This window comes from Paraburkholderia sp. Ac-20336, assembly GCF_017105025.1.
GTDB lineage: Bacteria > Pseudomonadota > Gammaproteobacteria > Burkholderiales > Burkholderiaceae > Paraburkholderia.
Genome location: NZ_JAAGPS010000048.1, coordinates 1 through 48,223, shown reverse-complemented (window position 1 = coordinate 48,223; position 48,223 = coordinate 1). Strand labels below are relative to the sequence as shown.

43 protein-coding genes are annotated in these 48,223 nt (G+C 63.3%); 14 read left to right on the top strand and 29 right to left on the bottom strand.

Features of this window, described 5'->3' with window-relative positions; all coding sequences use genetic code 11:
• Nucleotides 1-699: MFS transporter (locus GXB81_RS16060; RefSeq protein ID WP_205989751.1), on the top strand; the 699-nt coding region annotated here is incomplete at its 5' end.
• 193 nt (nt 700-892) lie between these two features.
• On the opposite strand, the gene rhaS is transcribed toward GXB81_RS16060, so the two are convergent.
• The 6 genes from rhaS to GXB81_RS16030 all read right to left on the bottom strand — a co-directional run bounded on the left by rhaS (nt 893) and on the right by GXB81_RS16030 (nt 7,052).
• Nucleotides 893-1,903, bottom strand: coding sequence for a rhamnose ABC transporter substrate-binding protein (rhaS, locus tag GXB81_RS16055; RefSeq protein WP_205989750.1), 1,011 nt, complete (start codon nt 1,901-1,903; stop codon nt 893-895).
• 77 nt (nt 1,904-1,980) lie between these two features.
• Nucleotides 1,981-3,021, bottom strand: coding sequence for an ABC transporter permease (locus GXB81_RS16050; RefSeq protein WP_205989749.1), 1,041 nt, complete (start codon nt 3,019-3,021; stop codon nt 1,981-1,983).
• Nucleotides 3,014-4,069, bottom strand: coding sequence for an ABC transporter permease (locus GXB81_RS16045; RefSeq protein WP_205989748.1), 1,056 nt, complete (start codon nt 4,067-4,069; stop codon nt 3,014-3,016). Before GXB81_RS16045 ends, GXB81_RS16050 begins: the two co-directional genes overlap by 8 nt.
• Entirely contained in the window at nt 4,066-5,595 is a 1,530-nt protein-coding gene (locus tag GXB81_RS16040) for a sugar ABC transporter ATP-binding protein (protein ID WP_167041510.1), read from the bottom strand. Before GXB81_RS16040 ends, GXB81_RS16045 begins: the two co-directional genes overlap by 4 nt.
• A gap of 135 nt (nt 5,596-5,730) precedes the next feature.
• Nucleotides 5,731-6,624: an amidohydrolase family protein gene (locus GXB81_RS16035; protein WP_205989747.1), complete on the bottom strand. Its 894-nt coding sequence runs from the start codon at nt 6,622-6,624 to the stop codon at nt 5,731-5,733.
• A 110-nt stretch (nt 6,625-6,734) separates the two neighbouring features.
• Complete coding sequence (locus GXB81_RS16030) at nt 6,735-7,052, bottom strand: L-rhamnose mutarotase (RefSeq protein WP_167041504.1); 318 nt, start codon at nt 7,050-7,052, stop codon at nt 6,735-6,737.
• A 143-nt stretch (nt 7,053-7,195) separates the two neighbouring features.
• Here GXB81_RS16030 and GXB81_RS16025 point away from each other — a divergent pair, with 143 nt between their 5' ends.
• Nucleotides 7,196-8,209 (top strand): LysR family transcriptional regulator, encoded by a 1,014-nt coding sequence (locus tag GXB81_RS16025; RefSeq protein ID WP_167041501.1) that lies wholly within the window; start codon nt 7,196-7,198, stop codon nt 8,207-8,209.
• A 33-nt stretch (nt 8,210-8,242) separates the two neighbouring features.
• On the opposite strand, the gene GXB81_RS16020 is transcribed toward GXB81_RS16025, so the two are convergent.
• The 5 genes from GXB81_RS16020 to GXB81_RS16000 all read right to left on the bottom strand — a co-directional run bounded on the left by GXB81_RS16020 (nt 8,243) and on the right by GXB81_RS16000 (nt 12,381).
• Entirely contained in the window at nt 8,243-9,025 is a 783-nt protein-coding gene (locus tag GXB81_RS16020) for an SDR family NAD(P)-dependent oxidoreductase (protein ID WP_167041498.1), read from the bottom strand.
• A 66-nt stretch (nt 9,026-9,091) separates the two neighbouring features.
• Nucleotides 9,092-10,270: an L-rhamnonate dehydratase gene (gene rhmD, locus GXB81_RS16015; RefSeq protein WP_167283835.1), complete on the bottom strand. Its 1,179-nt coding sequence runs from the start codon at nt 10,268-10,270 to the stop codon at nt 9,092-9,094.
• A 78-nt stretch (nt 10,271-10,348) separates the two neighbouring features.
• Nucleotides 10,349-11,101 carry an SDR family NAD(P)-dependent oxidoreductase gene (locus GXB81_RS16010; protein ID WP_205989746.1) on the bottom strand — a complete coding sequence of 251 codons (753 nt, stop codon included), beginning with the start codon at nt 11,099-11,101 and terminating at the stop codon, nt 10,349-10,351.
• A gap of 312 nt (nt 11,102-11,413) precedes the next feature.
• Complete coding sequence (locus GXB81_RS16005) at nt 11,414-11,644, bottom strand: hypothetical protein (RefSeq protein WP_167041489.1); 231 nt, start codon at nt 11,642-11,644, stop codon at nt 11,414-11,416.
• Nucleotides 11,645-11,769: 125 nt separating this feature from the next.
• Nucleotides 11,770-12,381: a hypothetical protein gene (locus GXB81_RS16000; RefSeq protein WP_205989745.1), complete on the bottom strand. Its 612-nt coding sequence runs from the start codon at nt 12,379-12,381 to the stop codon at nt 11,770-11,772.
• Nucleotides 12,382-13,268: 887 nt separating this feature from the next.
• Between GXB81_RS16000 and GXB81_RS15995 the strand changes: the two genes are divergently transcribed.
• The gene (locus tag GXB81_RS15995; RefSeq protein ID WP_167041482.1) at nt 13,269-13,544 is read left to right on the top strand and encodes a hypothetical protein; all 276 of its coding nucleotides are present in this window, start codon (nt 13,269-13,271) and stop codon (nt 13,542-13,544) included.
• A 162-nt stretch (nt 13,545-13,706) separates the two neighbouring features.
• On the opposite strand, the gene GXB81_RS15990 is transcribed toward GXB81_RS15995, so the two are convergent.
• Both GXB81_RS15990 and GXB81_RS15985 read right to left on the bottom strand, forming a co-directional pair.
• A complete protein-coding gene (locus GXB81_RS15990; RefSeq protein ID WP_167041479.1) occupies nt 13,707-14,015 on the bottom strand; it encodes a hypothetical protein in 309 nt (102 codons plus the stop codon).
• 299 nt (nt 14,016-14,314) lie between these two features.
• Nucleotides 14,315-14,485 carry a hypothetical protein gene (locus GXB81_RS15985; RefSeq protein ID WP_167041477.1) on the bottom strand — a complete coding sequence of 57 codons (171 nt, stop codon included), beginning with the start codon at nt 14,483-14,485 and terminating at the stop codon, nt 14,315-14,317.
• Between the two features lie 318 nt (nt 14,486-14,803).
• On the opposite strand from GXB81_RS15985, the gene GXB81_RS15980 reads away from it, so the two are divergent.
• Nucleotides 14,804-15,130 (top strand): H-NS family nucleoid-associated regulatory protein, encoded by a 327-nt coding sequence (locus tag GXB81_RS15980; RefSeq protein ID WP_205989744.1) that lies wholly within the window; start codon nt 14,804-14,806, stop codon nt 15,128-15,130.
• Between the two features lie 21 nt (nt 15,131-15,151).
• Here GXB81_RS15980 and GXB81_RS15975 read toward each other — a convergent pair whose 3' ends face one another.
• Together GXB81_RS15975 and GXB81_RS15970 are read right to left on the bottom strand one after the other, a co-directional pair.
• Entirely contained in the window at nt 15,152-15,706 is a 555-nt protein-coding gene (locus tag GXB81_RS15975; protein WP_205989743.1) for an arsenate reductase ArsC, read from the bottom strand.
• 259 nt (nt 15,707-15,965) lie between these two features.
• Nucleotides 15,966-16,727 (bottom strand): J domain-containing protein, encoded by a 762-nt coding sequence (locus tag GXB81_RS15970; RefSeq protein WP_167283830.1) that lies wholly within the window; start codon nt 16,725-16,727, stop codon nt 15,966-15,968.
• Between the two features lie 447 nt (nt 16,728-17,174).
• Between GXB81_RS15970 and GXB81_RS15965 the strand changes: the two genes are divergently transcribed.
• Nucleotides 17,175-17,882, top strand: a complete 708-nt coding sequence (locus GXB81_RS15965; protein ID WP_167283829.1) for an NAD(P)H-dependent oxidoreductase — start codon at nt 17,175-17,177, stop codon at nt 17,880-17,882.
• 322 nt (nt 17,883-18,204) lie between these two features.
• Entirely contained in the window at nt 18,205-18,420 is a 216-nt protein-coding gene (locus GXB81_RS15960) for a transcriptional regulator (protein ID WP_167041464.1), read from the top strand.
• A 214-nt stretch (nt 18,421-18,634) separates the two neighbouring features.
• On the opposite strand, the gene GXB81_RS15955 is transcribed toward GXB81_RS15960, so the two are convergent.
• The gene (locus GXB81_RS15955; RefSeq protein ID WP_205989742.1) at nt 18,635-20,587 is read right to left on the bottom strand and encodes a hypothetical protein; all 1,953 of its coding nucleotides are present in this window, start codon (nt 20,585-20,587) and stop codon (nt 18,635-18,637) included.
• Between the two features lie 684 nt (nt 20,588-21,271).
• Here GXB81_RS15955 and iaaH point away from each other — a divergent pair.
• From iaaH to GXB81_RS15930, 5 genes are all read left to right on the top strand, one after another.
• The gene (iaaH, locus tag GXB81_RS15950) at nt 21,272-22,726 is read left to right on the top strand and encodes an indoleacetamide hydrolase (protein WP_167283827.1); all 1,455 of its coding nucleotides are present in this window, start codon (nt 21,272-21,274) and stop codon (nt 22,724-22,726) included.
• Nucleotides 22,727-22,847: 121 nt separating this feature from the next.
• Nucleotides 22,848-23,636 carry a CDP-diacylglycerol diphosphatase gene (locus tag GXB81_RS15945; RefSeq protein ID WP_167283826.1) on the top strand — a complete coding sequence of 263 codons (789 nt, stop codon included), beginning with the start codon at nt 22,848-22,850 and terminating at the stop codon, nt 23,634-23,636.
• 617 nt (nt 23,637-24,253) lie between these two features.
• The gene (locus tag GXB81_RS15940) at nt 24,254-24,412 is read left to right on the top strand and encodes a hypothetical protein (RefSeq protein WP_205989741.1); all 159 of its coding nucleotides are present in this window, start codon (nt 24,254-24,256) and stop codon (nt 24,410-24,412) included.
• A gap of 393 nt (nt 24,413-24,805) precedes the next feature.
• Nucleotides 24,806-26,014 (top strand): hypothetical protein, encoded by a 1,209-nt coding sequence (locus GXB81_RS15935; protein WP_205989740.1) that lies wholly within the window; start codon nt 24,806-24,808, stop codon nt 26,012-26,014.
• Nucleotides 26,015-26,025: 11 nt separating this feature from the next.
• Entirely contained in the window at nt 26,026-27,099 is a 1,074-nt protein-coding gene (locus tag GXB81_RS15930; RefSeq protein WP_205989739.1) for an acyltransferase, read from the top strand.
• Between the two features lie 414 nt (nt 27,100-27,513).
• Here the strand turns inward: GXB81_RS15930 and glmS are convergent, their stop codons facing one another.
• The 13 genes from glmS to GXB81_RS15865 all read right to left on the bottom strand — a co-directional run bounded on the left by glmS (nt 27,514) and on the right by GXB81_RS15865 (nt 44,183).
• Nucleotides 27,514-29,331: a glutamine--fructose-6-phosphate transaminase (isomerizing) gene (gene glmS, locus GXB81_RS15925; protein WP_205989738.1), complete on the bottom strand. Its 1,818-nt coding sequence runs from the start codon at nt 29,329-29,331 to the stop codon at nt 27,514-27,516.
• Nucleotides 29,332-29,387: 56 nt separating this feature from the next.
• On the bottom strand, nt 29,388-30,107 hold the full coding sequence (locus GXB81_RS15920) for a carboxypeptidase regulatory-like domain-containing protein (protein ID WP_205989737.1): 720 nt from the start codon (nt 30,105-30,107) through the stop codon (nt 29,388-29,390).
• Nucleotides 30,108-30,127: 20 nt separating this feature from the next.
• On the bottom strand, nt 30,128-32,416 hold the full coding sequence (locus GXB81_RS15915; RefSeq protein ID WP_205989736.1) for a YjbH domain-containing protein: 2,289 nt from the start codon (nt 32,414-32,416) through the stop codon (nt 30,128-30,130).
• 135 nt (nt 32,417-32,551) lie between these two features.
• A complete protein-coding gene (locus GXB81_RS15910; protein ID WP_205989735.1) occupies nt 32,552-32,842 on the bottom strand; it encodes a hypothetical protein in 291 nt (96 codons plus the stop codon).
• 118 nt (nt 32,843-32,960) lie between these two features.
• Nucleotides 32,961-34,715, bottom strand: a complete 1,755-nt coding sequence (locus GXB81_RS15905) for a hypothetical protein (protein ID WP_205989734.1) — start codon at nt 34,713-34,715, stop codon at nt 32,961-32,963.
• A 38-nt stretch (nt 34,716-34,753) separates the two neighbouring features.
• On the bottom strand, nt 34,754-35,866 hold the full coding sequence (locus GXB81_RS15900; protein WP_205989733.1) for a polysaccharide biosynthesis/export family protein: 1,113 nt from the start codon (nt 35,864-35,866) through the stop codon (nt 34,754-34,756).
• Between the two features lie 180 nt (nt 35,867-36,046).
• A complete protein-coding gene (locus tag GXB81_RS15895) occupies nt 36,047-37,393 on the bottom strand; it encodes an oligosaccharide flippase family protein (protein WP_205989732.1) in 1,347 nt (448 codons plus the stop codon).
• A gap of 1 nt (nt 37,394) precedes the next feature.
• Nucleotides 37,395-38,714: a UDP-N-acetyl-D-mannosamine dehydrogenase gene (wecC, locus tag GXB81_RS15890; protein ID WP_205989731.1), complete on the bottom strand. Its 1,320-nt coding sequence runs from the start codon at nt 38,712-38,714 to the stop codon at nt 37,395-37,397.
• Nucleotides 38,711-40,927 carry a GNVR domain-containing protein gene (locus GXB81_RS15885; RefSeq protein WP_205989730.1) on the bottom strand — a complete coding sequence of 739 codons (2,217 nt, stop codon included), beginning with the start codon at nt 40,925-40,927 and terminating at the stop codon, nt 38,711-38,713. The genes wecC and GXB81_RS15885 overlap by 4 nt, the downstream gene beginning before the upstream one ends.
• The gene (locus tag GXB81_RS15880; RefSeq protein WP_205989729.1) at nt 40,920-41,375 is read right to left on the bottom strand and encodes a hypothetical protein; all 456 of its coding nucleotides are present in this window, start codon (nt 41,373-41,375) and stop codon (nt 40,920-40,922) included. The genes GXB81_RS15885 and GXB81_RS15880 overlap by 8 nt, the downstream gene beginning before the upstream one ends.
• Nucleotides 41,376-41,455: 80 nt before the next feature.
• Entirely contained in the window at nt 41,456-41,968 is a 513-nt protein-coding gene (locus GXB81_RS15875) for an acyltransferase (RefSeq protein ID WP_346777799.1), read from the bottom strand.
• 11 nt (nt 41,969-41,979) lie between these two features.
• A complete protein-coding gene (locus GXB81_RS15870; protein WP_205989728.1) occupies nt 41,980-43,155 on the bottom strand; it encodes a glycosyltransferase family 4 protein in 1,176 nt (391 codons plus the stop codon).
• Nucleotides 43,155-44,183 (bottom strand): glycosyltransferase, encoded by a 1,029-nt coding sequence (locus GXB81_RS15865; RefSeq protein WP_205989727.1) that lies wholly within the window; start codon nt 44,181-44,183, stop codon nt 43,155-43,157. Before GXB81_RS15865 ends, GXB81_RS15870 begins: the two co-directional genes overlap by 1 nt.
• A gap of 694 nt (nt 44,184-44,877) precedes the next feature.
• On the opposite strand from GXB81_RS15865, the gene GXB81_RS15860 reads away from it, so the two are divergent.
• The 3 genes from GXB81_RS15860 (at nt 44,878) to GXB81_RS15850 (ending at nt 48,133) form a co-directional block, all read left to right on the top strand.
• Nucleotides 44,878-45,591, top strand: coding sequence for a winged helix-turn-helix domain-containing protein (locus tag GXB81_RS15860; RefSeq protein WP_205989726.1), 714 nt, complete (start codon nt 44,878-44,880; stop codon nt 45,589-45,591).
• Between the two features lie 89 nt (nt 45,592-45,680).
• On the top strand, nt 45,681-46,853 hold the full coding sequence (gene wecB, locus GXB81_RS15855; protein WP_205989725.1) for a UDP-N-acetylglucosamine 2-epimerase (non-hydrolyzing): 1,173 nt from the start codon (nt 45,681-45,683) through the stop codon (nt 46,851-46,853).
• Between the two features lie 38 nt (nt 46,854-46,891).
• The gene (locus GXB81_RS15850; protein WP_205989724.1) at nt 46,892-48,133 is read left to right on the top strand and encodes a glycosyltransferase; all 1,242 of its coding nucleotides are present in this window, start codon (nt 46,892-46,894) and stop codon (nt 48,131-48,133) included.
• Nucleotides 48,134-48,223 lie beyond the last annotated feature (90 nt).

Here is a 48,223-nt window from a genome sequence, read left to right as displayed (position 1 = left end):
GTCTGGGCGATGCCGGCCTGCATCGCGCTTGCGTGCTGGTGGCGGCTGACGCGCGGACACGCCGGCCCCCACGCCGCGCATGAGCCCGCCGCAACGTCCACCGCACGCTTCTCGCCCTGGGTCACGCCACGCGCATGGACGCTCGGCCTCTACTTCGGCATCGTCAACGGCGGCTATACGAGTCTCGTCGCGTGGCTGCCCGCGTTCTATCAGCAGCACGGCGCGAGTGTCGAGGCAAGCGGCTCGCTGCTCGCGGCAATGACGCTGTTTCAGACCATCTCGGCCTTGCTGCTGCCGCTCGCCGCGGCGCCGTTCCGCGACCGCCGGCCGTGGCTCGCGCTCGGTCTCGCCGCGCAACTGGCCGGCGTGCTGGGCCTGATCTTCTGGCCCGACGGCGCGCCGCTGTTGTGGGTCGGCATGGCCGGCGCGGGACTCGGCGGCGTGTTTTCGCTGACGCTCGTCACGGCGATGGACCACTCGGCCGATCATCGCGTGGCCGGTCAGCTGGTCGCGTTCACGCAAGGCGTCGGCTTTATCGTCGCGGCGCTCGCGCCGCTCGTGGCCGGCATCGTGCGCGGCTGGAGCGGCGGCTTCGTTGCCGCGTGGATCATGCTCGCCGGCTGCATCGCCGCGATGATCGCGTTGACGCTGGTGTTTTCGCCACGCAGTTATACGCGCTGGCTTCGAGGGCTTCAGTAAAGCCAGCGCTTCAGGCCACCCAGTCTCCCGGTTCGAACGCGGCCGTCCACGTGCAGTTCAGACCGCAATGCAGCGTGACGTGCCGCTTTAACAGACCGTACCCGGACAGGCCGTGCGCCTCGAATCCGGTCGATGCCCGCCGCTGGCGCGTAGCCACCCTACGCGCCGAATAGCGAGCCTGCCAACACCGAACCTAGAAATTGAAGTTGTCGATATTGCTCGCGTCGAACGTGGTCGGCGGTCCGAGGATGATTTCGCCGTGCGCACCGACCGTGCGCTTGCCGAGCTTGCCGGCATCGAACGATTCGCCTTCCTTGCCGGTGATCTTGCCCGACGCGAGCGCGGCCGCCGCATACGCGGCGAGGTAGCCGAGCTGGTTCGGGTCCCACAACTGGAACGCCTGCACGGTGCCGTTCTTCACGAACGCGCGCATCTGGTTAGGTGTCCCGAGTCCCGTCACGGCCACCTTGCCCTTGCTCGACGACGACGAGATATAGCGCGCCGCCGCCGCGATTCCGACCGTGGTCGGCGCGACGATCGCCTTCAGGTTCGGATACGCCTGCAACAGACCCTGGGTTTCGACGAACGACTTCTGATCGTCGTCGTTGCCGTAGGCGATCTTCACGAGCTTGATCTTCGCGTACTCGGGTTTTTTCAGTTCTTCCTGCATCCACTTGATCCAGGTGTTCTGATTGGTCGCGTTCGGCGTGGCCGACAGAATCGCGAACTCGCCCTCGCCGCCCATCAGCTTCGATACGAGTTGCACCTGGCCCCGGCCGATGCCTTCCGCGTTCGCCTGATTCACGAACAGTTGCCGGCCCTCGGGCGCGGTGTCGGAATCGAACGTGACGACCTTGATGCCCTGGCCCATCGCCTTCTTCAGATACGGCACGACCGCGTTCGCATCGTTGGCGGCAATCACGATCGCATCCTGACGCTGCGTAATCAGCGTGTTGATGTACGAAACCTGCGACGACGCGCCCGCATCCGACGGTCCCACCACCTTGCCCACGCCGCCGAACTCCTTGATCGCGGCCATGCCGCCATCGTCGGCGATCACTTCATAGGGGTTGTTGATCTGCTTCGGCAGAAACGCGATTTTCAGGCCGCTTTTGAGGTCCGCGGCCCATGCGCCGCTGCAACTGACCGCGAGCAACGCGGCGCACAGCGCAGCCATACCGGTGTGACGTAGAGGTTTGAACATGAAGTGTCTCCTGCGTTGTTGTCGGGCATCGGAAGGCCCGGGTTATCGGTCGTTGGGACTACGGAGATACGGAACTATCAGGAAACCGAAGAAGCCGAAGCGGTCGATGCCGCCGCGGACTTTGCGATGAAGCGCCGGTCGCGCGCCGCACGCCAGCGCGCGACGAGGTTCGGTATCAGCACCGACGCGAGCAGCAGCACGCCGGTCACGATGGTCAGCGTTTCGCTCGAAACGTCGTCGAGCGTCAGCGCGTTTTTCAGCACGCCGATAATCAGCAGCGACAGCAGCACGCCGACCATCGAGCCGCGTCCGCCGAAAATGCTGACGCCGCCGAACAGCACCGCCGCGATCACCGACAGCTCGAAGCCCTCGCCGTTATCGCCGCGCGCGCTCGTAAAACGCAGCGTATAGACGATGCCGGCCAGCGCGCTGACGAGCCCCGACAGCACGAACAGACGCAGCCGGATCTTCGCGACCTCGATGCCGGAGAACGCGGCGGCAGTCGGATTCGCACCGATCGCATAGAGGCTGCGGCCGAACGCGGTGGCTTGCAGCAGCACCGTGAACAGCACGGCCGCGACGATCACGATGACGAACGGCAACGGAATAAAGCTCGCGCCGAGCGTGTCCATGCCGAACGCCGTATAACCCGCGGGAAAATCGGCGACCGCCTGGTCGCCGAGCAGCACATACGCGAGGCCGCGAAACAAGGCGAGCGTGCCGATCGTGACCGCGAGCGAAGGCAGGTTCAGCCTGACGATCACGAGACCGTTGAGCAGCCCGGCCAATGCCCCGGCGATCAATACGAGCACGATCACGACCGGCATCGGCAAACCCATATGCCACAGCACACCCATCAAGGCACTGGAGGCGCCCAGCACCGATGCAACGGAAAGATCGATTTCGGCCGCGACGATGATGAGCGTCATCGGCAGCGCCATCAACGCGATCTCGGTCAGATCGGCGAGCACGTTGCTCAGGTTCGCGCCCGTCAGAAACACCGGCGAGAGCCAGCGCCCGAGCCCGAGCGACGCCATCAGCACGAGCACGAGCAAGGCTTCCCATTGCAGCGGCGTTTCGCGTTTGCGCGTGAGCAGCGCGGAATCGGGTTTAGCCATGATCGCGTTTCCTCATCATGCGTTTGGCGACGGAGCGGGCCAGCAAGGTATCGGCGGCGATCGCGGCGACGATCAGCGCGCCCTGGATCGCCTGCTCCCAGAACGGCGACACGTGCAGTACCACGAGCGCAATGCTGATGACGCCGAGCACGAGCGCGCCGAGCGTCGCGCCGAGTATCGTGCCGACGCCGCCCGTGATCGCGACGCTGCCGACCACCGCCGCCGCCACGACCTGCAATTCGATGCCCTTCGCGGTGCTCGCATCGACGGTGCCGAAGCGCGCGAGCCACAACGCGCCCGCAAAGCCCGCGATTGCGCCGGACAGCAGAAAGCCCGCCATCACGCGCCGCTCGACGTTGACACCCGCGAGCCGCGCGGCTTCCGGGTTCGAGCCGATCGCATAGTGCTCGCGGCCGCCGCGAAACTGCTTCAGATAGACCGACAGCCCCGCGAGCACGACGGCCGTGATCAGCGCGAGCGTCGGGATGCCGAGCAGCGTGCCGGTGGCGAGCCGCGAATACGCGTCGGGCAGACTGGTCGCGTTGATCTGGCCGCCATGCACCCACGCGTAGTCGGCGCCGCGAAAGATGTAGAGCGTGGAGAGCGTCGCGACGAGCGACGGCACGCGTCCCACCGCGACCAGTAGCGCGTTGATGCCACCCGCGACGAGACCGATCGCGAGCCCCGCCGCGAGCGCAACGAGCACCGGCATATGCGGAAACGCGACGTAGAGACTGCCGACCGCATACGCGCTGACGCCGACCGTCGAGCCGACCGACAGATCGATATGCCGCATCAGGATCACGACGGTCATGCCGGCCGTCAGCAGACTGATGATCGACACGTTGAGCAGCACGTCGCGCAGATTCTGCAGATTGAGGAACTGCGGCCTGGCGAGCCCGGTGCCGACGATCAGCAGGATCAGGACGACGAACAAGGTGGTTTCGCGGCTTCTCGCGATGCTTGCGACGAGGCCGCCCGATGCGCCCGACGAGCGTTTCGGCAGCGACGGCCGGACCGGTGCGGGATGAGTCGAATGGCGCATCATGCCGCACGTCCCAATGGTGAAAGACCCTGACCGAGCGCGGCGCCCATGATGCGCTCCTCGTTCGCGTCGGCGCGCGCGATCTCGGCGCTGATGCGCCCTTCGTGCATCACGAGCACGCGATCGGCCATGCCGAGCACTTCGGGCAACTCGCTCGAAATCATCAACACGGCCATGCCGTCGCGCACGAGTTCGGCGAGCGCGCCATACACCTCGGCTTTGGCGCCGACGTCGATGCCGCGCGTCGGCTCGTCGATGATCAGCACTTTCGGACCGGTCGCGAGCCACTTGCCGAGCACGACCTTCTGCTGATTGCCGCCCGACAGCGTGCCGACCGGCGCATGCGGATCGCCCGCTTTCAGGCGCAGGCGCGTACCCCACCGGTTCGCGAGCTCCGTCTCGCTGCGCGTCGAAATCAGGCCGTGGCGCACGAGCCGGCCGAGCACCGTCAGCGAGGCATTGCGCGCGATGCTGAGTTCCAGGGCGAGCCCTTGCTGGCGGCGGTCTTCCGGCACGAGCGCGAGTCCCGCGCGCACCGCGGCGGCCGGCTTGCCGGTTTCGAGGCGCCGGCCCGCGAGCCACACTTCGCCGGCGTCGAGCGGATCGATACCGAAGATCGCGCGCGCGACCTCGCTGCGCCCCGCGCCGACGAGACCCGCGAGCGCGACGATCTCGCCTGCGCGCACCTCGAACGAAATGTCCTTGAACACGCCGATGCGCGTCAGCCCGCGCACCGACAGCCGCACCTCGCCCGGCGCGCAATCGGCTTTCGGATAAAGCGTTTCCAGATCGCGGCCGACCATCTTCGCGACGATCGCGTCGGTCGTCAGATCGGCGGTCAAGGCGTCGAACACTTTCGCGCCGTCGCGCATGATCGTCACGCGCTGCGTGAGCGCGAACACTTCGTCGAGCCGATGCGTGATAAAGAGGATCGCCACGTCGCGTTCGCGCAGCTTGCGCACGATCGCGAAGAGCCTCTCGACTTCGGGCAGCGACAACGCGGCGGTCGGCTCGTCCATGATCAGCACGCTCGCGTTCAGCGACAACGCCTTCGCGATTTCGATCACCTGCTGATCCGCAATCGACAGACCGCGCACGAGCTGATCGGCGCGCAACTCGACGCCGAGCGATGCGAGCAGCTCGTCCACTTCGCGATGCATCGCCTCGTACTGGATGCGGCCGAAGCGGTCGACCGGCTGCCGGCCCATGAAGATGTTTTCCGCGATCGACAGATCGAAGAACAGCGTCGGTTCCTGATAGATGACCGCGAGCCCGGCATCGCGCGCTTCGGCGGGCGTTGCAAAGCGGCGCGGCGCGCCGTTCACGAGCAGTTCGCCGGCATCGGGCTGATGCACGCCGGCCAGTATCTTCACGAGCGTCGACTTGCCCGCGCCGTTCTCGCCGAGCAGCGCATGCACTTCGCCGGGCCACAGCACGAGATCGCCGTCGGCCAGCGCGCGCACGCGGCCGAATGATTTGCTCGCATGCCGTAATTCGAGTCGCGGCACGGCGGATGAGGATTGCTGCACTGCCTGTCTCCTGAGTCTTTTTTCGCCGGGGTTTTCAGCGGGTTTTTTTGCGGATTCTTCCGCGTTGCCGCCTCGCTGCTTCTGCGTTCTTTCTATGTTTTTTCTGCGTTCTTTCCGTGCCTTGGTTGTACCGCGTCAAATGCGATAGCAACGTTCCGCATTGCCGCGAAACAGCGCTTTCTTTTCAACCTCGCTCGCATCGGCGACGATCGCCGCATACGCGCTCCACCACTCCGTATACGAACCGAACAGCCGGTCGACGGGAAAGTTCGACGCGAACATCGTGCGCTCGACGCCGAACGTATCGATCGTTTCGAGCACATAAGGCCGCAGGCTTTCGACGGTCCAGCGGTGATCGAACATCGCGAGGCCGCTGATCTTCACCGCGACGTTCGGGCAAGCCGCGAGCCTACGCATGCCCTCGCGCCACGCGCGATAACCGGCCACGCTATTACGATCGACGAACATGCCCGCGTGATTGACGATAAAAAGCGTGTCGGCGTGCTCGCATGCCAGTGCGGCGGCCTCTTCCATTTGCGACGGATACAGTTGCAGATCGAACGACAGATCATGCCGGCGCAGCAGCGCGAAATGCTCGCGCCATTGCGGCTCGCGCATGAAGTGGCGGCCGACGTAATCGAACAGCCTGTTGTCGTGCACGTTGAGAATCTGCCGGATGCCGCGCGTATTCGCAAACGACGCATGCGCTTCGAGCAGCGCGGGTGCGTTCGCCGCGGACAGATCGACGGCAGCGACAATCGCATTCGGCATGCCGCGCGATTCCTTGCGATCGGCAATCGACTGAAGCCAGCGCGTTTCTTCGACCGGATCGGCGGGATCGTGATTCGCCTCGACGTGCACGAGTTTGAGCACTTCGATCTCGCCCGCTTCGCCAAGCAGATCGTCGAGCAGATAGTCGTGCTTCAGATCACGCGCGTCGCCGACGAACGACACGCCCGGATTGTCGAGCCACGGGTAGCGATGCGTCTTCAGGTCCCACAGATGAATATGCGAATCGACAACCTGCATGCGGCACCTTCGTCGAGTGAAAAGCGTTTCGAGGCTCGTTCGAGAGATTCGTTCCTGCGGTGCCCGGCCATAGTCACCGGCACCCGGCGGTACTCAACGGTATGCGGTACTCAACCGCCGAGCTGAAAAACCGGTTCGAGCCTCTGCTGAAACGGTGTGTGATCGGACTCGGTTCGCATGATGTCGGCCATGTAATCCCACCATTTGCGCATGATCGCGAGTTGCGGCAACTGGTCCATCGTGTGCTCGCTCGTGCGTGTCAGGATGGCGAAAAGATGATGCGAACCGGGATCGAAGAAAATCCTGTAGTCGCGCACGCCGGCGTGGTGCAGCGCGTCAACCAGCTCGGGCCAGATCTGCGCGTGACGCCGTTCGTATTCCTCGCGCATGCCGGGGTTGAGCACCATCCGGAAAGCGATTGTCTCCATTGCGGCCTGTCTCCACCCTACACGATGCTTGCGGTTCGTCGCTTTCTCGGGGAAGCGTATGGAACGACTATAATTCCAGCGTCGATAGCATCTCAATCCGTTGTTGGGATTGGGCGATCCACAAACCGAATCGCACCGGAACCATGAGCCAACATTCAGCCGCCGTCTCACTCGTCAACCGGCTCAAGTTCAAACACCTCGCCCTGCTCGTCGCACTCGACGACACCCGCAATCTCCATCAGGCCGCCGAGGCCGTCAACGTTGCCCAGCCCAGCGCGAGCCGCATGCTCGGCGATATCGAGGAAGCCTTCGGCTTCCTGCTCTTCGAGCGCAACGCGCGCGGCATGACGCCCACGCCGCTCGGCGTCGTCACGCTCGCCTACGCGCGGCGCGCGCTCGCCGAACTCACGCGCTTCGCCGAAGACCTCGACGTCAAACGGCGCGGCGGTCACGGGCAATTGACCGTTGGCGCGATCATGGGCGCCGCGCCCGATCTGCTGGCGATGTCGGTGGCCGTGCTGAAGACCGAAAGCCCGCTGCTCAACGTGCGCATTCTCGGCGAAACAAGCGACCAGGTCGTGCAATTGCTGCATCGCCGCGAAATAGACCTCGCACTCGGGCGTCTTACGAATCCTCTGCAGCACAACGACTTCAGTTTCGAGCCGCTCGCGCGCGAAACGCTGCTGCTCGTCGTGCGCGCCGTGCATCCGCTCGCGCGCCGCGCGCGCATTACGCTGCGCGAACTGGTCGACTGGCCGTGGGTCGCGCAGCCGGTCACGAGTCCGGCGCGCGTGTTGTTCGAGGAAGAACTCGCGCGTGAAGGGCTCGCGACGCCGGTCAATCTGACCGAATGCGCGTCGATCTTCGCGACGCTGCAATTGCTCGAAAACTACGATGCGGTGGCGATGCTGCCGGAGTCGGTCGTGCGCGATCATGTGCGCGGCGGCCTGCTCGTCGCGTTGCCGCTCGAAATCGGCAAGAGCCTCGCGGGCTTCGGCATTCTCACACGCAAGGAAGAACCGCTCGCCGAACCGGCGCTGCGTTTCATCGAACTGCTGCGCGGTTTCTCGCGCAAGCTCGCGCGTGACGAAGGCGTGTCCGTCGGCAACGCGGCCGATACACCCGATACACCCATTACGCCCGCCACGGTGAATTGACGCAAGCATGGCTATTGCGCTCGACTCGCGCGCTTATTGCAAATTGACGAACAGGCCGCCATCGACGAGCAGCGCCGCGCCCGTCACATAGCGCGCGCGGTCCGAGGCGAGAAACACCACGCAATCGGCGACGTCTTCAGGGCGCCCCAGGCGACCAAGCGGAATGCGCTTCTCGAAGTAGGCTTTCTTCGCTTCATCGGCAAGGTCTTCCGCGTTGAGGTCGGTTGCGATCGTACCGGGCATCACCGAATTGCAACGGATGCCGAACGGTCCAAGCGCAATCGCGCACGACTGCATCAGCGAATGCACACCGGCCTTGGTCGGTGTGTAATGCGTCTGCATCGCGCCGCCCACCAGCGCGCTGATCGAACTCGTCGCAACGATCGCACCGCCCGTGCCCTGCTTTTTCATCTGCTGCGCGGCGGCCTGCGTGACATAAAACGCGCCGTTCAGATTGACCGCGACCGTCGCTTCGAGCACCTCGGGCGTCATGTCGAGAAACGCGTGAAACGGACAGATGCCGGCATTGCTCGCGAGCACGTCGACCTTGCCGAATGCGTCGACCGTGCGGCGCACCAGTTGCTGGCCCGTGTCGCGCTCGGCGACGTTGCCCTCCACCGCGATCACGCGCCGCCCTAGCGCCTCGATTTCGTCGACCACTTCCGCAACGGCGGAGCGGCGGCCATACGATGCGTCGTTATCGCCCCAGTAGTTGATCGCCACGTCCGCGCCTTCGCGGGCGCAGGCCACCGCGATCGCGCGGCCGATGCCACGCGAGCCGCCGGTGACGATCACCGCTTTGTCCTTGAGCAGCACGTCATTCTCCTTTGCTTCGATTCGTCGTTTGGGGCAGGCGTAATGCGCCCAACGTGCTCAGCGTGCTCAGCGTGGATAAGGCCGCACCAGCGCGCATTCCGGATTGAGCCGCACGCCGAAGCCCGGCGTGTCCGGCACCTTCATGCGGCCATTCACGGGCACGGGCTCGTCGAGCAGTAGCGGGTTGAACATCGGCACGACTTCGTCGGCCTTCGGCGCCATCATCAGGAACTCGGAGAACGGCGAGTTGTGCCGCGTGACGACGAAGTGATAGCTGTACACCGACGAACCATGCGGCACCACCATCACGTTGTGCGCATCGGCGAGCGCGGAAATCTTGATCAGTTCGGTAATGCCGCCGCACCAGCCCACGTCCGGCTGGATCAGATCGCAGCACTGCATCTCGAGCAGCATGCGAAAGCCCCAGCGCGTCGCCTCGTGTTCTCCGGTCGACACCATCATGCCGCGCGGCACGTTGCGGCGCAGTTCGGCGTAACCCCAGTAATCGTCAGGTGGAAGACACTCCTCGACCCATTTGAGGCCGTATTCGTGCGCGCCTTGCGCGAGCCGCGTCGCATAACGCACGTCGAGACTCATCCAGCAGTCGTACATGAGCCAGAAGTCGTCGCCGACGCGCGAACGCATGTCGGCAAGTTTTTCGAGGTTCTGCTTCAGCCCCGCTTCGCCCTCGGCGGGACCGTGCTGCAACGGCAGCTTGCCGCCGATAAAGCCCATGTTCTTCGCGAGATCGGGCCGCGCGCCGGTCGCATAGAACACCAGTTCGTCGCGCACCGGACCGCCCAATAGCTGATATACGGGCTCCTTGCGCACCTTCGCGAGCAGGTCCCACAGGGCGAGATCGACGCCGGAAATCGTGTTGAGCACGATGCCCTTGCGTCCGTAATAGAGCGTCGCGAAGTACATCTGATCCCACATCTTCTCGATGTCGGTCACGAGCTGTCCTTCGAGAAAGCGCGCGAGATGCTTCTCGACGATGAACGCGCCGATCTCGCCGCCGGTCGTCACCGCGAAGCCGACCGTGCCGTCGCTCGCCTCGATCTCGACGACCAGCGTGCCGAGCACGTTGATGCCGAACGACTGGCGGCTCTGCCGATACTCGGGATAACGCGCCATAGGTGTCGCGATGTGATCGTCGATCCAGTGTCCTCCGGCTTGATCGTGATAGTCCGCACCGCCGCCGCGAACGATGAAAGCACGCACGTGCCGGATGGTAGGCATGGCCATGAAGGGACTCCGTGTGGGATGCGTCAAGGCATCGTCAATGCATGTGCGATGCGCGTTTCAGGCGGGCGCGATGCGCGCTCAATAAGTGGCGCGGCCACCCGACAGATCGAACACCGAGCCGGTGCTGAACGCGCAATCTTCCGAAGACAGCCAGAGGATTAGCGAGGCCGCTTCTTCCGGCAGCAGAAACCGGTTCATCGGAATCTTCGAGAGCATGTATTCGATATGCTGCTGCGACATCGAATCGAAGATCTCGGTCTTCGCCGCAGCCGGCGTAACCGCATTAACGAGGATGTTTTTCGTCGCGAGCTCCTTGCCGAGCGACTTGGTCAGGCCGATCAAGCCGGCCTTGGATGCGCTGTAGTGCGAGGCATTCGGATTGCCTTCCTTGCCCGCTATCGACGCGATATTGACGATGCGGCCATAGCCCTGCCTGAGCATATGCGGCACGACCGCGCGGCAAGTCAGATAGGGGCCGATCAGGTTCACGTCGATCACGCGGCGCCACACGTCGGGCTCGAGCTCCCAGGTCGTGCCGTTGCCGCCGGTGATGCCCGCGCAATTGATCAGCACGTCAATCGAGCCGTGTTCGGCAACGGTCTGCTCTGTCGCTTTCTGGACCGCGGCTTCGTTGGTCAGTTCGACCGTGACGGCGCTGACTTTGCCGAGTTCGGCCAGTTCGCGCTGGCTGCGCGCGAGACGCTCGCCGTCGAGATCCCACAACGCTACCGATGCGCCCGAGCGCAACGCCCGCTGCGCCACCGCATAACCGATGCCACGCGCGCCGCCCGTAATGACGACCGCGCGCCTCTCCAGATCGATCCGATTCATTGCCATGCTCCTGTGGGCACGCCTCGGCAGCATGCCATCGAGTTGTTGTATCGCTGCTATGCGCCTTGTTCGTGCCGACGCTTCGGTGAGGTCACCCGGCTGAGTCACTCAGTCAGGTCACTCAATCAGCTCAATATACGGGCGCTGCGATGCGCCAACAATTCGAGTATTGGAGAGGGCGATAGCAAAAGTGAATCGGGGTGGGCCGCGCGTACTTCACGAACACTTCGCGAGTACTTCATACTCGCCGGCCGCGAGGCGATGCAAGGCGATGCGATGGCGTAATCCTGCAAAAGCAATGTCCCGCCACCGCTAATCCGCGTCGACAAAAAGCATCGAAATATAAAGAATCGTCGACACGACGATAATGCCGACGCCGACCAGTACCCGCGTCCGGTCGAAATTGATGCCGCCGATGATGACCACGCCGATTCCCGCGATTGACGATAACGTGCCGAACGCCGCGAGGCCGACGTGAATCTTGCTGCTGATGAGCTTTCTGCGCTCGGCGTCTCCGTTAGGCTGCGATTCGTTCCGTTCCATTCGATGCTCCTTCGCGCGTTGCAATCGATCCGGATGCGGCGGCGAGCTTCATATCGAAAGACACCGCCGCCCATCCATGATGCGCTTCAACACGCATCCGCGCCTATGACGCGGATCACGCTGCGTTACTTCACTTCGGTGCCGCCTCGCGACACCGACGCGGCCACCGCCGCGACGAACACCGCGTGCACCGAGTCGCCAACCTTGATCTGATCCAGCGCAACATCGGGCGACACGTCGAGCGTTTCCGTGCGCGTCGGGCCGCGCAGCGTGATCGTGCGGTTCTTGTGATCGATCTTGCGCACCGTCGCCACGACTTCGATGCGCCGCGCCGACGCAACGACACCGTTGACCGCCGGCTGCGTGACTTCGGTATCGACGCGCTTGCGGATGCCATTCGCCGCGAGTTTGTCGACGCCGATCAGCATTGCCTTCTTGTAGGCGATCGTCACGATATCGCCGATATGCAGCTTGCTGACGTCGGCCGCCTGCGGGTTCACCTCAAACGTGTCTTCGCCGCCTCGCGGACCGCGCAGCGTTACGCTATTCGTCGCCGGATCGATCGCGACGACGCGCGCCTCGACATGCAGCAGCGCGGCCGCGCCGACCGCCTGCGGCGCGGCCGCCGGCGCGTTTTGCTGCGCGAGCGCGGGCCCCGCCGTCGCGGCCAGCACCGCCAGTGCGATCGTCAGCGCTGTCACGCGCCCCCATCCCGAACCCGGTGTATTGCAAGCCATGCAACTCTCCTTTTGATTGCGTCGTTGGTATAGGAAAAACTCGTTATTGCCGATGACGTGCTACGCACCCGCACTCGAAAAAACGGGCGGACAAAAACAACGATGTGGAAAATAAACCGTGAATCGTGACGCGCGAAACACAATGCAATAAAGTGAACAACGCGTTGCCTTTATTCGCGAGACGAAAAAATCGCGCAACGCCGCCGCGCTTTTGCCCATGCAGCGAATAAGCGGACTTCTTCCGGATCACGGCGCGCGACGAGCCGTGCGGCTTCAGGCACGCGCTCGTGTGGGCGTCAGCGGCTGGGTCGGCGACGAGCCATAACATCTTCCTCGCGAGGATATCGATGACTGCACGATCACAGCACGGCCCGATTGATCCGGGCCAGGAAGTTGCCAATAAAAATTGGCAATGAATCGACAACGTTATGACTATTTCAAACTGTCAGGTGATGCTAACAAACGCGTAAAAGAATGGCAAGGCGAGTCACGCAACATCGCAATACACGCATTATCGAATGCATCATCTCTGCAAATTTTCGTGAAGATTTTCGTCAATCCGGATGCTGCCTCGATATCGATCGACCGATTGTTCGCATGACGATGCGAAACGAGTCATTCGTTGAGCTTCGATGCGCGGCGGCACGGCTCCTGCTCCGCGTTGCCGGGATACGTGAAAACCCTTAATGATAGGCATCGTAAGGGAATCATCGATTGCGCATCGCCAGATACAAAAAATTGTCGTCAATCATTGGAATACTGCGAGTATCGCTTTATCGGTCCGACGGAATTGCCGTCAAGCATCGCGCATGGAACTGCGAACCCGGGCATCGCGCTTGCTGCCCGCGTCGGCATCCGGCACAACACTTATTCAAAGGACATTGCACATGATTACCGCCCGCCCCTGCACCGCCGCCTGCGTGATCGACGGCCGGCTCGTCACGCTGACTTTCTACCCGGACAACGGCGTGCTGCGCATTGCCGATCCGTCCGGCGCGTGCCTGCGGGAAACGCGCTGGCACGGCTCGTGGCGCGCGTTGCTCGACGAATTCCGCGGCTATAACGACATCCCGGAAACGAATGAAACGGCGCGCGGTTACGACGATATCGTCGCGCGCCTCGGCGACCCCGCCTACCCGACGCGCGACATGGCCCTCGCGTGAAAGACCGCGTGAAAGATGGGCGAAGCGGTACCGCTCCGCACTCGTCGCTGAAGATGCATTTAAAAACCGCTGCATTAAAAACGCATCGTTTCGCGGCACCGCGTTTCCGCACCGCTCGTCGTCAATGATTCGCCAACCGCACGCCGAGCCGCTCGCCGACCTTCACTGCCCGACATAGACCTTGCAGGGCGCCCCGGAAGCACATGAGCGGCCGCCGCCCGCTTCCGATTGCCCCTCCGACGCGCCGCCATAAGACACATTGCGCACCGTCTGCGCTTCCTGCCTCGGCTGCCAGCCACGGCCGAACGACATGTCGGTGGTGGCCTGCGCCGATTCGTTCGCGTTCTGCTGCATCAGTTCGTGGCCCGACATGCCGGACCCCGGCTGCTCACCCGGTTGCGCCGCATGGGCCGTTCTCGGTGCGAGAAACAGCACGGTGCAGGCGGCAACCATCAATACGCGTACTTTCATTTCCGGACTCCTTGCATCCGGCGCAGCAGCTTTCGTCCTCCAGAAGAATTGATCCGCAAAAAGCCGGCCGCCCAAGCGGGCCGAGGAACGGGTCGATGCCAATGCGCCACTGCTGCGACGGGTCATCGAACTAAACGGGTGAAGAATTGCCACACTTGCAACCGACGTCGGACACGCATTCGCGCGTCGCCGGAATCGGCCGCCGCAAGAGCGGCAGCAAGTCTGCGTTCCGCAGTTTCTGTAGTTCTTTTATAGTTCGAACGAGAGGGAATTCAATCGAGGCGGTTCCGTCGATGTGGTCAAATGTCCACACCGTTCGATAAACCGCATTTGCCGATAAAATCCGTGCAGACAAAACGTGCCTTGCGCGCGCATTGCGTTATGATGTCGTCATAACGCACAAAAAGCGGCGGCCGTGCATCGGCGAAAGTCCGGTGAAAGACGGAAAGCGTGGAATTGATCCCAGCCATTCGCACTCAATGCGTCGAGACAAGGTTTTTTCATCGCGGACACCGGGCCTACCGGCCCCGTTTGCCGCGCTGCGACATGCTGAAATATTTTCTGATCGAAACACCGGGTTTGACGGTCGATTTTTCACGCGACCGTCTTCGGCATAGGCCGTCGTATTGCAATTCAGGGAGCAACGTTTTTTAACGCGGCTCGTGGCATTCCCTTCAATCAACAACCCCACCGCGGGCCGGCCCTCTTCATTGGGCTCGATGCTTCGCAGCTATTGCCTGCTATCTGTACCGACAGAATGCCGGACGTTTTAGAAGGACGAATATCTTATGGACGAAAGGAAGCGAGATAGCATGATTGCGTATCTCCGCCATCGTATGGACGAGTTTGGCATCAAACCGGAAGACCTCGCCGCCGCACTCGCCTCCGAGTCGATGGCGAAACAGGCCGAGCGCTATCGCAGTGCGACCGGAGACAGTTGGGACGGCAACGGCGAAATGCCGCAATGGCTCAAGCAGGCCATTAGTGCCGGGCAAAGTATCGAACACTTCGAATTGTCGCCAAAGCCGGTGCCCACGCCCCAGCCGAAAAAACAGGTGGACTGGTCGAAAGATCCGTTTGCCGGAACGCCGCTCGCGCGCCAGCAAGGCCGTTGAAGCCTGGCCGCCCTGCTTGCCTCAGGGCACGATTGAAATTGCGCCGGCTTCGAAATGCGCCGCCGCGCCGCGCACCGTTTTTGTGCCGCCACTCGTTCCATTTGCATCGTGCGCAACATTCGCGGCATGCTGCGCATATTGCGGCAATTCGATAAAAGCGCTCACCTGCCGCACGATCTGCCAGAACGTCTTGTCGAAAAGACGCGCCTGCTCGTCATCGGATACGTTGCCGCCCGCGAGCGGATCGGCGATCGCCCAGTCGAGAAATAACGGCTCGCCGGGAAATACCGGCGCATGAAGTCCGCTGACCGAAACGTCGAGCGCGATCACGACATCCATGCGCGGCGCCCATTCTCCAGTGAATTCGAGCCAGCTTTTCGGACTCAGCATCGCGCGCCCGGAAATGCCGGGCCGCAATTGCGCCAGCGCCAGCGGATGAATTCGCGCAGCCGGCTCGGGGCCCGCGCTGAATGCTTCGAACCGGTGTCCCGCCAGTTCTCGCAGTAAAGCTTCGGCAATGATGCCGCGAATCGAATTGTCCCGACAAAGAAACAGCACCTTATATTTTCTGGTCACGCCGATCCCGTACCCATGTTTTCTATTGGCCCCTGAGCGGCATTTTGCCGCCCCTGTCTTGCGCCCCCGTGACACGACGGCGTCTCCACTTTTTGCGCCACGGGAATTCGTACTGGCATCGATTCACGGGCACTGAGCACAACGCACTGCCAAACATTGCGCAGTGTACCAGTGAGCGATACGTCTTACATTATCCTGTCAATATTCGATGAATCACGCGGCACTCGCGCCATCGTACCGCACCGGCGCGATGCGTCGTTCAGAAGCGCAGGCCGTGCAGAAACTGCAACCAGAGATTGCTGAGCGTGCTGGCTGGGTGTATCCCGCTCGCGGGTTCGTCGTGCTTCACATCCTGTCTCGCATCATGCTGCGTGTCGCCTGCGTGATCTGCGCCGCCAGATCGATGCGCGTCGTGACCGGTGGCCTGATTCGTCTGCGCTGTGCCGGTCTCCGCCGTGGCTTCAGGTGAATCGTCTGCGCCAGCTTCGGCCTTCGTGCGCGCGCTCTGCGCGGCCGCTTTCGCCTGCTTCTTCGCATCTTTCGTTTTTTGCGCGGCTTGCGCTTCCTCTCTGCGCGCCGTCTGCAACGCAGCCACGCTGTCCGCAATCTGCGCGGCACGCTGCGGCTCGCATTGACGGCCGAGCAACACGCCGAACAACACGTCGCGATTGTGCCCTTCGTCGGCGAAGCGCATCGCGAGCGACACCATCTCCGCATACGCCGCTTCGTCGGCCGCGCGCGCCACCGCTTCGCGTTTCGCCTGGGCGCGTTGACGGCGCGCGAGCTGCGCTTCGAACGCGCGCATCTGCTCGGCGTAAACGGCGTCGTAGACCTTGCGCTGTTCGGCGTCGGAAAGAATCGCGTACGCGTCCTTGATCTCCTGGAACGCGGCGCGCGCCGTGTCTTCGGCGCCATGATTGCGGTCGGGATGCCACTTCATCGCGGCTTTCCGGTAGGCCCGCTTGATTTCTTCGTCGCTGGCGTGCGCATGCACGCCGAGCGTGTCGTACAGGGTTGCCATGCTTTGCTCGATCTCGCCGGTCATTGACCAGGCCATCGTAGCATGCGAAAAACGGCGTCACCGTGAAGCGGCCGCGCCCCGCGACCGGGCGCGCGGGAACAGCGGCAAAAATCGCGAAAAACCCGCAAAAAAAGGCCTCGCCACCGATGTAGCGAGGCCGAGTCCCATGTCAAAGGAGATGCCATGGAGGAGACGAATCCATCATAAGCGCCATGCGGTGCGGGCCCAACCAATGGTTCGCCATATGCTTATCGGCCGCGCCTTCACGTGCATTGCAGCGCGCCGGCCATCGCGCGGTTATATCGTTAGAACAAAAAGTCGCTTAGCGGCGCGGCTCGGCGTCATTAAGATGACACTTCAAAGTCCGGTTCGCCGGCCGGCTCTCGCGCAGTCCGCCTGAACCGCATCATGAACCGCGCCATCCGCCGCTACCGAAGGAGCATTTCGTTGAGCAGATTCGATCATTCCCGCCGGCCGCTTATCGTCGGCATTGGCGGCACGACACGCGCGGCCTCGTCGACCGAGCGCGCGCTCGCCTTTGCGCTGCGCGGCGCCGAAGCCGCCGGCGCCGACACCCGGCTGTTCGGCGGCGCCTTCCTGCATAGCCTGCCGCATTACGCGCCGGAACAGCCCGAACGCACCGCGGAACAGCTCGAACTGATCGAGGCCGTGCGCCGCGCGGACGCGCTGATCGTCGCGACGCCCGGCTACCACGGCGGCGTGTCGGGCCTCGTCAAGAACGCGCTCGACACGCTCGAGGAACTGCGCGCCGACGCGCGTCCCTATCTCGACGGCCGCGCGGTCGGCTGCATCGTCACGGCCTATGGCTGGCAGGCGGCGGGCTCCGTGCTGAGTTCGCTGCGCTCGATCGTGCATGCGCTACGCGGCTGGCCGACGCCGTTCGGCGCCGGCATCAATACGCTCGAAACGCGCTTCGATACCGCCGATAGCTGTTCCGACCCGAAGGTCGTCGAACAACTCGCGACAGTCGGCCAGCAGGCCGCGCAATTCGCGCTCGCGTTCAATGCACACCGTACTTCGGGCGCCTCGGGTGCCGTGGGCGCATCATCGGGCGCTCCATCCAGCCAGACAGCCGGCAAGCCCCTTGCCGCCGCGGCCGACACCCGCTCCGCGCGTATCCTGCAAGCAGTCTGATCCGCCTGCTTTCGCGCTCCGTGGCGCCGCCTCGGCGGCGCGCGGCGACGCGACGCGCCGCGCGCAAACCGTGCGCCACATAACAGACACCTCGGGCGTGCTGCCGATAGTGTTACCGGACACAGCGCCTTTGATCCGATCCGGGCTCCTGACTATCGCTCCGGTGCCTCGCTGATTTGCTTACGACGAAAGATTGGTTCACCCGCTGCACAGTGCGGCCCTATCTTAGGGTCTGTGCGCCGCTTCGCGAGCTTCTCGCACGATGGAGCGGCGTCGCACGCACTGGTTTCGATACAACGCACGGGGCAATACCGACAAGATCATGAACTCACACATCCGCTATAAGGGCTACGAAGTCGAAGCGGCTACGCAACTGCTACCGAATGGATTATTCGCCGCCAATCTGACCATAGAGGAATCCAGCGCGACGCGTCGCAAAGCGTATTCGTTCGATGCGCTCGATTACTTCTTCGACGAAGAGCATGCGCTCGCCTATGCGTCCGACTGGGGGCGCATGTGGATCGACAATCGTCAGTAACGTCGGCAAGCCACTGGAGTTGACCCGGTCATTCCGGACACAGCTTCGCACCAAGGTTGACGAATCCATCGAGCGCCGGAACTCGCAAGGCGAGCGGTATTTCCGCGCGCTATGGCGATGCTTCCCGTTGCAATGCTCGAATGCGATAGCACAGATTATGCGAGCCATCTTGTCGGCCTGCGCCACAATCACCACGTTCGGTGTCCGTTCGCTACTAAAACGACAAGCTGCGTGATCGCGCGGGTTGATTGGTTTGCACGCCATCCCCATTCGAAGCCAGTGCGTCCAACACCTCGTATGCGCCACTACCCAGGTTGGACCGAAATACGCTCAGGATAGCGGTACGGGCCCGTTTGTCTGTGACCGTACCTCCACCCTCCCGATCTCTGACGGAGTTTCTGACACTGGTCCTGACAACCGTGCCCGTAATGGCAATGCCGCACTCCGTGGCGTTGCCGACCTCGCGAATGAAATCCATATTGCGACGCACTTGCGCCTCCACAGCGTGGACGAATCTCTCTGAATGGTTGTTCCTCAGATCCGTCAACTCCTGAGCCAATACCTTTTCAGCCCAGTTCAAACGCTGCCGCTCTCCAGATTTCATCGTGACTTCGGGGATGCGCCGGCACAACGCTTCGATCGAATTGTTGCGTACGTTGCTTGTGAAAATGAAGATCGCGTCAATATCGTGCCGGGCACCGCCGTTCGTGTATTGCTTGAAGTTGTCGGAATCCATAATTCGTTTGATATCCGCCACTTTGGCCGAGTGCTCGTCGTCGCCGAAATCTGCTTCATTGACGAGGACGATAACGTCGTTGCGGCCAAACTCCATCTTCTTCGCGTGCAGTATGCCGGCGACTTCGGGCAGTGGCGCATTCAGGGTGCCTAAGGACCAATCGCCAGGCGGCCCCCAGAATTTCGGGCTCAGCAGTTCTTCTAGCGTGGTCTCCACAATAGGACGCTTCACCACTGCGGAAAAATTTTTGACGAACTGCGTTTTTCCAACCCCGCCTCTCCCGGTCAAAAAAACGGCGGGCCGGCTTTCGATGCCCAACTTGTCGAAGAAAACCGTTTTCAGTTCGTCGGCCGTGGAGTCCGGGAAAAAGTCGGCCAGCTCATCCAGCTCTTTGCGCACCCTGGAACTCTTGAGCCACTCATTCCCGTGCCTTGTCACCATCCGCGAGCCCACCAGCACTTCTCGCCTTGCCATCAACAGCTCGGCTTGCGCCAGTCCTTTCATACCATTGGCTGGATTTTGCAGGCATTGGACAATTTGGCTATCGATATCGTTGATTTTCCCCTGGGTCAGGGGATCAAGCGCTTGAGCCATGTAATCTCGGGACTCATCCATCAATTTAGTGTGCACCCGGATTTTCGATTGGTAGGGATCGAGTTCCGTGCGGGGACGCTGCGATGCGCGCAATTGTTCGATCCCGTTGTGCACTGCAGCCCAGGTTCCTTCATAGGCGAAATTGCTCAACGTGTTCCTGGCGAGCGAAACCACGATGTTGCGGGCGCTCAGCCCGTCAGGCATTTTTTCGACCGAATCTCCAGCCGCCTGCGGCTTTGCGCCGGCAATCATGCCCGTCGTCTTGCTAGTGACATACCAGGCAAGCGCGGTGGTGACATCGCTGACGGTCTGAGCCACGGCGGGAGCAGTCGTTTTCATTACGCTCTCGCTCGAACCCAGCCAGAATGCCTCCCGCATCTTGCTGAAATCGAAAGATAGCGGCTCGTCATAGTGCCTGGCGGCAAGCAAGGTCTTGAGATTGCGGCTCCGGGCCGCAAGCGAAAACGGGCTTTCGGCAGGAGCTGGTTCGCTCGATGCACGCTCCTTCTCAAGCACTTGCTCGCGGGCGGTTTCGCCTGTTTCCGATGTCGGCCTGATCGACGGCGGCTGGTCCTTGACACGCACTACAGCCTGCTGTGACTTGATCGCGGGGATCAGCCTGGTGCGTACCTGCTCCGCGGGCACGATCCCCGACGATAGAAGGTACCGTGCGACCTTGAGACGGTTATCCAGTTCGGGGAGTCCTCCCAGCGCACCGGAGATAGGCTGGCGGGTCGGCGGAGATGATCCTGACGGTGCAGTGAGAACGTCTGCGGACGGGGCTTCAGGAGAAAAAACGGTCGTCAATAAAGACGACACCTTGTCGATGCCTAGCATGTTGTCCCCTGCGATCTTGACAGAAATTCGCTTGCTATCAATTCATCGCAGATTGCCAGCGAACACATTTTCTAACCTGAACGCCACCGTGTGTACGGTCATGCAGGAGCGAGTCCAAATAGTTGACTCGCATGCATCTCGCACCGGCTTCCAAAGTAGTTACCCACCCCACTTTGACGCCCGGGCATGGCACATTCAGCAGGCCTTATGCCGGACGGAGTATCACCGGAAATGATCGGTCGAACTTCGCCTGGGAAACTCTTTTGATGCGAAGCATGTTTCAGAAAAACGAACGGGCTGTTGCCAAGGCAGGCAATTCGGCGACAAATCGCATGCCGCTCGCCTTAACCCGCTGCGCGGGTGGACGCGATTCCTGGCCGGCACGGCAAGCACAGACACCCCTTACGCCAGCCCCAAATCGGGCAAGGCGGCCGTGGATAGAATTCTGGCGCGCAGGCGTTGATGCCCGTTACCTCTGCGCCGCCGTTGCATTACCCGGCATCCTCTTTCAGGCGGTTGTGCCAGAATAGCTCAACCCCTGCGTTCGCTTTCCGCACGCGTAACCTGTCCGCTACTTCGACGGATGCCGCAGAAACTCCCGCCCCCTCTCTCCGGATTTCGTGTTTGCCGGACAGCACGCCCATCCCGGAGCAGGTTGCGAGCATCGATACGGAGCCGCCGCTCATGACATGGACCGTCGACGCACAACTCGCGCTGACCGCGACACAGGCGGTCGAGGCGCTGCAGTCGGGCCGCCTCAAAGCCGCCGACTACGTCGCCACGCTGCTCGCGCGCGCCGCCGCGCTCGCGCATCTGAACGCGCTCACCACGCTCGATCTCGACGGTGCGCTCGCGGCCGCGCGGCATATCGACGCCTTGTCCGCGCAAGCGCGAGCACGTCTGCCGCTGGCCGGCCTGCCGATCGTCGTCAAGGACAATATCAACACGGCGGGCTTGCAGACCTCGGCGGGCACACCCGCGCTCGCGGGCTTCGTGCCGGCGACGAACGCGCCTTCGCTGCAACGCCTTCTCGATGCGGGCGCGATCGTGCTCGGCAAGGCCAATATGCACGAACTCGCATTCGGCATTACGAGCACGAACTTCGCCGCGCATGCGGGGCCGGTACGCAATCCCTATGATCCCTCGCTGATGCCGGGCGGTTCGTCGGGCGGCACGGCCGTCGCCATTGCGGCGCGCATCGTGCCTGCCGGACTCGGCACCGACACCGGCGGCTCGACGCGCATTCCCGCCGCGCTGACGGGCACTGCGGGATTGCGTCCATCGGTCGGCAATGGCGGCGCCGAGCGGCGCTATCACGATCCCGACGCGGTCGTGCCGATCAGCCATACGCGCGACACGGTCGGACCGATGGCACGCAGCGTGGCCGATCTCGCGCTGCTCGACGGCGTAATCAGCGGCGACGGCACGCTACCCACGCTCGCGCCCGACCAGCTTCGCATCGGCCTGCCCGAACCGTTGTGGGACGGACTCGAAGCGCAGGTCGACGGTGTCGCGCGGGCCGCGTTGCGCAAGCTCGAAGCGGCCAGCGTGACGTTCGTGCCGCTCGCGCTGAGCGAACTCGAACATCTGAACGGCATGGTCGGCGGACCGATCGCGATTCACGAAGCGCGCGACGACGTGCTCGCGTGGCTCGTCGCGAATCATGCGCCGGTGAAAACGGTTGCCGGAATAGCCGCGCGCATCGCGAGCCCCGACGTGCGCGCAATCTACGACGAAGTACTCGCCGACGCGCTCGGCTCGCACTATCCGACGGCGCTCAATTATTGGCGTCCGCGTTTGCAACGCTATATGGCCGCCGCTTTCGCGCACGCGCAACTCGACGCGCTGCTGTTTCCCACTACGCGGTTGACCGCGGTGCCGATCGACGATCTGCAAGGCTCGTCGACGGTATCGATCGACGGCGGCCCGCCGATCGATACGATGGAAGCCTTCCTGCGCAATACCGATCCGGCCAGCACGTCAGGCATTCCCGGGCTCTCGCTGCCGGCCGGCATCAGCGCGAACGGCTTGCCGGTCGGTCTCGAACTCGACGGCCCGCTCGGCAGCGATAGACGCTTGCTCGCAATCGGCATCGCGTTCGAACACATTCTCGGCGCGTTGCCCGCGCCCGTGCTTTGACGACCACGCGGCCGACCGCGGCGATGTCATCCGCCGCTGTTATCCCTTGAAGTTATCCCTCTATATCATCCTTGATACCCGCGCCTTTGACAGGCTTTTGAAAACACTCCGTTAAACAACAATGACGACACCCGCCACCGCTCATCCGCAACGCGGCCTTTTGCATCGCCTCTCGCTCCTGACCGCGGCACTGGCAGCCGCCCTCGCCACGACTTCATGCGCACGCCTCGCAACGGTCGATTCCAACGCGCTATGGAAAATCGTCGACATACGCTGCGTGCCGTCGCAGCAGGCAACCGGCACGCCGGGCCAATGCACGCTCGTCGATCTCGACAAGCGCTATGTCGTCCTGAAGGATATTCTCGGACGCTCGCAGTACCTGCTGATGCCGACGGACCGCATTACGGGAATCGAAAGTCCGCTCGTGCTCGCGCCCGATGCGAAGGACTATTGGAGCGACGCGTGGGACTCGCGCCACTACGTGCAGGAAGCGGTCAAGCGCACACTACCGGACGATCGGCTGGGCCTCGAAATCAACTCCGAATATCGCCGCTCGCAAAACCAGTTGCATATCCATATCGACTGCATGCAGCGGGAAGCCGGCGTCGCACTCGCGAACCACGCACACGATACGCCCGGCCAATGGCAATGGGACACGCTCGACGGCAAACGCTACCGGATCATGCGCGTCATGTCGCTGACGGGCGCCGACAACCCGTTCCGGATCGTCGCGCGCGACAACCCCGAGCCCGCGACCATGGCGAGGCAAACCATTCTCGTGACGGGCGCGGGAGCCTCCGCCGCGACCGATGGCTGGCTGATCGTCAATAGCGGCATCGACGTCGACAATGGCAGCGGCACGGCCGAAGGGCTGCTCGACCATGCGTGCCGCGTCGCCCAGGATCATTGAGCGTTGGCCGCACACGCGCTATTCACGATTGCGTGGATGCATGGCTCGATAAACTAGTTCGGGGCGCGCCGCGTTGGCTCGTACGATCGGCCACGATCGATGACGCGGCGGCGTTCCGCTTCCCTATTCACGGCTGCGGTATCAAGGTACGTCACCCGTCCATCCGGGATTCAATTTCCTCCGCAAGTGCTCACCGTACGATTTCGTTTGTCACGTTGCAACCTGTAGACCTCATTTGTGACACCGTCTTGTCCGAGCGATCACGCAGCTGCATTGCCTGAGTGCTGCCCGTAGCAGGCCCTGGTTTGTAACGTAACCCTACGTGAAGTTTGTTACGATTGCGCCAACAGATCCTCAGTCCATAAGGGCTTTGTGAAACGTACGCCGTCACGGCTTACCATGGCTCGAACATTGCTCCGACCGGCTCCCCCGCATCGACCGCGTCGACGAAGGCTCGCCCGGATAAGGATGACGCCGATGCCCGTGTGTCCGGTATGCGAACTCGCGGTGAGCGCCCGGGTCACACACCCGTTTTAGTGCAGTCAAGAGTTTGAATATGAAGTCCGCACAGCGTGTTTCCTGAATTCACGTAAATTATTGTAAGGAATTCGAATCAAATGAGCATGCCAATCGATCTGGGCGAACTTCAGGCTGCAAAAGAGGCGGCGAAGGAATTGCGTGACATGTTCAAGACGCTCTCAGAAGCGGAAAAACTTCTCGCGGCCAAGGAGATCAGGATAATCAGTCGGCTAGTTGAAGCGGTCGAGGCGCTGTAACAGGTCAGTGGGCCGTTCTGCCCCGTCCGTACATTAGAACGAAGTGGCCATGAGAAAGGTACTACGAACCTCGATATCTGCATACAAATTCAATGTCGCGTTATAAAAAACTTCTAAACACACGTTGGGCAAGACTGCGTTCGGAAAGATGATTGACACGTTCCGATCAGGGACAATATATGCGTCACGCCGAGCAAAAAAAGAATGGCGCCGGCCTCACATCCTCCCAAATTCCGACAATTCCTGACGTGCCGATCATCCGGCGCATCGCCGCCCCTATACTGGTCGCGTCGGCAGCCCACACATGAGCGCGCCCGCATGCGACGCATTTCCGCCGGCTTGCATATCGATTGCGCGAGGCGAGTGCTATTTCAATCCCCGACTGACTTCACGATGGACTTCTCACTGAGTGACGCCAGCGTCGTCGACTTCATCAGCGTAGCCGTGTCCCTCGTGTGGTCGGGCTGGCTGGTTCGCCGCGATCGTTTCTGCGGCTTCTTTGCGCTGATCGCTACGTACTACACGTTTCTGATCCTCGTGTTTCACCTGGGTGGCGTCTTCATGCACCAGGAGGGCTTTACCGGCAAGATCTACGAGATCGACGAAACGACTTTCCTTCAGGTCAGTCTGTACGCGGCGACGTTCAATCTGATTTTCTTCTCGGTGTTATCGATCGGCAGCACGCCGTTCGAGCTCAGACGGGGCTATATCGGCATCGATGCGGGGCTGATCCGCAATATCTACTTCGGCGTGTTCGTGCTAGGCGCGGTCGTCTATTTCTTCGAATCAGGATCGATCGACTATGCGGGCTATGTGTCATATCGCGGCGTTGCATATGGCTGGGTGCTGATGATCGTCGGCACGTCGACTCTCGTGATGGCATATCTGATGCGCAGTTATGCCGTGATGGCCGTCGTCATGCTTATCTACGCCTACTTCTGCCTGAAAACCGGCGTGCGCTCGTTCCTGCTGATGCCGCTGATGCCGCTCGTGCTGCTACTGCTCGCGAATTCCGATCGCAACCTCGGCAAGAAACTCGCAGTCTATGGTAGCGCCATGCTTGCGGCAGCCCTTGCGCTGCTGCTGCTTCGTCCCGCCAGTGAGATCGCGTTGCCCGAAATGTTCCTGACACATGGGCTGCATGTCGTGTTCTACAAATACACGGGCACAACGGACCTGTCGACCGCGACCCCGCTTGCGGGCTTCCTGACTGGCGCGTTCAACTACTTCCTGAAGATCGATCCGGACTCGTTCGATCCGGCGATCCAGTTCGCGCAAGATTTTTACGGATTCGTCACGCCGGACGGGTTCTATCACATGCCGTTTACCTGGTATGCGGACTCGTTCGCGGCTCACGGTTATGCGGGTGTCGTCTATGGCGCGATCTGGGCCGTGCTGATCCGCGGTTTGAAATGGCTCACGTCACGCGACCCGCTCACGCTTTGCGCGTTCCTGCCGCAAGCGTGCTGGATCGCCTTCTTTGTGATTCGCGGCGCCGCCGCCAACGCGACCAACTCTGTCACGACGCCGATGTGGCTATCCGCAGCCGTGTTCGTATTCCTGAAGGTCGCATCCCTCACGCCGGTCCGCGGAACCCGCTAATCAGCCCACCCATGCCCGATGACTCTCGCTCCATCCATAAGCTGAAGTCGATTCAGGTACTACGAGCGCTCGCCGCGTTGCTCGTCGTCACGTTTCACGCAAGCGCAAATATCGTCAGGCACGGATGGACGATCGCTGCGGCGCAGGTCATCGGCGGCTATGGCGAGATCGGCGTCGACATCTTTTTCGTCGTCTCCGGCTTCGTCATGGCGGCCACGACCCAGCATACCGTGCAGTCAGCGCAGGCGGCGCGCGGTTTCATCGTTTCTCGCCTCACGCGTATCGTTCCGCTCTACTGGATTACGACCAGTTGCTTCGTTATGCTTCTGATCGTTGCGCCACGCGTTTTCGGCGCCGCCACGTTCAGCCTGCCGCACGTCATCGCGTCTTACGCGTTCATTCCGTGGCGCAATCCGCTGGGCGAACCTGCACCGGTACTCAACGTCGGCTGGACGCTCAACTACGAGATGTGGTTCTACCTCGTCTACGCAGTGGCGATCCTGGTCGCGCAGCGACGTGTGGCGCTCATCAGCGCGTTCTTCTGCGCGGCTTCGCTGCTCGGACTCGTCGGTTTCACGAACATCGCGCTGCGAACCTACACGAGCCCGATTACGCTCGAATTCGTGTTCGGCGTGATTGTCGGCACACTGTACACGCGAGGCATGCGCCTTTCAGCGCTCCACGCAGCCATCATGCTTGCTGTGGCACTAGCGGCACTGTGGCTGCCCGGCCCTCATGTGGAAGACGCGATCCGGTTCCTGTCGTTCGGGATGCCGGCGGCGCTGCTGGTCGCCGCCGCCGTCGCGGTGGAGACACGTATCCGCTGGCCGGCGTCGCTGTACAAGGTCGGCGACGCGTCCTACTCGCTCTATCTGATGCACGTCTTCACAGTACCCGTGGCGGTGAAGGTGCTCAGCATGCTCGACACACATCATCGGCTACCGGGCAGCGTCATATGTGCGGCGAGCGTGTTGCTGTCGGTAGGCATCGCGCTGCTCGGCTACCGCACAATCGAAAAGCCGCTCGGCCGCGCGCTCAGGACGATCTCGTTGCCGCGCGGTCCACGGACCGCCTCGCCGGGTTAAACGAGCCAGTTATCTTCTGCGAGGCGATACCGCACGCCGTTCTTTCCTCACCCGCGATTTTCCGATCGAGCCGACACCTGAAGCGCCACGACACACATTTGCATATACGTTCAACATATCAATTTCACGTTATCCGATACGCGAATCAGATCATACAATCGGCTTGCGACCGCCCCGGACAAAAAAAAGCCGGCTGAATCAAGCCGGCAAAAAGCGTTCTGGCAACTCCGAGGACAGCGCCAGAACTGGCCATCAGTATTCCATTCTCCTGAATATCTCGCTGTGATGCGCATCACAGGTATGTCTCGATCTATGCGTGCAGACAAGAACCTCTCTGATTTTCTACGAGAACGCACATACTCGCTTCTGTTCGTCTGCACCTCGTTCAATACCAGGGCCACCGTTACTACGCGACTATTCCACCGTGACCGATTTAGCCAGATTGCGCGGCTTGTCCACATCGGTGCCGCGCGCACAGGCCGTGTGATACGCGAGCAGCTGCAGCGGCACCACATGCAGGATCGGCGACAACAGCCCATAATGCTCCGGCATCCGGATCACATGCAGCCCTTCGTCGTTGACGATCTTGGTATCCGCATCCGCGAACACGTAAAGCTCGCCGCCACGCGCGTGCACCTCATGAAGGTTTGACTTCAGTTTTTCCAGTTGTGCGTCGTTCGGCGCAACCGTCACCACCGGCATTGCCTTCGTGACCAGCGCGAGCGGCCCGTGCTTCAGCTCACCCGCCGGATACGCCTCGGCGTGGATGTATGAGATCTCCTTCAGCTTCAGTGCTCCTTCCAGCGCGATCGGATAATGCAGCCCACGCCCGAGGAACAATGCATGTTCCTTCCGCGAAAGCTCCTCAGCCCAAGCGATGATCTGCGGCTCCAGTGCCAGCACGCTATTGAGCGCTGCCGGCAGATGCCGCAATTGAGAAATATAATTAGCCTCCTGCGTCGCGCTCACATGGCCGCGCAGCCGGCCAAGCGTCACCGTCAGCGTAAACAGCGCCACCAGCTGCGTCGTGAACGCCTTGGTCGACGCCACCCCGATCTCTGTGCCCGCGTGCGTGAGGAACGACAGCGACGTCTGCCGCACGATCGCGCTCGTTGCGACATTGCACACCGCCAGCGTATGCGCATGACCCAGCGACTGCGCATGCCTGAGCGCTGCCAGCGTATCGGCCGTCTCGCCCGACTGCGAGATCACGACGACCAGCGCCTTGCGATCCGGCACCGACTCGCGATAACGATACTCGCTGGCAATCTCCACCTGCGTCGCAATCTTCGCCACCGATTCGAGCCAGTACTTCGCCGTCAACGCCGAGTAGTAGCTCGTGCCGCACGCGAGAATCAGCAGGCTGTCGATGCCTGCGAACACCCTGCCTGCCTCCGCGCCGAACAGCGACGCCTCGAAGTGATCGACCTGCGCAATCGTGTCGCCGATCGCGCGCGGTTGCTCGAAAATCTCCTTCTGCATGAAATGGCGATACGGCCCGAGTTCGACTGCGCCGCCGTACGCCGAGACATGACGGACCTGGCGCCTCACGGACGCGCCGGAACGGTCCGCCATCCGCACGCCACCGAGCGTCAACTCGCACACGTCGCCGTCCTCCAGGAAAACGAAGTCTCCCGTACTGCCCGCAAGCGCCAGTGCATCCGACGCCAAGAAGTACTCGCCGTCGCCCATCCCCACGACCAGCGGCGAGCCCTGCCGCGCACCCACCACCGTATCCGGCTGGTCCTTGTGCAGCACCGCAATCGCATACGCACCGTGCAGTTGCCCCACCGCCTCGCGCACCGCCGCGAACAGATCGCCACGATAGACGCGATGGATCAGATGCGCGATCACTTCGGTGTCGGTCTGCGACACGAACGTATAGCCTTTATCGCGCAACATTTCGCGCAACGACTCATAGTTCTCGATGATGCCGTTGTGCACGATCGCCAGCGCATCGCGGGAAAAGATCGGGTGCGCGTTGTCGGTGACAGGTGCGCCATGCGTCGCCCAGCGCGTATGCGCGATGCCGCTCATGCCCGCGAGGCGGCAGTCGCGCACCTGCGCGTCGAGATCCGCCACGCGCGCGACGCTCCGCGCGCGTGTCGGCTCGCCTCCCGCCAGTACCGCCACACCGCACGAGTCGTAGCCGCGATACTCCAGCCGCCGCAGTCCTTCTATCAGAACAGGGACGATGTTACGTTGCGCTACCGCGCCGACAATACCGCACATGACTTGCCAGACCTCCAGTATCTGATCCGATCAGACGGGGCGACTGATCGCCGGCCTCAGGTGCCGCCCGTACCGCCTGTTCCGCCAGTGCCTCCGGTCGCGCCACCGCCGCCGCTCCTGATCGGATTCGCCGCGCCCGCGGTGATCGTTTGCTGCAGCAGCGCCGCGGCAGGCGCGCCCGACGCGCTGAGCGCACCGGCGCTTTGCAGCTTGTCGAGATCCGCGTCGGGTCCCGGCTGGCCGGTCACGAATGCGGTGGTCAGGAATGCCGACGACGACAACGTGATCCCGTAGGTGTTCTTGATGATTTGCGCGACTGCGGCTTCGGCATTCAGGATCACCGTGCTGTTCGCGAGCGCGCTCTGGAACGTCGTGTTGCTGCTAATGCCAGTCAGCAAACCGTTAGCCGTCGTGCCGAGCTGCGCGGCGAGATAGTTGAAGAGCAGCTCGGTCAGCGACGTCAGGTTGTAGGTGCCCGACCCCGCTGCAAACGAATGCAGCACGGTGCTGCCGCCAGTCCCGGTCAGGACGCACGGCGCATCGAATGCGAACGTCGCGCTATAGGCGCCGGCCGCGTTGGTCGTCGTCGTCGTCGCACCGTTCTTGCAGGTGAGCTGGATCGTGGCCCCCGCTAGCGGTGCGCCGATCGCCGCGGTGCCATTGATGTTCGCGCTGGGCGATGTACCGCTGCCGCCGCACGCAGTCAGCGCATTGATGACGATGGCCGCCGACCCCAGCCGTAACATCCAGCTGACGGAATGCCGAGCAAGCTTCATAGGTTTCTCCGGGAAGGAAATCATTGACAGGAATCAGACGGTTGGGAGTCGGTGCCGACTGCCCGATAGAAATTCGCGCACACGGTGCGCCGATGCCTTGCGCCGAACGCGGCAGCGTGTTTTTCGGGTTGCGCATCCTTCGGCGTTCCGGATGACGGCACAGCGTAGCGCTGGTACGCGTCACGCATCCGGTACAGTTGCGTCGCGAAATATTCCGCACTGAAGCGGCCCTGGTTCAGCAGCACGGACTGCGGGTTGTAGGCGAAGTCGATACTCTTGTCGGCCGTCGAATTGACGTAGTTCGTTCCGCCGACGCGCGTCGCGAAATCGAGGCTGAACTGATCCGCGCCGCCTATCTGCGTCATGCCCGGCTTCATGCCCTGACGTGGCGTCAACGGGAAGCTGATCGCCGCACCGACATAACTGCCCTGTCCGCTGTGCTCCGCATACACGCTGAACGACACGTCGTCGAACCAGCGCGTCACCGTGATCAGCGGCCCTTTGTCGCCGCCGACGAAGCGCGCGGCGCCGGCTTCGACCCACAGCTTCCACGCGGGCTGAACCCATCGGTAAGTGAGCGCGGCGTTGACCTCGCGAGGCAGACTCTCATTGCCCGGCTCCTGACGGAGATACGCGAGCCGCAACCTCACGAGATCCGGCCGCCCCGGCACGAACACGGTGGTTTCGTTTTCCGCCCCCACGTTATGAAAGTCGAACCGTCCGACAGCGAGCACGTTGAGGACACCCGGCGCGATCCAGAAACTCTGCGCGAGTGCCGCATCGGCCAGGCCGGCGTGCAGACGGTATTGGCTGAACACGCGTCCGGCATCCATATTGGCCGTGTGATAGAACGGCGCCACGTAGCTCGCGACCAACTCCGCACCCTGCCACAGCGGCACGTAACCGACGACATTGGCGCCGATCGACGCATCGAGCTTGCCGTATTCGGTTCCGTACAGATAGTTCATGATCGGCTTGATCTCGATGCGCGTCAGACCATGCCGGTGCTCGTCGCCATGCCAGGCGACCGAGTTCGCGTCGTAGTCGGGTCGCGTGCGCATCGTCATCGTCGACGCCAGCGTGCCGGGTGTTCCATCGGCAAGAAAGCGCGCATAAGCGGCGCGATCAATCGTGAGTTCACCGATCACCAGACCGTCTTTTCTTATCACTGCGCGGATTCTCTCGATACCAGCCGGCGCGTTGACGCTCGCCACGCCAAGTACGATGCCGAGCGCGTCGGCCTCGTTCTGGTTGTAGCGATGGTTTTCATATTCGACGATCAGATCGCGGCCATCGACGCCGGCGCGTACCCGTTCCAGTCCGTTTGCAAACAATCGCGAGACGATGCTGTCGAGCGCCGCCGGTTCGTCCGACGGTTCGCCGAGCGCGTCGTCAACCTGCACCGGCACCACCTTCTGCATACCGAACGATTGAGTGGCAAGGCTATCGGACACCGGTGCCGAATGGATGTCCGCCGCGGGCGCGAGCACCGCATTGACCGGTATGGGACGAGGCGCCCCCTGCACGTCGTGATCCGCGACGATACTCGCCGATGCCCGCCCGGCCGCATCGTCTGAGGTCTGCAACTCGCCTGACGGCGGATCGAACCGGTGACCCAACGGAATCTGCACCGCAACGGAAAACGATGTGCGCGGCGCCACGCCGCCGGTCGAGCGCAGAGAGCGCATCGCCGTGCCGATGACGCTCGCGTCGGCCAGCCAGCGGAGCGGCGGCGACTGATAGCGCACCCCCGCATACGGCGTCTTCGCGTCATCTTCGGCGAGCAACGACAGGCCGGTCGACCACAGCGCCAGTTGCATGCCGCCGAACAGCCCATTCAGACGATCGCCCTGCCCGTAGCCGAGCGTCAATGTCGCCGGGCCGACGTTCTGCGACACCACCGCGTACTTCGAGCGGAAATAGTGCGTCTGCCCGCCGACGTCGGTCATGCCGAACGCGATCGCCGGCTGATAACGAAAGAATTGCGGCACCTGCACCTTGATGTCGGCCATCAGATGCCGGAACACGAAATGATCGGCGCCCGAATACGCGGCAGGTACGTCTCCCGGATAGTTCGCGAGACCGCCGGACACTTCGACGTAGGGCAACAGGCCCACGGCGCCCCAGTAGAACTGGGCACCGGTCGCGCGCTGCCCGTACCGAGGGTCCAGATAGTTGTCGTACTGGGCCTGCGCCGTGCCTTCCGGCAGCGCAAACGCATAAGGAATCACGAGGCCGCCGGCCTGCCCGAGCGCATTCAGCGCGGGCGGCGCGGAGGCATGCGCGTACGCGGCGAACAGCGAAGCCATGGCGGCTGCGAGCGCATTCGCTCGAAATGGTTGGTATCGTGCATGCACGCTTGAGTGCTCTCCTAGCTGAGGCGTCGCCAGTGTAGGGGGTCTTTCCGGCTGGCGATGCGACGTGTCAGAAACCGTCGGTAAACGTCAGAACAGTCTGCTTTCGCCGTGCATGCGATAGCAAAAAAGCACCGCTTCCTCCGGCGCCATCTTCATTCGATAGCATGACTGAATATCGGCAACCATCGCGCTGTCTATCACATAGGGCCATCTGACGAACCCCAGTTCCATCGCGACTTCCAGCCATGCATCTGTCCACTGCTCGATTCGCCGTATCTCTTCGTCGGACAGCACATCGTGCAGCGAGAAGGTCGGCAACGGCAGGCGGATCAGTTCGTCCCGGTCCCGGTGAATACTTGCAGCATGCGTTATTTTCATTTTTAGGCCTTCGCTGACATCATGGAAAAAATCCCCGTATGCGCGAAAATCCTACGGCACCGTTTTGCCCGCTGCAGTGACGCCGGTCACAAATCCAGGCGTGTCGGCCATCGTCTGGTCAGGCCGAGACCGTGCCCCAGTCGGCGAAGCGCGGCGGCTGCAGACGCACCTGTCCGCTCGCCGCGCAGGAAAGCGCCGTATCGAGCGTGCAGATGTCGCCATCGACCGCGACGATCTGCACGGTGTCGGGGCACCCATCGATACGTACGTAGCAGCCGACGCCGGGCGCGGCGCCGCACTGGATGCGTAGCGACTGCGAGCCTGCCTCCGCCCGACCGGTTACAAAACCGGTCTCGCCCAGCGAGCCGCTTTCGATACAGACCCAGCCGATGCCCGTTCCTGGTGCAGGACGAGCACGCCAGATCAACTGCCCCGCAGCAAAATTGCCGCTTTGCGGCAGCGCGTCCGCCACCCTCCGCTCGCCCGCTTCGCGCCACGCCCCCGCCGCCGCTGGACCCGCCGTTGCAGCAGCAACTGCGATAAAAAAACGTTGGTGGGCGTTGTCGAACAGAATCTGGCCGCTACGCCGCGGCTCCAGTCGCCCCTGCGGCGGCAGCGGCGAAATCAGCGCCGCGTCATGGCCCTGCGCAGTGCCCGCCATCCGCACGTGAGTCGTCGCGGTGTCGTCATCGACCGCGCGCACGTCGACGCGCTCCGCGTGCCCGGTGACGATGAAAAACTCGTTATGAAACAGCGTCGCGTGCACCGCGTTCGAAAGGTGTGCGAAGCGCCAGGTGCGTGGCGTATTCCACACGTAATTCTGCGACGCGCGATAGTCCTGCACCGGCGCGCGCGCATCGATGACGGCGGTGCGCGGAAAAAACACGTTGTCCTCCAGCGCCATGCCGCGCAGCGTGCGCGTGCCGTCGACCACGATGCAGGCGGCTGCCGCATCCGCGTCGCCGCGCGCGAACGACTCATCCGTGCAACCGACGATCCGCACGCTACCGACGATGTCCGTGAAGCGGAAAGCGGCTTCTGCGTGGCCGCGCGCCACGACGTAGCAATGCTCGATCGCAATCTGCTGCACGGTCGCATCGGTCGACGAACCCGGATCCTGTTCGAACCAGATTGCCGCACCGTTGGGCGACGTGTGATAGACGTTCAGATTGCTGAGCGTCGTGACGGTCAGCGGACGCACATGCGCATCGGTCGCACGAAATTTCGATGCAAGGCCGAGCGAGTTACGCGTCGTAAAGTACAGCGTGGCCGCGCCCGAGTCGTTGCGAAAATCGCCTTGCCGGAAGCTCCACATCTCGCCCGCGTAGTTATAGACCGCTGCGCTCGTATAGCGACCGTAGCAGCGCACGTTTTCAAGCGAATGCCCGTAGCTTTCGATCGACCCGGCGATGCGCGACGCGAAGATCGCGCAGCGCGGCGGATCGGCGGGCAAGCCGGTGAACGTCAGATTGCGCAGCACGAGCCCCGACGTGCCCGAGATGTCGAGCCCCTGCGAAGCGCCGCCGCGCACGATGAAGTTCGCGTGATTGGGCGCCGGCTGATGTGTCGTGTTGGTCCCTTCGAGAATCAGGCCGACGTAATAGAGGCGCGTCAGATCGAGATCGGTGATTACGTGATCGGCGCCGATCATGACCCGCCGGCAACGCGAGTGTGCCGCATAGGCCAGACAACGCTGGATTGCCTGGGTATCGTCGGTGACGCCGTCGCCAACGGCGCCGAAGTCGTACACCGACACGCTGTCACGCCGTGCCGGATCGACGTTCGGCGTTTGCGCGCGCACAGGCAGCGCCGACGCGCCGACGGCGCCTGCCGCCAGCGAGCCGGCCAGAAAACGGCGGCGAATCGGTTCCATGCAACATGCCCTCGAAAATGGATCAGGTGCCGCGCCGGCTACATGCCGAGGCTCTTGAGATCCGCGAGACCGCCGGCAAACGGCAGCATCTGCGAGATGACGCGGGAGAAGCGCGTCACGCTGGCGGCGTCGACGTAGATGATGTCCCGCGGCGACAGCACCACCTGGTCGGCCAGCGCGACCGCAACCGGCGACGAGCAGTCGAGATGGAACACTGTCGTCGTATTCAGGCCGCTCGCCCGCACCAGATATAGCTGCCGCGCGTTCGATGTCAGCGGATTGAGGCCGCCCGCATCGTTGAGCGCTTCGGCGAGCGTGTACGGACCGTCCGTCGGCATCGGCAGCGACGCCGGTTTGGCGATTTCGCCCATCACGAACACTTTCTTGATACGCCGGTTCGGGATGTCGACAATGTCGCCGTCCACGAGGCGGATGTTGTTGCGCATGTCGCCGAGATACAGCAGACGATACAGGTCGATCGAAATCTGCTTTTTGCCGCGAGTAAGCGTGGCGCCCGACAAATCGGCTTCAGGCGTAACACCACCCGCCAGACCGATCGCGTCCGCGACGTTCACCGGCACGTCGGTAAGCGGTACGACTTCGGGCTGCTTCACTTCGCCGGTCACGTACACCTTCTGGCTGCGGAAGCTCACCACGCTCACGTCGAGCTGGGGCGCGCGCACGTAACGCGCGATGCCCGTCGTCAGCGCCGCACGGATCTCCGGCACCGTCTTGCCCTTGACGCGCAACGTGCCGATGTACGGGTAATAGATCGTGCCGTCGGCCTGCACCACGCGACCCAGTGCATCGCCGCCGTTGGACGACGCCACCGCCTGGGCCGCGAGCGTCTGCGCGCTGCCGGTCTGGATCGCGCTGCCCGACTGCGCGCCGATGCCGGGATTGTTCAGCTCCGGGTGATCCCATACGATCACGTGCAGCACGTCGCCGACACCCACCTTGTATTGATAGCCGATGCCCGACTGCATGACGTCCTCAGCCGGCTCGTCCACAACCGGCCGCACGGGTGCCGCCGTGACGGCGTTGACGCCCGCCACCGTCAGCGGCCGCAGCACGTAGTGTTGTCCGTTCACGTCGACGCTCGTGCCGTCTTGCGTCTGAGCCGGCGTGGCGGAATCGGCATTGAAACGCATGCCCGGTGCAAAGGCACAGCCTGCGAGGATGATAGATGCCAAAGAAGCGAGAATGACAGCGATATGTTTCATGAAAGCCATGGGTTCTTCGGGTGGAAGTGGCGAGCGTCGCAGCGAAGCTGCATCAGCGCGTGTGGTGCGTCGTGCGAAGCGACGCGATACCGGCAAGCCCGGTCGAAGTCATGATGGCCGCTCTTCGTGCTGCGCCAACGCCGCTTCGCGCAGGTGCAGACGCAGAAACACCAGATGGATCAGCGTGTGCACGGCATACGCGATCACGAGACCCTGTGCGAGGGCAAGAGCGCCGGTGCGCGGCACCTGATACCACGCAAAGCCCAGATAGATCGCACTCCACAGCAGATTGACCGACAGGCCGAACCACAAGCGATTGGTCGCCGTCATGATCTGTCCGATCGCCGCGTTCATTCCGTTCGCCGCCGCGGCGACCGCGAGCCATCGCAACAATGGCGCGGCGCCGTGGTACGCGGGGCCATACAAGGCCATCAGCCTGCCGGCGATGAGCCACATCGCCAGCGACGACGCACACGAGACGAGCGCATTCGCGACGATGCTATGACGCGTCAGCAGCGCGAAGCCGCGTCCGTCGCCGGAGGCGCGCAGCCGTGATAGTGCGGGCAGCACGGTGCCCGCAATCACCGTCGGGATGAAGGTCAGTCCGGTGTACCACTGGTAAGCCGCGTTGTACTGCCCCACCTGCGCGAACCCCGTGGGCGTTCGTGAGAGCAGCGACAGCGCGAGCCAGTTGACCGGTGCCATCGCCAGCGCGCTCAGCACGATCGGCGTGCTGAGCGCAACGAAGCGGCGTGCTTCGGCCCGCATCCATGTCGCGCGCCACGCGTCGCGCCAGCCGGTGCCCGTGCAGATCGCGCGCGCGCCATAACACGCCCATAGCCCCGTCACGACGATCAGCGCGCCGAGCGCGCCCGTTACACCGGCCAGCCAGGCACACAGTGGCACCGTGCAGGCGAGCGAGACAGCGCCAGCGCTCGAGATCGACGCGTTGGTGCGAAAGCGTTCGAGCCCATATAGCGTGCCCTGCACCACGCCCTGGACAATCGCCGGCACCACGGCCAGCGCGCCAAGCTCGAGCGGGCCGATGAGCGTCTCATGGTGAAAGTGCTCCTTTGCAAGCGACGGCGCCGACCACGCCACGAGGCCACCGGCGAGTACCGCGTAAGCGAGCCCGGCGAGTGTCACGATGACCACGCCGCTATCGCGGCGCGGCGCCATCTCGCCATGAAAGTCGCCGAGATACTTGCTGGCGGCCACCCCGAGGCCACTCGTCGACAGACTCGCGACCGATGTGACTGTAGTGAGCACCAGTACATATTCACCGTAGTGCGCGGGTCCGAGAACACGGGCAAGCAGCACCGCCGACACGAGGGCCGCGACGCGCCCGGCCAGCGCGCCGCCCACGCTCCAGCCAGCCACGCGGCCGAGCCTCGCGAGCGGCGCGCCGCGCATCATCACGCCGCGCGCGAGAGCAGGGACTCTGAAACCGCGCACGTTATTGCCACAGTCCCTTGGTGTCGACGATCGCCTTGCCATGCAGCGCCGCGAGATCGACCGAATGGAACGCGCGATGCTTGACGAGCACCACCACGAGGTCGGCCATCGCGAGCGCCGCATCGACCTCGACGAGATGTGCGTTCGGCGCCTGCAGCTCAGCCGGCAGCGCATCGATATGCGGCTCCGCGATCAGCACATCGCAACCCGGCTCGCGCGTCAGCGCATCGGCGATCATCACGGCCGGGCTTTCGCGCAGATCGTCGACATCCGGCTTGAAGGCGAGACCCAGCACCGCAATGCGCACCGGCTCGTCGCCCTGCGTCGCGCGGCAGGCCGCAATCGCGTGGCGCACCTTCTCGAGCACCCATTGCGGCTTGTAATCATTGACTTCGCGCGCGGTACGGATAAGCCGCGACTGCTCGGGCGCGCCGCTGACGATGAACCATGGATCGACGGCAATGCAGTGACCGCCCACACCCGGTCCCGGTTCGAGGATGCTCACGCGCGGATGCCGGTTTGCAAGCCGGATCAGCGACCATATGTCGACCTCGAACCGCGCAGCCACGAGCGACAGTTCGTTGGCAAACGCGATATTGACGTCCCGGAAGCTGTTTTCCGACAGCTTGCACAACTCGGCCGTGCGCGCGTCCGTGACGGCGCAATCGCCTTCGACGAAGCGGCGGTAAAACTCGGCGGCGCGGTGCGCGCACGCCGGCGTGATGCCGCCGATCACGCGATCATTCTTCACGAGTTCGATACAGGTGCGGCCGGGCAGCACGCGCTCCGGGCAATACGCGACGAACACGTCCGGCGTCCCGGTGTCGCCTTTGCGCGGGAAGTCGAGGTCGGGGCGCGCCTCGGCGAGCCATTCGCACATCTGCTCGGTGGCACCGACCGGGCTGGTCGATTCCAGCACGACCAGATCGCCCTGCTTGAGGACCGGCGCAACGGATAGCGCCGCGCTTCGCACGTACTTCAGGTCCGGCTCGTAGTCGTCCTTGAACGGCGTGGGTACCGCGATCAGGAACACGGATGCCGGCTGCGGCGCGCGCGCGACGCTCAGCAGCTTACGCTCGACCGCATGCGCGACCTGCTCCGCCAGGCCGGGTTCCTCGATGTGGATGGTGCCGCGCGACACCGCGTCGATCACGCGCGGGTCGACGTCGACACCCAGCACGCGAATCGAGCGTTGCGCCACGATGGCGGCGGTCGGCAAGCCGATATAACCGAGACCGACGACGCAAACATCGTAGCTCGCCGTGGCAGCGGCGGACGGGCTGCCGGCGGAAGAGCCGGGAACGAGATCGAGTGTGGTCATTTGCCTTCCTCGTAGGTGTAATAGCCGACGTAGCGCCGCCGGCCGGACCCGTATTGGCCGCGCCGCATGTCCATGTCGTTGTAGACGATGCCGCGCGGCTGGATGCCGCCCTGCTTGAGAGCCGCGATGGAATGTTCGAGCTCGTCGATCGAGGTCGTGCCTTCACGCGCCACCATCAGCGAGAGGTCTGCGTGACCGCCGACGATTGCGGAATCCGCGACGGCGAGCACCGGCGGCGTATCGACGATCACGTAGCGATAGCGCGAGCGCAGCGTGGCAAGCAGTTCCACGAAGCGCGGCGACATCAGCAGATAGGCCGGCGCATCGGGATAGTCCCCGCAGGCGATGAAGTCGGGCAACTCGCCCCCGCCCTTGCGGATCACCGTTTCGAGATCCGCCTTGTCGCACAGGTATTCGGACAGGCCCGGTGCGCGTTCCAGACCGAGCGCCTTGTGCAGGCGTCCGCGTCGCAGATCGCAGTCGATCAGCGCGACGGATTCGCCCGAGGTCGCGAGCAGGGTCGAGAGGTTCAGCGACACGAACGACTTGCCGACGCCGGGGCTCGGGCCCGCGATCAGGATCATGCCCTTGCCCTGTTCGACCAGCATGATCTGCAACGCGACCTGCAGGCTGCGGATACTTTCGATGGCAGGTTCGTTAGGATAACGATTGGCTAGCACCGTGCCGCCGGCCGTCGCACGATCCAGCGCGTGCTGCCGCAAAGAACGCGGAATCTGCGCGAGTACCGGCAAACCCAACGATTCCTCGATCACACCCGGATCGCGCACGCCCTCGAACACCGCCCACTTCAGGAACGCGAGCGTCGTGCCGATGCCGAGACCGCCAATCACCGCGAACACCATGATCAGCGCTTTCCTCGGCTTGACCGGCTGTTCGGCCGCTACCGCGTAGTCGACCACCCGGACGTTGCCGACCTTGCCCGCATGCGCGATGTCGAGTTCCTGCGATGCGTTCAGCAGATTCATGTACAGATCGGTGTCGACCTGCAGGTTGCGCACCAGCGTCACCTGCTGCTGCTCGAGCGCGGGCAGATCCGCGATCCGTTGCTGATAGCCCGCGAGCTGCTTGTCGAGCGTGCCGATCTGCTGATCGAGCGCGCCCACCGCCGGGTTCAGCTCGGTAAACCGTTCGTTCATCTCGCTGCGTTTCTGACGCAGTTCGAGCAGCTTGGTCTGCGCATCCACCGACTGCTCCAGCAGCAGCTTGGTCTGCTCGGCCAGGTCGATCGTGCCGTAGCGGTTGCGGTACGTGTTGAACGCGGTTTCCGAGCGCTCGAGCTGCGCTTTCAGGCGCGGCAACTGTCCGTTCAGGAAGTCGATGGTTTTGCGCGTATCGAGCGCGTGATACTCGAGGTTTTGCGCGAGGTATTCGCTGGCGATCGCGTTGAGCACCTCGGCGGTACGGCGCCGGTCCCGGCCGGTCAGCGTCACGCCGATCACGTCGGACTCGCGGCCCAGCTCCTGCACCGTCAGGTCACGTTGCAAACCGTCGATCACGTCGAGCCGCGAATGACGGCGCAGTTCGAAGCGTTCGCCGGTGCGCGCAACGAGCTTCGTCACACGTAATCCGATCGTGCCGAGGTCATTGGACAGCACGAGCGGCACGCCCACCTGTCCGGTCGCATCGATGCCGCCCTGACTGTTGCTCAGCCGGAAACGTCCGCCACCGAGACTCGTCAGCGTGAAGGGTTTGTCTTCGAGTTCGGGCGGCACGTCGAAGCGCTCGACGTCGATGGCCTCACCGCCCCACGCGTAGCTATCGAAGCCGAAGCGCGGCGGGTTCACGCCGCCGTTCGCGTGCGGCCGCCCTTGCAGGAAGCGTCCGATGACCGGCAGCATGACCGGTCTCGCATCGATGTAGAGCCGGAGTTTGTCGACCGCTGCCGACACCACCAGCCGCGACTTGATGATCTCCATTTCCGCGGGCGCACCGGCTTTCAGCTGCAGTGCCGACGACAGATCGCCGAGCAGGTTGCTCGAACCGCCGGACTGGTCCTCCACCTGAACGACGAGATTCGATTCGTAGGTCGGCGGCGCGATCAGCACGTAGATCGCACCGAGCACCACCACGACGGCAGTCGTGAGCAGAATCAGCGCCTTGTTGGACAGCACGAGCTCCAGGTAATACGAGAGCTTGCGCTCCTGGTCGGCACCGCCCGGCAGAAAGAAACGTTCAGTCGTCGAATCAGCCATGTTCGCGCGCTCCGTTGAGCGCGTCGATGCGCTGGACCCATCCCGGCACGCAGGCGCGGATCTGCTCGAAGACGCGCTCGAGTACTTCAGCGCTGCCGCCGTGTGGATCCTCGATGTCGCCGCCCACTGAAGCGCCGTACAGAAACGTTTTGCCGGCCGCGGCCGGAAAGCGCTTCTCGAGCTCGCGCTTCTGCCCCGTCTCCATGACGAGCAGCAGATCGGCACGCACCACGTCGGCACTGCCGATCTGCCACGGTGCCCAATGAGGGCGCGTCAGGCCATGTGCTGCAAACATTTCCCTGAGCACTTGCGGCGCGAGTGTGCCGAGTGCGGCATGCAGTCCCGCAGAACGCACTTCACAGTCGGGCAGCACCGCTTGCAGCAGGGCCTCGGCGATCGGGCTGCGGTACAGATTGCCCGTGCATACGACCAAAATATTCCTGATCATCAAACGAATCCGGCAGGTTGAACATCGACGGTCGCGCCTGAATCAGGCTGATGCACCGTCTTGCGAAATACAGCCTTCAATCACGCTCTCGTGCGAATGACGCGTGCGGGATTCCCGCCGACGATCGCGTTGGGCGCCACGTCTTTCGTGACCACGCTGCCGGCGGCGATCACCGCGCCTGCACCGATCGTCACACCCGGCAGCAGAACGCAGTTCGCCCCCACCCACACATCGGCGCCGATCCTCACGGGCCGGCCCGCATGGCCGCTCGAAAACACCTTCCCGGGCAGCGGCGGAATCACATGATTGGTCGACAGGATCTGCGTGCGATAACCGATCAGCACGCGGTCGCCAATCTGCACGCCCCCGCCCGTCGTGACCACTACGCCCAGCGCGAAATCGACGTCGTCACCCACGACCAGATGACGTCCCGGCACGATCCAGACTCCGGGGTAAAACACCGGGCGCTTGCCGATGCGCGCGCCGAGCGCACGCAGCGTCAACGCCTTCACCGCGTTGCAACTGCGCCACCGCGGCATGGCAAACAGCATCGCGAGCGCCGTCTCCACCCACACCACCAGCGCGTAACGCACGTCTCGCCTGCTCAGCACCGCACACCCGCGTCGGCCGCGTACGACAGCAGCATCGCGCGGATCTGGTCCATCCGCGTGTCCTGATTGCCGAGGCGGCGCAAACGCGCGGCGCCGTTCGCCACCAGCCGCGCAATATCCACCTGGCCACGCACGAAGGCGAGCATGCGTTGCGCAATCTGCTCGACATCGTGGGGTTCGCAGTAGATCGCGCTGTCCGCGCAGATTTCGCGCGCGAAGTCACGATCGCTGACGAGCAGCGGTACGTTCGCTTTCCATGCTTCCATGTAGTTGTTGCTGAAACTCTCGAGGTCGCTGAGATTCACCAGTACGTGCGCCTCGTCGTACAGCGACTGGATATCGCGTGACGCGACCGCGCCGCGAAAGTCGAAATGGGCGGCGGTAGCGGTATCGCCATTCAACTCGCCCGCGAGCGCGTCGGCCCCGCAACTGACGAGAAAACGGAAACGCCTCGCCGCGCCCGACGCGAGCAAACGCTTCGCGACGGCCGGCAGACGCCACAGGTTCTTGTGCGGCGACGCTCCGCTCAGGAACAGGAACGTGACCGGCCCCGCATCGGCAGCAGTACGCGGCGACGCGCCCAGATAATCCGACGGCGCGGGCGGCAACACATGCACCTTGCCGGGTGCGAGCCTGCAATGCGCGGCAATGCGGCGCTGCATGACCGGCGTCTCGACGATCACGTGGTCCGCCGCCAGCAAACGCCGCCGGCGCGCCTCGTTCTTGATGCGCTGACGCAGCGCCGCGCGCCACGGCAGATGACGCCAGTACGGCGACTCCGGGTAGCAGATGATCGGATACGCGACGCCCACCACGCTCGTCACGTTGCGGCCGTGCGGCAAACCGGCGCCAAACAACGTCTTGATGACGACAATCCCGTTCTCGCGAATGAACCTCTGCAACGTCGTACGTTCGAACCACACACGCCACAGCACCGGCGAGGGGCAACGTAGCTGATGCGAAGCGGGCAGCTTCAGCGGATAGTGCGCCAGCTCGCCCGTATCCGGTAGCACCACGTAAAGCTTCAGGCCAGCCCACTCGCGGGAGAACACGCTATCGAGAAAGTTCAGTGCGAGTTGCACGCCGCCGCCCGTGCGAATGCCCGAAAAGTCGAACAGGATGCCGGGAGCGGAAGCCGCGCCACGCTTTTCCGAGGTGGTCCGCGCCATCACAGCTCGATCCACGGACGCTGCACGAAGCCGGCGCCGAACGTGCCGGCGCGATACAGCGAGCAATAGAGCGTGCCGTAGCACACGACGAATCCGCCCAGCCATATGATCGTGCTCAACTCGCTGTCGCGCAGGCAGACGGCCGGCACGACGGCCATCGCGTTCAGCAGCCACAACGCCACCGTCGTCAGCGGATTGCGCAGATCGCCGAGACGTGTGTCAGTTGACCACGGTTGCAGCGAGATCCAGCGATACACGAGGTGATGCAGATGCTGCGCATCGGGCTCGGCTGCTGGCGTGCGCGTCACGAGACGACGCCGCGCGATCGAAAAGAGCGTCTCCGTCACCGGGTAGCCGCTCAGCAGCAGCACCGACCACGGGCCCACCGCATGATCCCGCTCGACGAGCAGCAACGCCAGTTCGGCCACCACGAAGCCCGCGAAATACGCGCCACCGTCGCCCAGAAAAATCCGGCCGAACGGAAAATTCCACATCATGAAGCCGGCCAGTGCCGCCACGCATAGGAGCGTCATCTGCAGCAGCATCGTGTCGCCGCTCGCATAGCCGAGCGCGCCGATGCCGAGCAGCACCGCACAGCACACGCCCGACGCGAGCCCGTTATAGCCGTCGATCAGATTGATGGAGTTCGATACGCCGGAGACGGCCACGAGCGTCACCGGTATCGCCACCAGCGTAAACTGCAAGGCGTGATCGAAAAACGGCACGCCGGTTCGCGTCAGGCTCGCCGTCAGCAGGAAGTAGCCGAGCAGCGCGGCGACCATCGTCATCGCGAGACGTACCGCCGGCGACACCGCCTTCGTCATGTCCTCGACAAGGCCGGCACCGAAGGCCGGCAGCGCGCACGCCAGCGTCAACGAAAGCAGTTCGATAAACGCACTCCGATTGCCGCATGCGAGCGCGGCGAGCACATAGAGCAGCAGACTGCCGAACACCGCGATACCACCGATGCGCGGCACCGACACACCATGCACTTTCTGCACGCTTGCAAGGTCGCTATCACCTGTCATTCTCAAATGCCAGCCACGGGTTTTTATCAGCGCGGCGGACAATAAGAAGGCCAGCGCGAATACCAGTACAGGTTCCATGTTTGAGCTCTTTTTAGAAGAGTCGTGAATGCGTGGTGGAATTCATCAATGCCTGTTCAACCACTCCCCCGTCAGACCGGCGCAAGTGTAAAGGCGTGTTTCGATGACCAGACCGACACGTCATCAATGGTCGGAATTTGTCAGAACCCGTGAGCGGCAAAACTCGTAGCCCGTGAATTTCGCCGGTCCGTTTTGTCACGAAAACCTCTGCGCATGGGCATCCGCAGGCTCAAGCAGGCGAACAGAAGCGGATGCGGACGCGGCAAACATGAATGGACAACCGACATCAATCTGTGACGGACGTCACTGCTATTTCCGTCAAGGCACGAAATAATGCGCACGGCTTCCAAATGCCGTTATGCGTGCCGACAACCGCCTATTGAGGCGCAATAGAAGACACCTTGGGACCGGGCCATTTCCGCTTTAAAAAACCGCATCGCCGAAGTCGGAATACAGGTTATTAAATGAAAAGAAATGACGAGAGAATGCATGACCGGGGTGGCGCGGTCACGCGCGTACACAACCAGACGGCCGGACATGCTGCACCATCCGCTTGCGCTTTTGCGGCAATGCAGCTGTATGCGGCACGCCGCCAATCTGCTCGCGATGTGCTGTGATGTTCATCGCCATCCTTGAACTGGATCCCTCCGCGCGTGCCCAGTTGGCCATCGCGCTGCAAAGAGCGGGGCATCACGTCACCGACATGCCCTACGCCGCCGCGCTCACGCGCCACCTGGCCGCACATCCGTGCGACATCGTCGTGGTCGGCAGCCGCGAGGCGCATGGCGAAGTCGAGGCGACCATCGCACGGCTGCGTGCGCGGCGCCGGCTCGGCATCGTGGCGCTGATCGATGCGATGGATCACGAAGTGCGCATTGCGGCGCTCGAGAGCGGCGCCGACAGTTGCGTGACCCGCCCGTACGACACGCGCGAAATCACAGCCTGCGTGGAAAGCCTCGCACGCCGCATCCGCGACAACCACGATAGCCGGATTGCCGAGCCCGAACCGCAGGATAGCGCGAAGCCGTCGGACGCGTGGCTGCTCGTGTCGCGCAAATGGCTGCTGCTATCTCCCAACGGCGAACAGGTGCAATTGACCGCGACCGAATGTTCGCTGCTGTCGCTCCTGCTCGCGCACGCGGGCAAACCGGTCTCGCGGCGCGACATCGTCACTGCGCTCGGCTACGACTATCGGCACTACGACGAGCGGCGCCTCGAAGCCCTGGTGAGCCGCTTGCGCCGCAAGCTCGGCCGCCATCCTGACGGCACGCCGATTCGCGTCGCACATGGGTTCGGCTATGCCTTCACGGCGTCCGGACTGGTTTCCTGATATTTCGCCATACGAATCATATTTCTTCGCTCCTGCGTCACTCGAGCGACACGCGCCGCATGCGCTTTTCCCCTAATCGTTGAGCCGTCATGACCCAGCCCACCATCCTCATCGTCGTCGGCACCCGGCCGGAAGCCATCAAGATGGCGCCGGTGATCCATCGGCTACGGCGCGAAGCGCATCTTCGCACCGTCGTCTGCGCTACCGCCCAGCATCGCCAGATGCTCGACCAGGTATTCGCCAACTTCGAGATCAAGGCCGACATCGACCTCGATCTGATGCGCGCCGACCAGAACCTCACGAGCCTGACGGCCAACGTGCTGACGCATGTCGGTCGCGTACTCGCCGAGGTCAAGCCGGCCTGCGTGCTGGTGCACGGCGATACGACGACGGCCATGGCGTCGTCGCTGGCGGCGTTCTATGCGAACGTCGACATCGGCCATGTGGAGGCCGGCCTGCGTACCGGCGATCTGCTACAGCCGTGGCCGGAAGAGTTCAACCGCCGCGCCGTCGATCTGGTCAGCACGCACTACTTCGCGCCGACGCGGCAGGCGCAGCACAATCTGCTGGCCGAAGGCATATCCGGCGAATCGATTCTCGTGACGGGCAACACCGTGATCGACGCGCTGCTGATGACACTCGACCATACGCGCCGCCATGGCGGCGTCGCGGCTGCGCTGCATGCGCGCTACCCGTTCCTGCAAGGCGACTCGCGCGTGGTGCTCGTGACCGGCCATCGCCGCGAAAATCACGAGTACGGTCTGGCTTCGCTGTGCCGCGCATTGAAACGCATCGCGGCGGACACCAGCGTGCAGGTCGTCTACCCCGTGCATCCGAATCCGAACGTGCAGCGCATCGCCGCGTCGGTGCTGTCCGGTGTCGACAACGTGCATCTGATCGCCCCGCTCGATTACCCCGAATTCGTCTGGCTGATGCGACGCTCGGCGATCATCCTCACCGACTCGGGCGGCATCCAGGAAGAAGCGCCTTCGCTCGGCAAGCCGGTGCTGGTGCTGCGCGACGTCACCGAGCGCCCCGAGGCACTCGAGGCCGGCACGGTCACGCTGGTCGGCACGGACGAGCACCGGATCTACGACGAATGTACCCGGCTGCTCAAGGACGAGGCCTATTACCGCGACTGCTCGACCCGCAGGAATCCGTTCGGCGACGGCCGGGCGAGTGAACGCATCGCATCGTTCCTGCGCGCGCGCTATGCCCCCGAGCATCACAGCGCGTCGCTCGGCTTGCCGGCACTGTCATGACGGCGACGGCGGGCCCCGGTGGCCCGAAACGCCCCGTCGTGCTGATCACTTGCTTCAACGCGGACGCACCGACTTCCGGCTACGCGACACGCGTACTACAGATGGTGGAAAGCTATGCGGCACGCGGATTCGAAGTCTGCGTGCTGCGCTTCGTACCGATCGCGCACCGCGCCCGGAGCTGGCGCGCGGCGCTGCTCGAGCACGGAGCAAGCCGGGTATTCGAATGGAGCGCCCCGCCGGTCTCGCGCTACGAGCTCGGTCGGCGCCTCGCCGTGCTATGGGGCCGGCCGCTCATGCTCGCGCTGCGCGCTCGGCTGCGCCCAGCCGTGGTGCAGGCGGAAGGCCACGAGGCCGCGGCAGTCACGCTGTGGCGCGAGGCGCGTGCCCTGCAGGTCGCGGATCTGCACGGGGCCGTGCCCGAGGAAACCGAATACCGGCGCCGCCAGCAGCGCCTCGCCTCGCCGCAGGCGCCGCGCTGGTTTCATCGGCACGAAGCGCGGGTATTGCGGGCTTGCGATGCGTACCTCGTCGTGTCGAACGGCATGATCGGCCACCTGCGCCGCAAGCTCGGTCCGCTGGCGTTTCACGACAAGGCATTCGTGCTCGACGTCAGGTCTTCGCCGCGCTTCACCCATACGCCGGTGCACGTAACACGGCGGGACTACGGCATCGCCGATGACGAGACGGTCATCGTGTACTCGGGCGGCGTGCACGCCTATCAGCGGATTCCCGCGATCGCCGGCTTCGTGGCGACGCTCGCCGCGCAGGCCGCCCGCATCCGCTTCGTGGTCTTCACCGCCGATCCGCAGGCCGCGCGCGAACAGCTCGGGCCGCTCGCGCATCGTGCGGGCACCATCATCGCGAGCGTGCCGCCGGCCGAGCTTCATGCGCATCTGCGTATCGCCGATTTCGGCATCATCTTCCGCGACGATCACGTGATCAATCAGGTCGCGTCGCCAACGAAGATCTGGGAGTACCTGCTGTCGGGTCTGCATGTGATCTGCAACAGCGCGGCAGGCAACGCACCCGAGGCGGCCGGCGCGCTCGATGCCGCGCTCGTGGTGAATCCGCAACCCGCAGCACACGACTGGCCGGGTATCGCGCAAGCCATCGCGGACATCGTGCACGAGCGGCGGGCCACGCCGGATCGGGTCGCCGCCGCGGCCCGCCGCCATCTGCAGCAGGAAGGCGGCTGGGACAGCCGCTTCGACGCATGGCTCACGCGCCTGCGCCGCGCGCTCGCCGACCGGCATGGCGCAATCCCGGAGACCTTGCCATGAGGGTGTTGCAGGTCGTGCCCACCCTCTCGGCGGGCGGTGCGGAAACGCTCGTCGCGGAACTCGCGCTCGCGCTCGGCCGCCGTGGGCACG

Coding starts and splice junctions, on each gene's coding strand:
- rhaS (WP_205989750.1), bottom strand. CDS start 1,903: ATGTTCAAACCTCTACGTCACACCGGTATGGCTGCGCTGTGCGCCGCG.
- GXB81_RS16050 (WP_205989749.1), bottom strand. CDS start 3,021: ATGGCTAAACCCGATTCCGCGCTGCTCACGCGCAAACGCGAAACGCCG.
- GXB81_RS16045 (WP_205989748.1), bottom strand. CDS start 4,069: ATGATGCGCCATTCGACTCATCCCGCACCGGTCCGGCCGTCGCTGCCG.
- GXB81_RS16035 (WP_205989747.1), bottom strand. CDS start 6,624: ATGCAGGTTGTCGATTCGCATATTCATCTGTGGGACCTGAAGACGCAT.
- GXB81_RS16030 (WP_167041504.1), bottom strand. CDS start 7,052: ATGGAGACAATCGCTTTCCGGATGGTGCTCAACCCCGGCATGCGCGAG.
- GXB81_RS16025 (WP_167041501.1), top strand. CDS start 7,196: ATGAGCCAACATTCAGCCGCCGTCTCACTCGTCAACCGGCTCAAGTTC.
- rhmD (WP_167283835.1), bottom strand. CDS start 10,270: ATGGCCATGCCTACCATCCGGCACGTGCGTGCTTTCATCGTTCGCGGC.
- GXB81_RS16010 (WP_205989746.1), bottom strand. CDS start 11,101: ATGAATCGGATCGATCTGGAGAGGCGCGCGGTCGTCATTACGGGCGGC.
- GXB81_RS16005 (WP_167041489.1), bottom strand. CDS start 11,644: ATGGAACGGAACGAATCGCAGCCTAACGGAGACGCCGAGCGCAGAAAG.
- GXB81_RS16000 (WP_205989745.1), bottom strand. CDS start 12,381: ATGGCTTGCAATACACCGGGTTCGGGATGGGGGCGCGTGACAGCGCTG.
- GXB81_RS15995 (WP_167041482.1), top strand. CDS start 13,269: ATGATTACCGCCCGCCCCTGCACCGCCGCCTGCGTGATCGACGGCCGG.
- GXB81_RS15990 (WP_167041479.1), bottom strand. CDS start 14,015: ATGAAAGTACGCGTATTGATGGTTGCCGCCTGCACCGTGCTGTTTCTC.
- GXB81_RS15985 (WP_167041477.1), bottom strand. CDS start 14,485: ATGGCTGGGATCAATTCCACGCTTTCCGTCTTTCACCGGACTTTCGCC.
- GXB81_RS15980 (WP_205989744.1), top strand. CDS start 14,804: ATGGACGAAAGGAAGCGAGATAGCATGATTGCGTATCTCCGCCATCGT.
- GXB81_RS15970 (WP_167283830.1), bottom strand. CDS start 16,727: ATGGCAACCCTGTACGACACGCTCGGCGTGCATGCGCACGCCAGCGAC.
- GXB81_RS15960 (WP_167041464.1), top strand. CDS start 18,205: ATGAACTCACACATCCGCTATAAGGGCTACGAAGTCGAAGCGGCTACG.
- GXB81_RS15955 (WP_205989742.1), bottom strand. CDS start 20,587: ATGCTAGGCATCGACAAGGTGTCGTCTTTATTGACGACCGTTTTTTCT.
- iaaH (WP_167283827.1), top strand. CDS start 21,272: ATGACATGGACCGTCGACGCACAACTCGCGCTGACCGCGACACAGGCG.
- GXB81_RS15945 (WP_167283826.1), top strand. CDS start 22,848: ATGACGACACCCGCCACCGCTCATCCGCAACGCGGCCTTTTGCATCGC.
- GXB81_RS15940 (WP_205989741.1), top strand. CDS start 24,254: ATGAGCATGCCAATCGATCTGGGCGAACTTCAGGCTGCAAAAGAGGCG.
- GXB81_RS15935 (WP_205989740.1), top strand. CDS start 24,806: ATGGACTTCTCACTGAGTGACGCCAGCGTCGTCGACTTCATCAGCGTA.
- GXB81_RS15930 (WP_205989739.1), top strand. CDS start 26,026: ATGCCCGATGACTCTCGCTCCATCCATAAGCTGAAGTCGATTCAGGTA.
- glmS (WP_205989738.1), bottom strand. CDS start 29,331: ATGTGCGGTATTGTCGGCGCGGTAGCGCAACGTAACATCGTCCCTGTT.
- GXB81_RS15920 (WP_205989737.1), bottom strand. CDS start 30,107: ATGAAGCTTGCTCGGCATTCCGTCAGCTGGATGTTACGGCTGGGGTCG.
- GXB81_RS15915 (WP_205989736.1), bottom strand. CDS start 32,416: ATGGCTTCGCTGTTCGCCGCGTACGCGCATGCCTCCGCGCCGCCCGCG.
- GXB81_RS15910 (WP_205989735.1), bottom strand. CDS start 32,842: ATGAAAATAACGCATGCTGCAAGTATTCACCGGGACCGGGACGAACTG.
- GXB81_RS15905 (WP_205989734.1), bottom strand. CDS start 34,715: ATGGAACCGATTCGCCGCCGTTTTCTGGCCGGCTCGCTGGCGGCAGGC.
- GXB81_RS15900 (WP_205989733.1), bottom strand. CDS start 35,866: ATGCGTTTCAATGCCGATTCCGCCACGCCGGCTCAGACGCAAGACGGC.
- wecC (WP_205989731.1), bottom strand. CDS start 38,714: ATGACCACACTCGATCTCGTTCCCGGCTCTTCCGCCGGCAGCCCGTCC.
- GXB81_RS15885 (WP_205989730.1), bottom strand. CDS start 40,927: ATGGCTGATTCGACGACTGAACGTTTCTTTCTGCCGGGCGGTGCCGAC.
- GXB81_RS15880 (WP_205989729.1), bottom strand. CDS start 41,375: ATGATCAGGAATATTTTGGTCGTATGCACGGGCAATCTGTACCGCAGC.
- GXB81_RS15870 (WP_205989728.1), bottom strand. CDS start 43,155: ATGGCGCGGACCACCTCGGAAAAGCGTGGCGCGGCTTCCGCTCCCGGC.
- GXB81_RS15865 (WP_205989727.1), bottom strand. CDS start 44,183: ATGACAGGTGATAGCGACCTTGCAAGCGTGCAGAAAGTGCATGGTGTG.
- GXB81_RS15860 (WP_205989726.1), top strand. CDS start 44,878: ATGTTCATCGCCATCCTTGAACTGGATCCCTCCGCGCGTGCCCAGTTG.
- wecB (WP_205989725.1), top strand. CDS start 45,681: ATGACCCAGCCCACCATCCTCATCGTCGTCGGCACCCGGCCGGAAGCC.